Source organism: Mycobacterium sp. WUMAC-067 (assembly GCF_020217485.1).
Classification (GTDB): domain Bacteria; phylum Actinomycetota; class Actinomycetes; order Mycobacteriales; family Mycobacteriaceae; genus Mycobacterium.
Genome location: NZ_JAEKMI010000032.1, coordinates 1 through 52,534, shown reverse-complemented (window position 1 = coordinate 52,534; position 52,534 = coordinate 1). Strand labels below are relative to the sequence as shown.

The 52,534-nt window shown below is 68.8% G+C and carries 49 protein-coding genes, 2 tRNA genes and 1 pseudogene; 33 read left to right on the top strand and 19 right to left on the bottom strand.

The window, feature by feature from the left end:
- Positions 1–46 precede the first annotated feature (46 nt).
- Entirely contained in the window at positions 47–1,177 is a 1,131-nt protein-coding gene (locus JF781_RS20120; protein WP_225329129.1) for a sorbosone dehydrogenase family protein, read from the bottom strand.
- Positions 1,178–1,431: 254 nt separating this feature from the next.
- Here JF781_RS20120 and JF781_RS20115 point away from each other — a divergent pair, with 254 nt between their 5' ends.
- Positions 1,432–2,292, top strand: a complete 861-nt coding sequence (locus JF781_RS20115; RefSeq protein WP_225329128.1) for a DoxX family protein — start codon at positions 1,432–1,434, stop codon at positions 2,290–2,292.
- 12 nt (positions 2,293–2,304) lie between these two features.
- On the opposite strand, the gene JF781_RS20110 is transcribed toward JF781_RS20115, so the two are convergent.
- Positions 2,305–2,661: a PH domain-containing protein gene (locus tag JF781_RS20110; RefSeq protein WP_225329134.1), complete on the bottom strand. Its 357-nt coding sequence runs from the start codon at positions 2,659–2,661 to the stop codon at positions 2,305–2,307.
- Between the two features lie 406 nt (positions 2,662–3,067).
- Between JF781_RS20110 and JF781_RS20105 the strand changes: the two genes are divergently transcribed.
- From JF781_RS20105 to ilvC, 3 genes are read left to right on the top strand one after another with little or no spacing between them, the layout of a single operon-like run.
- The gene (locus JF781_RS20105) at positions 3,068–4,870 is read left to right on the top strand and encodes an acetolactate synthase large subunit (protein WP_225329133.1); all 1,803 of its coding nucleotides are present in this window, start codon (positions 3,068–3,070) and stop codon (positions 4,868–4,870) included.
- Positions 4,870–5,376, top strand: coding sequence for an acetolactate synthase small subunit (ilvN, locus tag JF781_RS20100; RefSeq protein WP_225329127.1), 507 nt, complete (start codon positions 4,870–4,872; stop codon positions 5,374–5,376). Before JF781_RS20105 ends, ilvN begins: the two co-directional genes overlap by 1 nt.
- Positions 5,377–5,409: 33 nt before the next feature.
- On the top strand, positions 5,410–6,411 hold the full coding sequence (gene ilvC / locus JF781_RS20095) for a ketol-acid reductoisomerase (protein ID WP_225329132.1): 1,002 nt from the start codon (positions 5,410–5,412) through the stop codon (positions 6,409–6,411).
- Between the two features lie 87 nt (positions 6,412–6,498).
- On the opposite strand, the gene wrbA is transcribed toward ilvC, so the two are convergent.
- Entirely contained in the window at positions 6,499–7,101 is a 603-nt protein-coding gene (wrbA, locus tag JF781_RS20090; protein ID WP_225329126.1) for an NAD(P)H:quinone oxidoreductase, read from the bottom strand.
- Complete coding sequence (locus tag JF781_RS20085; RefSeq protein ID WP_225329125.1) at positions 7,098–8,525, bottom strand: NAD(P)/FAD-dependent oxidoreductase; 1,428 nt, start codon at positions 8,523–8,525, stop codon at positions 7,098–7,100. The genes wrbA and JF781_RS20085 overlap by 4 nt, the downstream gene beginning before the upstream one ends.
- Positions 8,526–8,554: 29 nt before the next feature.
- Between JF781_RS20085 and serA the strand changes: the two genes are divergently transcribed.
- The gene (gene serA, locus JF781_RS20080) at positions 8,555–10,141 is read left to right on the top strand and encodes a phosphoglycerate dehydrogenase (protein ID WP_225329124.1); all 1,587 of its coding nucleotides are present in this window, start codon (positions 8,555–8,557) and stop codon (positions 10,139–10,141) included.
- Complete coding sequence (locus JF781_RS20075) at positions 10,138–11,148, top strand: 3-isopropylmalate dehydrogenase (RefSeq protein WP_225329123.1); 1,011 nt, start codon at positions 10,138–10,140, stop codon at positions 11,146–11,148. Before serA ends, JF781_RS20075 begins: the two co-directional genes overlap by 4 nt.
- Here the strand turns inward: JF781_RS20075 and JF781_RS20070 are convergent.
- Together JF781_RS20070 and JF781_RS20065 are read right to left on the bottom strand one after the other, a co-directional pair.
- Positions 11,145–12,335 (bottom strand): MFS transporter, encoded by a 1,191-nt coding sequence (locus tag JF781_RS20070; RefSeq protein ID WP_225329122.1) that lies wholly within the window; start codon positions 12,333–12,335, stop codon positions 11,145–11,147. The genes JF781_RS20075 and JF781_RS20070 overlap by 4 nt on opposite strands.
- Positions 12,336–13,844: an MFS transporter gene (locus JF781_RS20065; protein ID WP_225329131.1), complete on the bottom strand. Its 1,509-nt coding sequence runs from the start codon at positions 13,842–13,844 to the stop codon at positions 12,336–12,338.
- A 99-nt stretch (positions 13,845–13,943) separates the two neighbouring features.
- On the opposite strand from JF781_RS20065, the gene JF781_RS20060 reads away from it, so the two are divergent.
- From JF781_RS20060 to JF781_RS20045, 4 genes are all read left to right on the top strand, one after another.
- Complete coding sequence (locus JF781_RS20060; RefSeq protein ID WP_225329121.1) at positions 13,944–14,750, top strand: fumarylacetoacetate hydrolase family protein; 807 nt, start codon at positions 13,944–13,946, stop codon at positions 14,748–14,750.
- Positions 14,747–16,213, top strand: coding sequence for a glutamate--tRNA ligase (gltX, locus tag JF781_RS20055; protein ID WP_225329120.1), 1,467 nt, complete (start codon positions 14,747–14,749; stop codon positions 16,211–16,213). The genes JF781_RS20060 and gltX overlap by 4 nt, the downstream gene beginning before the upstream one ends.
- A gap of 151 nt (positions 16,214–16,364) precedes the next feature.
- Positions 16,365–16,436: transfer RNA gene (locus JF781_RS20050), tRNA-Gln, on the top strand.
- A gap of 73 nt (positions 16,437–16,509) precedes the next feature.
- Positions 16,510–16,582, top strand: a tRNA-Glu gene (locus tag JF781_RS20045).
- Positions 16,583–16,598: 16 nt separating this feature from the next.
- Here JF781_RS20045 and JF781_RS20040 read toward each other — a convergent pair.
- Together JF781_RS20040 and JF781_RS20035 are read right to left on the bottom strand one after the other, a co-directional pair.
- A complete protein-coding gene (locus tag JF781_RS20040) occupies positions 16,599–17,111 on the bottom strand; it encodes a pyridoxamine 5'-phosphate oxidase family protein (protein WP_225329119.1) in 513 nt (170 codons plus the stop codon).
- 52 nt (positions 17,112–17,163) lie between these two features.
- A complete protein-coding gene (locus tag JF781_RS20035) occupies positions 17,164–17,865 on the bottom strand; it encodes an IclR family transcriptional regulator (RefSeq protein ID WP_225329118.1) in 702 nt (233 codons plus the stop codon).
- An 85-nt stretch (positions 17,866–17,950) separates the two neighbouring features.
- Here JF781_RS20035 and leuC point away from each other — a divergent pair, with 85 nt between their 5' ends.
- The 3 genes from leuC (at position 17,951) to JF781_RS20020 (ending at position 20,874) form a co-directional block, all read left to right on the top strand.
- Positions 17,951–19,393 carry a 3-isopropylmalate dehydratase large subunit gene (gene leuC, locus JF781_RS20030; RefSeq protein ID WP_225329117.1) on the top strand — a complete coding sequence of 481 codons (1,443 nt, stop codon included), beginning with the start codon at positions 17,951–17,953 and terminating at the stop codon, positions 19,391–19,393.
- A gap of 26 nt (positions 19,394–19,419) precedes the next feature.
- On the top strand, positions 19,420–20,016 hold the full coding sequence (gene leuD / locus JF781_RS20025) for a 3-isopropylmalate dehydratase small subunit (RefSeq protein WP_008259008.1): 597 nt from the start codon (positions 19,420–19,422) through the stop codon (positions 20,014–20,016).
- 210 nt (positions 20,017–20,226) lie between these two features.
- Entirely contained in the window at positions 20,227–20,874 is a 648-nt protein-coding gene (locus tag JF781_RS20020) for an HU family DNA-binding protein (RefSeq protein WP_225329130.1), read from the top strand.
- 89 nt (positions 20,875–20,963) lie between these two features.
- Here JF781_RS20020 and JF781_RS20015 read toward each other — a convergent pair whose 3' ends face one another.
- The 3 genes from JF781_RS20015 to cofC form a co-directional block, all read right to left on the bottom strand.
- The gene (locus JF781_RS20015) at positions 20,964–21,902 is read right to left on the bottom strand and encodes an NUDIX hydrolase (protein WP_225329116.1); all 939 of its coding nucleotides are present in this window, start codon (positions 21,900–21,902) and stop codon (positions 20,964–20,966) included.
- An 84-nt stretch (positions 21,903–21,986) separates the two neighbouring features.
- Complete coding sequence (locus tag JF781_RS20010; RefSeq protein WP_225329115.1) at positions 21,987–24,188, bottom strand: RNA degradosome polyphosphate kinase; 2,202 nt, start codon at positions 24,186–24,188, stop codon at positions 21,987–21,989.
- Between the two features lie 122 nt (positions 24,189–24,310).
- A complete protein-coding gene (gene cofC / locus JF781_RS20005) occupies positions 24,311–24,982 on the bottom strand; it encodes a 2-phospho-L-lactate guanylyltransferase (RefSeq protein ID WP_225329114.1) in 672 nt (223 codons plus the stop codon).
- A gap of 155 nt (positions 24,983–25,137) precedes the next feature.
- On the opposite strand from cofC, the gene JF781_RS20000 reads away from it, so the two are divergent.
- Both JF781_RS20000 and JF781_RS19995 read left to right on the top strand, forming a co-directional pair.
- Entirely contained in the window at positions 25,138–26,181 is a 1,044-nt protein-coding gene (locus JF781_RS20000) for an NAD(P)H-dependent glycerol-3-phosphate dehydrogenase (protein ID WP_225329113.1), read from the top strand.
- Positions 26,182–26,212: 31 nt separating this feature from the next.
- Positions 26,213–27,358: a D-alanine--D-alanine ligase family protein gene (locus JF781_RS19995; protein WP_225329112.1), complete on the top strand. Its 1,146-nt coding sequence runs from the start codon at positions 26,213–26,215 to the stop codon at positions 27,356–27,358.
- Positions 27,359–27,361: 3 nt separating this feature from the next.
- Here JF781_RS19995 and JF781_RS19990 read toward each other — a convergent pair whose 3' ends face one another.
- Positions 27,362–27,946, bottom strand: coding sequence for a DUF3515 domain-containing protein (locus JF781_RS19990; protein ID WP_225329111.1), 585 nt, complete (start codon positions 27,944–27,946; stop codon positions 27,362–27,364).
- Positions 27,947–27,991: 45 nt separating this feature from the next.
- On the opposite strand from JF781_RS19990, the gene JF781_RS19985 reads away from it, so the two are divergent.
- From JF781_RS19985 to JF781_RS19975, 3 genes and pseudogenes are all read left to right on the top strand, one after another.
- Entirely contained in the window at positions 27,992–28,939 is a 948-nt protein-coding gene (locus JF781_RS19985; RefSeq protein WP_225329110.1) for a thiamine-phosphate kinase, read from the top strand.
- A gap of 41 nt (positions 28,940–28,980) precedes the next feature.
- Entirely contained in the window at positions 28,981–29,664 is a 684-nt protein-coding gene (locus JF781_RS19980; RefSeq protein ID WP_225329109.1) for a uracil-DNA glycosylase, read from the top strand.
- A gap of 5 nt (positions 29,665–29,669) precedes the next feature.
- A pseudogene (locus tag JF781_RS19975) lies at positions 29,670–30,404 on the top strand (NADP-dependent oxidoreductase); the annotation flags it as partial.
- A gap of 25 nt (positions 30,405–30,429) precedes the next feature.
- Here the strand turns inward: JF781_RS19975 and JF781_RS19970 are convergent.
- Genes JF781_RS19970 through JF781_RS19955 form a run of 4 tightly spaced genes read right to left on the bottom strand, consistent with a single transcriptional unit; the run spans position 30,430 to position 34,137 of the window.
- Positions 30,430–31,260, bottom strand: coding sequence for an oxidoreductase (locus JF781_RS19970; protein ID WP_225329107.1), 831 nt, complete (start codon positions 31,258–31,260; stop codon positions 30,430–30,432).
- Complete coding sequence (locus tag JF781_RS19965; protein ID WP_225329106.1) at positions 31,261–32,505, bottom strand: hypothetical protein; 1,245 nt, start codon at positions 32,503–32,505, stop codon at positions 31,261–31,263.
- A complete protein-coding gene (locus tag JF781_RS19960; RefSeq protein WP_225329105.1) occupies positions 32,498–33,688 on the bottom strand; it encodes a sulfotransferase in 1,191 nt (396 codons plus the stop codon). Before JF781_RS19960 ends, JF781_RS19965 begins: the two co-directional genes overlap by 8 nt.
- A 5-nt stretch (positions 33,689–33,693) precedes the next feature.
- Positions 33,694–34,137 carry a nuclear transport factor 2 family protein gene (locus tag JF781_RS19955; protein ID WP_225329104.1) on the bottom strand — a complete coding sequence of 148 codons (444 nt, stop codon included), beginning with the start codon at positions 34,135–34,137 and terminating at the stop codon, positions 33,694–33,696.
- A gap of 99 nt (positions 34,138–34,236) precedes the next feature.
- Between JF781_RS19955 and JF781_RS19950 the strand changes: the two genes are divergently transcribed.
- Together JF781_RS19950 and JF781_RS19945 are read left to right on the top strand one after the other, a co-directional pair.
- The gene (locus tag JF781_RS19950) at positions 34,237–35,127 is read left to right on the top strand and encodes an SDR family NAD(P)-dependent oxidoreductase (RefSeq protein ID WP_225329103.1); all 891 of its coding nucleotides are present in this window, start codon (positions 34,237–34,239) and stop codon (positions 35,125–35,127) included.
- Positions 35,128–35,129: 2 nt separating this feature from the next.
- Positions 35,130–35,951 carry a mycofactocin-coupled SDR family oxidoreductase gene (locus tag JF781_RS19945; RefSeq protein WP_225329102.1) on the top strand — a complete coding sequence of 274 codons (822 nt, stop codon included), beginning with the start codon at positions 35,130–35,132 and terminating at the stop codon, positions 35,949–35,951.
- Between the two features lie 15 nt (positions 35,952–35,966).
- Here JF781_RS19945 and rpmB read toward each other — a convergent pair whose 3' ends face one another.
- Positions 35,967–36,158, bottom strand: a complete 192-nt coding sequence (rpmB, locus tag JF781_RS19940; RefSeq protein WP_225329101.1) for a 50S ribosomal protein L28 — start codon at positions 36,156–36,158, stop codon at positions 35,967–35,969.
- A gap of 321 nt (positions 36,159–36,479) precedes the next feature.
- On the opposite strand from rpmB, the gene JF781_RS19935 reads away from it, so the two are divergent.
- From JF781_RS19935 to JF781_RS19925, 3 genes are read left to right on the top strand one after another with little or no spacing between them, the layout of a single operon-like run.
- A complete protein-coding gene (locus JF781_RS19935; RefSeq protein ID WP_225329100.1) occupies positions 36,480–38,129 on the top strand; it encodes a DAK2 domain-containing protein in 1,650 nt (549 codons plus the stop codon).
- Between the two features lie 2 nt (positions 38,130–38,131).
- The gene (gene recG, locus JF781_RS19930) at positions 38,132–40,351 is read left to right on the top strand and encodes an ATP-dependent DNA helicase RecG (protein WP_225329099.1); all 2,220 of its coding nucleotides are present in this window, start codon (positions 38,132–38,134) and stop codon (positions 40,349–40,351) included.
- Positions 40,352–40,400: 49 nt separating this feature from the next.
- The gene (locus JF781_RS19925) at positions 40,401–41,114 is read left to right on the top strand and encodes an HNH endonuclease family protein (protein WP_225329098.1); all 714 of its coding nucleotides are present in this window, start codon (positions 40,401–40,403) and stop codon (positions 41,112–41,114) included.
- Positions 41,115–41,120: 6 nt separating this feature from the next.
- Here the strand turns inward: JF781_RS19925 and JF781_RS19920 are convergent, their stop codons facing one another.
- Positions 41,121–41,966 carry an aldo/keto reductase gene (locus JF781_RS19920; RefSeq protein ID WP_225329097.1) on the bottom strand — a complete coding sequence of 282 codons (846 nt, stop codon included), beginning with the start codon at positions 41,964–41,966 and terminating at the stop codon, positions 41,121–41,123.
- Between the two features lie 328 nt (positions 41,967–42,294).
- Here JF781_RS19920 and JF781_RS19910 point away from each other — a divergent pair, with 328 nt between their 5' ends.
- The 6 genes from JF781_RS19910 (at position 42,295) to JF781_RS19885 (ending at position 47,914) form a co-directional block, all read left to right on the top strand.
- On the top strand, positions 42,295–43,413 hold the full coding sequence (locus tag JF781_RS19910; protein WP_225329096.1) for an alpha/beta hydrolase: 1,119 nt from the start codon (positions 42,295–42,297) through the stop codon (positions 43,411–43,413).
- Between the two features lie 95 nt (positions 43,414–43,508).
- Positions 43,509–44,276, top strand: coding sequence for a DsbA family protein (locus JF781_RS19905; protein WP_225329095.1), 768 nt, complete (start codon positions 43,509–43,511; stop codon positions 44,274–44,276).
- Complete coding sequence (locus JF781_RS19900) at positions 44,273–44,905, top strand: vitamin K epoxide reductase family protein (RefSeq protein ID WP_225329094.1); 633 nt, start codon at positions 44,273–44,275, stop codon at positions 44,903–44,905. Before JF781_RS19905 ends, JF781_RS19900 begins: the two co-directional genes overlap by 4 nt.
- Before the next feature lie 10 nt (positions 44,906–44,915).
- Positions 44,916–45,470 carry a 16S rRNA (guanine(966)-N(2))-methyltransferase RsmD gene (rsmD, locus tag JF781_RS19895; RefSeq protein WP_225329093.1) on the top strand — a complete coding sequence of 185 codons (555 nt, stop codon included), beginning with the start codon at positions 44,916–44,918 and terminating at the stop codon, positions 45,468–45,470.
- A gap of 23 nt (positions 45,471–45,493) precedes the next feature.
- Positions 45,494–45,976: a pantetheine-phosphate adenylyltransferase gene (gene coaD / locus JF781_RS19890; protein WP_064936260.1), complete on the top strand. Its 483-nt coding sequence runs from the start codon at positions 45,494–45,496 to the stop codon at positions 45,974–45,976.
- A gap of 228 nt (positions 45,977–46,204) precedes the next feature.
- A complete protein-coding gene (locus tag JF781_RS19885) occupies positions 46,205–47,914 on the top strand; it encodes a thiamine pyrophosphate-requiring protein (protein ID WP_225329092.1) in 1,710 nt (569 codons plus the stop codon).
- A gap of 6 nt (positions 47,915–47,920) precedes the next feature.
- On the opposite strand, the gene JF781_RS19880 is transcribed toward JF781_RS19885, so the two are convergent.
- A complete protein-coding gene (locus JF781_RS19880; RefSeq protein WP_225329091.1) occupies positions 47,921–49,087 on the bottom strand; it encodes a permease in 1,167 nt (388 codons plus the stop codon).
- Positions 49,088–49,523: 436 nt separating this feature from the next.
- Here JF781_RS19880 and sepIVA point away from each other — a divergent pair, with 436 nt between their 5' ends.
- From sepIVA to mutM, 4 genes are all read left to right on the top strand, one after another.
- Positions 49,524–50,261, top strand: a complete 738-nt coding sequence (gene sepIVA, locus JF781_RS19875) for a cell division protein SepIVA (RefSeq protein ID WP_067168872.1) — start codon at positions 49,524–49,526, stop codon at positions 50,259–50,261.
- Between the two features lie 68 nt (positions 50,262–50,329).
- Positions 50,330–50,929, top strand: a complete 600-nt coding sequence (locus JF781_RS19870; protein ID WP_225329090.1) for a DUF177 domain-containing protein — start codon at positions 50,330–50,332, stop codon at positions 50,927–50,929.
- Positions 50,926–51,633, top strand: a complete 708-nt coding sequence (rnc, locus tag JF781_RS19865; protein ID WP_008258944.1) for a ribonuclease III — start codon at positions 50,926–50,928, stop codon at positions 51,631–51,633. Before JF781_RS19870 ends, rnc begins: the two co-directional genes overlap by 4 nt.
- Before the next feature lie 4 nt (positions 51,634–51,637).
- On the top strand, positions 51,638–52,486 hold the full coding sequence (gene mutM, locus JF781_RS19860; RefSeq protein ID WP_225329089.1) for a DNA-formamidopyrimidine glycosylase: 849 nt from the start codon (positions 51,638–51,640) through the stop codon (positions 52,484–52,486).
- The last annotated feature ends 48 nt before the right edge of the window (positions 52,487–52,534 follow it).

The window sequence follows — 52,534 nt, the reverse complement described above, 5'->3', positions numbered from 1 at the left end:
CAAATGCGTCGCCAGTTGCACTTTCGCGAAAATGGGCTGGCCCGCGCTACGTCTTGTCGTCGTTGTTGCGGGGGAAGCCACCGCCCTGCGGGAAGAGCGGGAACACCACGTCGTCCAGCTTCTCGGCGTCGCCCGCCGTCTTGTTTACGGTTGCGCCCCAGACGTTTCCATCGGGTGACATGCGTAGCGCCCACGCGTGCGCGTGGGTGTCTTTGCGGACGACGTCGGGTTCACCGGTGACCGCACCCGTGGTCGGAGCCAGCCGGACCGCCACCGTCAGTTTGGTGTTGATCAGGTTGACCAGCACCGTGCCGTCCATCGCCGCGCATCCGGCCACGCCGGGTTTGTCCGGCCAGGTCCACACCGTGGAGACGTCCGACGTTTTGGTGATGCGCTGCAACCGATCTGCGGTCGGCGTGCGGTCGGCGACATACAGCGAGCCGTCCACCGGGTCGATGCACAAGCCGCCGCCCGAACCCACGCCGGACAGCGCCGTGGTCGGCGGCGCCTGACCGATGGTGGTCGGCTGCTCGATGCGCAGCACCTTGCCGGCCAGCGAATTGGGGTCGGCGGCCATCGCCGGGTTACCGGCGTCGCCGGTCAGCACGACCAGCGTGGTGGGACTGGTGAAGATCAACGCCCCGGCGTTGCCGGTGGCGCCCTTGGGGATTCCGGTCAGGATGTCCTTCGGGATGTCGCCGTCGGCGATCCGGATGACCCGGTTGTCGGTCGGAGTGCTGACGTAGGCGTACATCAGGCGGTCTTGGGTGTAGGTGGGTGAGAGCACGATGTCCATCAGCCCGCCATCCCCGGACGGGTCGACGGGAATGACCATCTTCACCTTCGGCTCGGCGCTGACCGAGATCTCCTTGACCGCGCCGGTGGTGCGCTCGGCGACCAGCGCGGTTTTGCTGTCGGGCCCCATGATCAGGCCGCTGGTGCTCTCCAGGCAGCCCTGCATGACGCCCGGCGCCGGGCAGGCCTTCGGGAACGGGGTGGGCGGCAGCGGCGGCGGCGGGGGAGGCGTCGAGCTGGGCTGCGGCTTCAATTCCGGGGCGGTGGTGAACGGTTGTGATTGCGCGTCGTTGAAGCGCGCGCACCCGCTCGTCACCAGCACGAGGGCACACAGCGCGGCGAGCCCGCGCCGAACCGACCGCCCCGATCGCCCTAGTCGCATGACCGTCAGGCTACGGACATCGCCTGCGCCGCCGCCACACACGTCCCGCTTGCCCGCCGCCGAAAACTCGATCGGGTCCCACTTTCCGGCCGTCGCCGCCGGGCGTCGAATCGTGCCGTCGGGGCCCTCCAGACCGGCTCGGGGGCCAATTTCGGACCGATCCGGGCGTATTTGGCGGTCAAACCGCCGATTGCCTGGCGAAAGCGCCGCTCAAATCCCCAATTCGGGGGCCATCTGCCCTTACCCTGACTCCCGTGACCAGTCAACCGAATGACGCAGATTGGCAGCGGCCCGGCGAATCCCCGGAGCCGACCCCGGGACGCCCCGCCTCGGCGCGTCTGGTCGACCCCGAAGATGATCTGACGCCGGTCGGCTACCCCGGCGACTTCAACCCGTCAACGGGGACCACCACCGTCATCCCCTACGGCGCCGCCGCGGCGATGGCCGGGTCCGGGGCCGGGGGTTACAACCTGCTGGAACACCAGGAGCCGCTGCCGTATGTCCAGCCGCATTCGGCCGCCCGGCACGCGGCGCCCGACTCCGTGGAGATCGCCGAGGACGAGCACGACGACCGGTTGCACGACGTCGGCCGGCGCGGAACCCAGCACCTCGGTTTGCTGGTGTTGCGGGTCGGGCTGGGAGTGGTGCTCGGCGCCCACGGTCTGCAGAAGCTGTTCGGCTGGTGGGGCGGCTCGGGAGTGACCGGCTTCAGGAACTCACTGTCCGACGTCGGCTACCAGCACGCCGACATCCTCGCCTACGTGAGCGCCGGCGGCGAGCTGGTGGCCGGTGTGCTGCTGGTGCTGGGCCTGTTCACGCCGCTGGCCGCGGCCGGCGCGCTGGCATTTTTGATCAACGGTCTGTTGGCCACCGTCTCGGCGCGGCCGCACACCCACACCTTCTCGTTCTTCCTGCCCGAGGGGCACGAATACCAGCTCACCCTCATCGCCATGGCCGCCGCGGTCATCTTGTGCGGACCCGGCCGCTACGGTCTCGACGCGCGCCGGGGCTGGGCCCATCGGCCGTTCATCGGGTCCTTCGTCGCGCTGCTGGCCGGCGTCGCCGCCGGTATCGGCGTGTGGGTGGCGCTCAACGGCGTGAACCCGATCGGCTGAACCGGGCCGCCCTCACCGATAGGGGTTGGGAACCCGTCCCGAGCTGGCCGCGGTCAGCTCCGGCAGCGTCGAGAAGGTGACCGCCGGCAATCGCAGCTCGGCGCCGCTCTTGAGGCGGGCGCGTGCCCATGAACCGCGGTGGAAACGCAGCCCGTCGATGTCGTCCCAGCTCACGGTCCTGCTGCCCAGCAGCGTCCGGACGGTGACGCCGCGGTCGTCGGCGACGGTCCGTAGCCGGACGATCATCGCCGACAGCACCACCGGAACGATCAGCAGCAGCGCGGACGGCGGCCACAGCATCACCGGGATCAGCAACCCCAGGGCCAAGAACCCGACGGCCAGGTGCGCGATGGGCGACACCTTGATCACAAGAGGTGTTCGGGAAGACGAACCGGTAGCCACCCGACCATCATTTCACCCGGGGCGCCCGGACGATCCCGCGAGCGCTCCCGCGGCGGCGCCGCGCCCAACCCGGCTGGTGACGGTGACGGATTTGACTGCTGAGCTGTGCGAAGACTACCGTCGAGCGCTATGGATACCGCCGGAAAGCCCGGGATGCTCGTAGTAATTAGGCGCGTTGGTGCCTGACTTGCCCGTCAGCATTTGAAGCAATCCAGCACCAACGCGCAACCCTCGTGCAGCAGATGAGCTGTCGGGGGTTTTTTGTTGCCCCCGCGAGATTCCCAGAGTGAATAAGGACTGAACGACAGTGAGCGCTCCCACCAGGCGGCCCGCCCCCGACACACCGGGCGCCGCCGACATCGCCACCGACGCGGTGAAGCCCGCCGCGAAGTCTGCGAACGGCAAGCCGAAACGCATTGGGCCCGAGCAACTTACCGGCGCGCAGTCGGTGATCCGTTCGCTGGAGGAACTCGACGTCGAGGTCATCTTCGGCATTCCCGGCGGCGCGGTGCTGCCGGTCTATGACCCGCTGTTCGACTCGAAGAAGCTGCGTCACGTGCTGGTCCGCCACGAGCAGGGTGCCGGTCACGCCGCCAGCGGCTACGCGCACGCCACCGGCAAGGTCGGCGTCTGCATGGCGACGTCCGGCCCTGGGGCCACCAACCTGGTCACCGCGCTGGCCGACGCCCAGATGGACTCGATCCCCGTGGTCGCCGTCACCGGCCAGGTCGGGCGCACGCTGATCGGCACCGACGCCTTCCAGGAAGCCGACATCTCGGGCATCACGATGCCGATCACCAAGCACAACTTCCTGGTCCGTTCCGGCAACGAGATCCCGCAGGTGCTCGCCGAGGCCTTCCACATCGCCTCCTCGGGCCGCCCCGGCGCGGTGCTCGTCGACATCCCCAAAGACGTGCTGCAGGGCCAGTGCACGTTCAGCTGGCCGCCGCGCATCGACCTGCCCGGATACAAGCCGAACACCAAACCGCACAACCGGCAGATCCGGGAGGCCGCCAAGCTGATCGCCGCCGCCCGCAAACCGGTGCTGTACGTGGGTGGGGGCGTCATCCGGGGGGACGCGACCGAGCAGCTGCGCGAGCTGGCCGAGCTGACCGGCATCCCCGTGGTGACCACGCTGATGGCGCGCGGCGCGTTCCCGGACAGCCACCGTCAGCACATGGGCATGCCCGGCATGCACGGGACCGTCGCCGCGGTGGCCGCGCTGCAGCGCAGCGACCTGCTGATCGCGCTGGGGACCCGCTTCGATGACCGGGTGACCGGGAAGCTGGACACCTTCGCGCCCGACGCCAAGGTCATCCACGCCGACATCGACCCGGCCGAGATCGGCAAGAACCGCCATGCCGACGTGCCGATCGTCGGCGACGTCAAGGCCGTCATCGCCGAGCTGCTCGAGCAGCTGCGCCACGACGGCGTGCCCGGCAAGATCGACATGACCGAGTGGTGGGCCTACCTGGACGGGGTTCGGTCCACGTACCCGCTCAGCTACGGGCCGCAGAGCGACGGCAGCCTCGGCCCGGAATACGTCATCGAGAAGCTGGGCCAGATCGCCGGTCCGGATGCCATTTACGTCGCCGGCGTCGGTCAGCACCAGATGTGGGCGGCGCAATTCATCTCGTATGAGAAACCGCGCACCTGGCTCAACTCCGGCGGCCTGGGCACCATGGGGTTCGCCATCCCGGCCGCCATGGGCGCCAAGATGGCCCGCCCGGACGCGGAGGTGTGGGCGATCGACGGCGACGGCTGTTTCCAGATGACCAACCAGGAATTGGCCACCTGCGCAATCGAAGGCGTGCCGATCAAGGTGGCGCTGATCAACAACGGCAACCTGGGCATGGTCCGCCAGTGGCAGACGCTGTTCTACGAAGAGCGTTACTCGCAAACGGATCTGGCCACGCATTCGCACCGCATCCCGGACTTCGTGAAGCTGGCGGAGGCGCTGGGTTGCGTCGGGTTGCGTTGCGAGCGTGAGGAAGACGTCGCCGACGTGATCAACGCGGCGCGTGCGATCAACGACCGCCCGGTGGTGATCGACTTCATCGTCGGCGCGGACGCGCAGGTGTGGCCGATGGTGGCCGCCGGCACCAGCAATGACGAGATTCAAGCGGCCCGGGGAATCCGCCCGCTGTTCGACGACGAGAGTGAAGGACACGCCTGATGAGTCCGCAGACGCACACTCTCTCGGTGCTGGTCGAAGACAAACCCGGTGTGCTCGCCCGCGTGGCCGCGCTGTTCTCGCGGCGCGGCTTCAACATCGAGTCGCTGGCCGTCGGCGCGACCGAGCAGAAGGACATGTCCCGGATGACGATCGTGGTCTCCGCCGAGGAGACCCCGCTCGAGCAGATCACCAAGCAGCTCAACAAGCTGATCAATGTCATCAAGATCGTCGAGTTGGACGACGGCAACTCGGTGTCGCGGGAATTGGCGATGATCAAGGTGCGCGCCGACGCCGGTACCCGCAGTCAGGTGATCGAAGCGGTGAACCTGTTCCGCGCCAAGGTGATTGACGTATCAACGGAGGCGCTGACGATCGAGGCGACGGGCGACCGCGGCAAGATCGAGGCGCTGCTGCGGATCCTGGAACCGTTCGGTATCCGTGAAATCGTCCAATCGGGAGTGGTGTCGTTGTCTCGCGGTCCCCGCGGAATCGGCACGGCCAAGTAACACACAAGGAGATATTCAACAGTGGCACTAGAAATGTTCTACGACGACGATGCGGACCTGACCATCATCCAGGGTCGCAAGGTCGGGGTCATCGGATACGGCAGCCAGGGGCACGCGCACTCGTTGAGCCTGCGCGACTCCGGCGTGCAGGTGAAGGTGGGCCTGAAGGAGGGTTCGAAGTCCCGCGCCAAGGTTTCCGAGCAGGGCCTGGACGTCGACACCCCCGCCGAGGTCGCCAAGTGGGCCGACGTGATCATGCTGCTGGCGCCCGACACCGCGCAGGCCGACATCTTCAAGAACGACATCGAGCCGAACCTGAAGCCCGGTGACGCTTTGTTTTTCGGTCACGGCCTCAACATCCACTTCGACCTGATCAAGCCGCCGGCCGACGTCACCATCGCGATGGTCGCGCCCAAGGGCCCCGGGCATCTGGTGCGCCGGCAGTTCGTCGACGGCAAGGGCGTGCCCTGCCTGATCGCGGTCGACCAGGACCCGTCCGGCAACGGTGAGGCGCTCGCCCTGTCCTACGCCAAGGCCATCGGCGGCACCCGCGCCGGCGTCATCAAGACCACCTTCAAGGACGAGACCGAAACCGACCTGTTCGGTGAGCAAGCCGTCTTGTGCGGTGGCACAGAGGAATTGGTGAAGACCGGTTTCGACGTGATGGTCGAGGCGGGCTACCCGCCGGAGATGGCGTACTTCGAGGTGCTGCACGAGCTCAAGCTGATCGTCGACCTGATGTACGAGGGCGGCATCGCCCGGATGAACTACTCGGTGTCCGACACCGCGGAGTTCGGCGGGTATCTGTCGGGGCCGCGCGTCATCGACGCCGGCACCAAGGACCGCATGCGGGAGATCCTGCGCGACATCCAGAACGGTGACTTCGTCAAGAAGCTGGTCGCCAACGTCGAGGGCGGCAACAAGCAACTCGAGCAGCTGCGCAAGGAGAACGCCGAGCACCCCATCGAGGTCACCGGCAAGAAGCTGCGCGACCTGATGAGCTGGGTGGACCGGCCGATCACCGAGACGGCTTAGCTTTTCGGCGCCGAGCGTGCACTCGGGGCGAGTTTTCGATTTTTTTCGCCGTGAGTGCACGTTCGGCGGGCTAAGAGGCGAGGCGGCTCAGGACGAGGTGAGGCGGTCCGCCGTTTCGACCACTCGGCGGGCCAGGTGCTCGAGGGCCTTGTCAGTGGGCTCGTCGAATTCGGTGATGTTGTCGTGGGTGGTGACCAGGCTGACCCCATACGGATTGCCGTCGACGAACTTGCACGGATCCGTGTAGCCCGGGGGCACGATGATGCCGCCGAAATGCATCAGCGTGATGTACAGCGAGAGCAGGGTGGTTTCCTGACCGCCGTGCACGGTGTTGGACGACGTGAAGCCCGCGTACACCTTGTCGGCGAGCTTGCGTTGCGCCCACAGCCCGCCCAGCGAGTCGAGGAACGCGCGCAGTTGCGCTGCCGGAGAGCCGAATCGCGTCGGCGAACCGAAGATCACCGCGTCGGCCCAGACGATGTCGTCGCCGGTGGCCGCCGGAAGGTCCTTGGTGGCCTCGTAGTTCGCCGTCCAGGCCGGGTTGTGGGCGAACGAGGCGGGGTCCTGGGTTTCGGCGACGTGGCGCAGGCGGACTTCGGCCCCGGCCGATTCGGCCGCCGCGGCGACGCGCTGCGCCATCGTGGTGCCGTGGCCGGTGGCCGAGTAATAGATGATCGCGAGTTTGGTCACGGGGCCAGCTTAGGCATGCCGATCCCGAATTCGCGGCGCAACAGGGTGCGCGCGGCGTAGTAGCCGGCCATGCCGTGGACGCCGCCGCCCGGCGGTGTGGCCGCCGAACACAGGTACACCTTGGGAATGGGTGTGCGCCAAGGGTTTAGCCGCGGTGTCGGGCCCGCGATCGCCCGCCAGGCCGAATTGCCGCCCATCCCGATGTCGCCGCCGACATAGTTGGCGTTGTGGTCGCACAGCCGCGCGGCGGGCACCGCGCGTGCGGCCACCACGACGTCGCGGAAGCCGGGCGCGAACCGCTCGACCACCGCGGTCACGGCTTCGGTCGGGTCGACGGTGGACCGCGACGGCACGTGGGCATAGCTCCAGAACGGGCGGCGTCCGGCGGCGTCGATGCGGCCGGGGTCGGCGATGTGCGGGGAGGCGGCCAGTACCATCGGCCATTGCGCGTGGCGGCCCGCGGCGATGTCGGCCTCGGCGCGGGCCATCTGCGCTCGCGTGCCGCCGAGATGCAGGGTGGGGGCCTGCCGTAGCCGCGGGTCCGCCCAGGGGATCTCGCCGCTCAGCACGAAGTCGACCTTGGCGACCCCGGGACCAAATGTGTAGCGCCGCAACGCCTTGGCGTAGCGCGTCGGGAGCGCGTCGCCGTAGATCCGCAGCAGCGCGGTCGGCGCCGTGTCGAAGGCGACGACTCCGCCAGGCGGAGATGTGACCTCCGTGCCGGCGGTCAGTTCGCCGCCGTGGGCGCGCAGGTCGGCGATCAGCGCGTCGGTGATCGCCTGGCTGCCGCCCGCCGGGATCGGCCAGCCCACCGAATGCGCGAGGGTTGCCAGCATCATCCCGGCGCCGGCCGCCGTCAACGACGGCATCCGCGAAATGATATGGGCGGCAACGCCGGTGAACAGGGCGCGGGCGTCTTCGCCGGCCAGCGACCCCCATGCGGGGGTGCCTTGGGCCAGCATCCGCAGCCCGAGCCGCCACGCGGACGGCACCGAGTTCGGCACCGACCGTTTGTCGCCCAGCAGCAGGGCCACCACGTCGTCGGAGCGCTCGACCAAGGGGCCGAGTAGGCGCCGGAAGGACGCGCCGCGGTCCAATTCGGCGCAGGTGCGGTCCAGGTCGCGGTACGCGATGGCGGCCGGGCGGCCCGGCAGCGGGTTGGCGTAGGAAATCTCGGGCACCGCCAATTGCACGCCGCGCGCGGGCAGGTCGAACTCTTTGAAGAACGGCGATGCCAGCGCCAACGGGTGCACCGCCGAGCAGATGTCGTGCAAGACTCCCGCAGAATCCGGGTCGGCCGCGGTGCGCGCACCCCCGCCAAACGTCGGTTGAGCTTCGACGACCTGCACTTTCAGGCCTGCCCGGGCGCAGATTACGGCGGCGGTCAACCCGTTGGGTCCGCTGCCGACGATGGTGATGTCCACCCGTCAATTACAGCCGATAGGCTGGCCGGGTGAATCTGCCTGTTGTACTCATTGCCGACAAGCTCGCTGAATCAACCGTCGCGGCCCTGGGCGACCAGGTCGAGGTGCGCTGGGTCGACGGGCCCGATCGGGAGAAGCTGCTGGCGGCCGTGCCGGAGGCCGACGCGCTGCTGGTGCGCTCGGCCACCACCGTCGACGCCGAGGTGCTGGCGGCGGCCCCCAAGCTGAAGATCGTCGCCCGCGCCGGGGTTGGCCTGGACAACGTTGACGTGGATGCCGCCACCGAGCGCGGTGTCCTGGTGGTCAACGCGCCGACGTCGAACATTCACAGCGCCGCCGAGCATGCGCTGGCGCTGCTGCTGTCCGCGGCCCGCGAGATCCCGGCGGCCGACGCTTCGCTGCGCGAGCGCGCCTGGAAGCGGTCGTCGTTCTCGGGCACCGAGATTTTCGGCAAGACGGTCGGCGTCGTCGGGCTGGGCAGGATCGGGCAGCTGGTTGCCCAGCGGCTCAGCGCCTTCGGCACCCACCTGATCGCCTATGACCCCTACGTGTCGCCGGCCCGCGCGGCGCAGCTGGGCATCGAGCTGTTGACGCTGGACGAACTGCTGGCCCGCGCCGACTTCATCTCGGTGCACCTGCCGAAGACGCCCGAAACGGCCGGGCTGATCGGCAAGGACGCGCTGGCGAAAACCAAGCCGGGCGTCATCATCGTCAACGCCGCCCGCGGTGGCCTGGTCGACGAGGGGGCGCTGGCCGACGCGGTGCGCAGTGGCCACGTGCGCGCGGCCGGCCTCGACGTTTTCTCCAAAGAGCCGTGCACCGACAGCCCGCTGTTCGAGCTGCCGCAGGTGGTGGTCACGCCGCATCTCGGGGCGTCCACCGAGGAGGCCCAGGACCGGGCCGGTACCGATGTCGCAGCGAGCGTGAAGCTCGCGCTGGCCGGGGAATTCGTTCCCGACGCCGTCAACGTCGGCGGCGGGGTGGTCAACGAAGAGGTGGCGCCGTGGCTGGATCTGGTGCGCAAGCTCGGCGTGCTGGCCGCCACGCTGTCTGACGGCCCGCCGGTGTCGTTGTCGGTGCAGGTGCGCGGTGAGCTCGCTTCCGAAGACGTTGAGGTGCTGAAGCTTTCGGCTCTGCGCGGGTTGTTCTCGGCCGTCGTCGAGGGTCCGGTGACGTTCGTCAACGCGCCGGGGCTGGCCGAAGAGCGCGGCGTCACCGCCGAGATCGGCACGGCCTCGGAAAGCCCGAACCACCGCAGCGTGGTCGACGTGCGCGCGGTCGCGCACGACGGCAGCGCGGTCAACGTCGCCGGCACGCTGTCCGGGCCGCAGCTGGTGGAGAAGATCGTGCAGATCAACGGCCGCAACTTCGACCTGCGCGCCCGCGGCATCAATCTGGTGATCAACTACGTCGACCAGCCCGGCGCGCTGGGCAAGATCGGCACCCTGCTGGGCTCGGCCGGGGTGAATATCCAGGCCGCGCAACTCTCCGAGGACGCCGAGGGCCCGGGGGCGACGATCCTGCTGCGCCTGGACCGAGACGTGCCCGGCGACGTGCGGTCGGAAATCGGTGCGGCCGTCGGCGCGAACAAGCTTGAGGTGGTTGATCTTTCATGAGACTCGCGGTGATCGAGGGCGACGGTATCGGGCCGGAGGTCGTGTCCGAGGCCATCAAAGTCCTGGACGCGGTGCTGCCCGGGGTGGAGAAGACCAGCTACGACCTGGGTGCGCGCCGTTACCACGCCACCGGCGAGCTGCTGCCGGACTCGGCGGTCGACGAGCTGCGCGCGCATGACGCCATCCTGCTCGGCGCCATCGGTGACCCGTCGGTGCCCAGCGGTGTGCTGGAGCGAGGTTTGTTGCTGCGCTTACGTTTCGAGCTGGACCATCACATCAACTTGCGGCCCGGGCGGCTGTATCCGGGAGTGAACAGCCCGCTGGCCGGCAACCCCGAGATCGACTTCGTGGTGGTGCGCGAGGGGACCGAAGGTCCCTACACCGGCACCGGCGGCGCCATCCGCGTCGGAACGCCCAACGAGGTCGCCACCGAGGTCAGCCAGAACACCGCATTCGGTGTGCGACGCGTGGTCGCCGACGCGTTCGAGCGCGCTCAGCGGCGCCGAAAGCACTTGACACTGGTGCACAAAACCAACGTGCTGACCTTCGCCGGCAGGTTGTGGTCGCGCATCGTGGCCGAGGTCGGCCAGGACTATCCCGACGTCGAGGTGGCCTATCAGCACATCGACGCGGCCACCATCTTCATGGTCACCGACCCCGGTCGCTTCGACGTGATCGTCACCGACAACCTGTTTGGCGACATCATCACCGACCTGTCGGCGGCGGTATGTGGCGGAATTGGCTTGGCCGCCAGCGGAAATATCGACGCCACCCGGACCAACCCCTCGATGTTCGAGCCCGTCCACGGCAGCGCGCCGGATATCGCCGGGCAGGGCATCGCCGATCCGACCGCGGCGATCATGTCGGTGGCGTTGCTGCTCGCCCATCTCGGCGAGGACGAGGCCGCCGCCCGGGTGGACCGGGCCGTCGAGCGGCACCTGGCAACGCGCGGGAGCGAACGGCTCTCCACCCGCGAGGTCGGCGAACGGATTGCCGCCGGGCTTTAATCGCGGGCGGCCGCGCGCGAGCGCGCCTCCGACGGCACCAACGGCAAGGCCAACACCGGAAACAGCGCGCACACCGCGAACGCCAGCGGGTACCCCGTCGCGTCGATCACCTCGCCGAATACCGGCGGCCCGACCGCCGCGGTGAGCCGCTGGGTGGTGTTCTGCGCGCCCATGGCGCGCCCGCTCCAAAAGCGCCCGGCCACTTCCGGAATGGCGGTGAACGCCAATCCATTGTCCAGCACGGTGATCACCGACGCGGCGACCATCAGCGTCACCGCCACCACCGAGTGCGCGTGATCGGCGATCGCCAGCAATATCATCACCACAGCGGCGGTCACCGCGATGATGCGGATCGGGCGCATTCGCGATCCCAGGCGGTCCGACCATCTACCGACGGCGATGCGACCCAGCGCGCTCAGCAGCTGCGAGAAACTCACCAAGATGCCGGCCGTCGCGATCGACCAGTGCTGGCTCTTCATCAACCAGACCAGCATGAACGTCAAGACCACGGTCTGCGGCACCATGAGCAGCGCCGACGCGAAGTGAATGCGCCACAGCACGGCGCTGCCGCGGTACGGGCTGGCCAATTCAGCCTTGTCGGCGGCCGACCGTTCGGGGCGTGCGGGATCGCGCACCCACACGGCGCACAGCACCGCGGACACCGCGCACACGGCCGCCGGGAACAACAGCGCAACCGAGATGCTGCGCTCGCCGAGCTCGGGAAGTACCAAGGCGGCCAACGCGATTCCCAACGGCTGCGCGGTCTGTCGAATCCCCATCGCCAGGCCGCGCTGCTGCGGGGGGAACCACCCCGTCACCAGCCGGCCGCTGGCGGTGTTGGCGCTCGCCGCGGCCATGCCACCACCGAACAGGGCCACCCCTTCCGTCAGCATGGATTCCGGCACGGCCGCCGCGGCAAGCGCCGCCGCCGCGGTGAGGGCCAAGCCCGCCGTGAGCACGATCCGCTCGCCGACGATGTCGAGGACGTAGCCCCAGGCGATCAGCGTGACCACCATGCCGAAGCTGGGCATGGCGGAGAGCAGCGCCGCTTCGGCCAGATTGATGCCGCGTACGTCGTTGAGGGCGGGGATCAGAAAGGCGATGCCGTTGATGAAGACCGTCGCGCTCAACGTCGCGATCAGTCCCGTCCCCAGCATCACCCATCGTCGCGTCGATGTCGTGTGCACCTATTGATAGTTCTCACCGGATCGTTGCGGCAAACGTCGCTCCGGCTTATCCGGCACTACGTGGGAACGCACCGTCCGCCACCAACGGACGCGACGAACGGTTTGCCGCCGGGCTCTGGTCTCCAAACCGGGCGGGAGCAACCGCGTCGGCACCAGGGGAACCGCCGCCAGTGGGAACAATGCGCACAACGTCCATGCCGGTGGATATTTCGCGGCCGAGATCAACGCGCCGAACAGCGGGGGGCCGGCCGCCGCCATCATGCGCTGGGTGGTGTTCTGGATGCCCAGCGCGCGCCCGCTCCAGTAGGGCCCGGCGAATTCGGTGATGGCAGTGGCCTCCAGCCCGTTGTCGAGCACCGAGATCACCGCGATGACCACCATGAGCCCGGCCTGCCACCGCGAATTCATGTAGTCGGCCCACGCCAGCAGGAGAAGCGTCAGCACGGCGACCGCCGCGATGTAGCGGACGGGCCGCATCCGTGAGCCGACTCGATCGGACAAGCGGCCCACGGCGACCCGGCCGAGCGCGCCCAGCAGCTGTGACAGGGTGACCAACCCGCCTGCGGCCGCAACCGACCAGTGCAGGTTCCTGATCAGCCACACCAGCATGAACGTCACCGTCACCGTTTGGGGTATCATCATCAGGCCCGCCACCGCGTGAATCCGCCACAGCGTCAACGACCTTCGATACGGGCTGGCGAGTTCTTGATGGCTTGCGCTCGCGCGCGGTTTCCGCGGCGGGTCGACGATTCCGACCACGCTCGCTATCGCCCCTACCGCGCACGCCAGGGCGGCGAATCTGAGGCCGTGCTGCGCTCCCCGTTCGGCGAGTTCGGGAATTACCATCGCGCCCAACGCGATTCCCAAGGGTTGCGCGGTCTGGCGGATACCCATCGCCAGGCCGCGCTGGTGTGGCGGAAACCAGGCGGACACCAGCCGGCCGCCCGCCGTGTTGCAACTGGCGGCGGCCATGCCGCCGAGAAACAGATACACGGAAATCAGCACCATCGAATGCGCCGACGCCGCGGCGTAGGCCGCCGCCGCGGTCAGCGCCGAGCCAGTGGCCATCACCACCCGTTCGCCCATTCGGTCCAGCGCATAACCCCACAGCAACAGCGTCACCACCATGCCCCAGCTGGGCATCGAGGCCAGCAGAGCGGCTTCGTCCAGCCGGATTCCGCCCGAGGCCCGCAGCGACGGGATCAAAAACGCGACGCCGTTGATGAAGAGGAATGAACTCGCCGTCGCCAGCAGCGAAACGATCATGATCGACCAGCGCGCGCCCGCGCCGATTTCGCGCGTAGCGGTCGAGTCAGTCTGCATTCCCCATGCTTGCATACCGCTTGGAAATTTCGCCGCAAGACGTTGCCGTTGCTGGTCATTGCCTGCCCCGCCACGCCCGGCTGCGCCGCGCTCGCGACCCTCACTAGGTGGGATTGTCTGGCTCCTCCTCGGGCCGTCCCGGCCCGAATCGTCGCCCGACTCGGCCCGACGGTGACGGCCCGCCACGCCCGGCTGCGCCGCGCTCGCGACCGTCACTGGGTGGGATGGTGACGGCCCGCCACGCCCGGCTACGCCGCGCTCGCGACCCTCACTAGGCTCAACCGAATGCGCCTTGGTCGAATCGCCAGCCCGGACGGTGTCGCCTTCGTCAGCATCGAAGGCGAACTCGACGACCCAGCCGAGATGATCGCCCGCGAGATCGCCGAGCACCCCTTCGGCACGCCGAACTTCACCGGCCGGTCATGGCCGCTGGCCGACGTCCGGCTGCTCGCCCCGATACTCGCCAGCAAGGTGGTCTGCGTCGGCAAGAACTACGCCGACCACATCGCCGAGATGAAAGAGATGACCGGACCCGCGCCGGCCGAGCCGGTGATCTTTCTCAAGCCGAGCACCGCCATCATCGGGCCCAACGTGCCGATTCGCTTGCCGGCCAACGCATCACCGGTGCACTTCGAGGGCGAGCTGGCGGTGGTCATCGGCCGGCCATGCAAGGACGTCTCGGCCGCCCAGGCGGCGGAGAACATCCTCGGCTACACCATCGGCAACGATGTGTCGGCGCGCGATCAACAAAAAGCCGACGGCCAATGGACGAGGGCCAAAGGCCACGACACCTTCTGCCCGGTCGGGCCGTGGATCGTCACCGACCTCAAGCCGCTGGACCCGGGCGATCTCGAATTGCGCACCGAGGTCAACGGTGAGGTCAAGCAGCACAGCCGCACGTCGCTGCTGATCCATGACATCGGCGCGATCGTCGAGTGGATTTCGGCGGTGATGACATTGCTACCCGGCGATCTCATCCTCACCGGCACCCCGGCGGGCGTCGGCCCCATCGAGGACGGCGACACCGTCTCCATCACCATCGAGGGCATCGGCACCCTCACCAATCCCGTGCTCCGCAAAGGAAAATCGTGACTGCACCCGCGAACGTACGCGTCCGATTCTGCCCGTCGCCCACCGGCACCCCGCACGTCGGGATGGTCCGCACGGCGCTGTTCAACTGGGCCTACGCCCGACACACCGGGGGCACCTTCGTCTTTCGCATCGAGGACACCGACGCCCAACGCGACAGTGAGGAAAGCTATCTGGCGCTGCTGGACGCGCTGCGCTGGCTCGGCCTGGACTGGGACGAGGGACCCGAGGTGGGCGGTCCCTACGGCCCGTACCGCCAATCGCTGCGCAGCGAGATCTATCGCGACGTGGTGGCCAAGCTGGTCGAAGCGGGGGAGGCGTACTACGCCTTCTCGATGCCGGAGGAGGTCGAGGCGCGCCACATCGCCGCGGGCCGTAATCCCAAGCTCGGTTACGACAATTTCGACCGGCAGCTCACCGATTCGCAGCGCGCGGCGTTCCTCGCGGAGGGGCGCCGGCCGGTGGTGCGGCTGCGGATGCCCGACGACGACCTCGGCTGGGACGACCTGGTGCGCGGCACCACCACCTTCGCGGCCGGGTCCGTGCCCGACTTCGCGTTGACCCGCGCCAACGGAGATCCGTTGTACACCTTGGTCAATCCCTGTGACGACGCGCTGATGAAGATCACCCATGTGCTGCGCGGCGAGGACCTGCTGCCGTCGACACCGCGCCAGCTCGCGCTGTATCAGGCGCTGATCCGGATCGGCGTCGCCGAGCGCACGCCGCAGTTCGCGCACCTGCCAACGGTATTGGGGGAGGGCACCAAAAAGCTGTCCAAGCGCGACCCGCAGTCGAATCTGTTCGCCCACCGCGACCGCGGCTTCATCCCCGAAGGGCTGCTCAATTACCTGGCGTTGCTGGGCTGGGCCATCGCCGACGACCACGATGTGTTCAGTCTCGATGAGATGGTGGCCGCGTTCGACGTGGTCAACGTCAACTCCAATCCGGCCCGCTTCGACCAGAAGAAGGCCGACGCGCTCAACGCCGAGCACATCCGGATGCTGACCGTCGAGGACTTCACCGCCAGGCTGCGCGATTACTTCGGCGTCCACGGTCATCGCCTCGAGCTCGACGACGCCGCCTTCGCCACGGCCGCCGAATTGGTGCAGACCCGGATCGTGGTGCTCGGTGACGCCTGGGACCTGTTGAAGTTCCTCAACGACGACGAGTACGCGATCGACCCCAAGGCCGCCGCCAAGGAGCTGGGTCCGGACGCGGCCGCGGTGCTCGATGCGGCGCTGGCCGCGCTGCACGACGTCGCGGACTGGACGACGCCCCAGATCGAGGCCGCCCTCAAAACCGCGCTCATCGACGAGCTGGGCCTCAAACCGCGCAAGGCGTTTGGCCCGATCCGCGTGGGCGCCACCGGGACGACGATCAGCCCGCCGTTGTTCGAGTCGCTGGAGCTGCTCGGCCGGGACCGCAGCGTGCAGCGGCTGGGCGCCGCGCGCGCGACGACCGGTTAGGACAGACCCAGACCACGCGTGCGGACTGGCCCGCGAGACTTTGGTAGTCTGCACTGCGGTTTACCAAAGCCGACAACGACTGGCAGCGGCGGTCCCCAAAGAGCTTGTACAGGCCCGCAATCGACGCTGACCAGCAGTTTTAGGCAGCCAATGGGGTATGGTGTAATTGGCAACACAGCTGATTCTGGTTCAGCCATTCTAGGTTCGAGTCCTGGTACCCCAGCAAAATTCTCGCCACCTCAAGCGATTAGGTGGGCTTAGCGCGGTGAGCTATGCTGACTGCTCGGATCGTTTCTGGCCCCGTCGTCTAGCGGCCTAGGACGCCGCCCTCTCACGGCGGTAGCGTGGGTTCGAATCCCATCGGGGCTACAAATTAAAGCCGCAGTTACTGGTCGGTCCCCAGTGCGGCCGGCGCGGTCGATCCGCCCACCGGCATGTGCGCCAAACCGAGTTTGCGGTGATCCCACGAACGAGCGCGTCGGGCCACAATGCGAACACAGACCCGCTTGTTCATCATCTGCTCGACGAACGGCTTCATGTCGTCGGTGTAGGGGCCGGTATAGCGTTCCCAGACGCTGACCCCCACCCGGTGCGCGACGTCGGGATCGTCCACGATCTCCGCAACCCCTTCGAAGGACACCCCGCGAAGCGTGTCGTAGGTGTGGCCGTCCTCGATCAGGAAGCTCACCCGCGGGTCCCGCTTGAGGTTGATGGCCTTCTGAGACTTCGCCTTGGTCTCCAGCCAGATCTCGCCGTCGACCACGGCGTACCACATGGCGGTCAGATGCGGCTGGCCGTCGGGGCCGATGGTTGCCAGCGTTCCGGTGCGGCTCTTGACGACGAAGTCGGCGATCTCGTCTTCCGACATGACGATGCTCGCGCGCTGATTGGTTCCCATGCCGGTCAGTCTGTCAGGCCCGCTGCGTCCGCTCGCGGGAGGACTCGGGGAACTACAGCCGGCGGGCCATCGCGTCGGCCGCGGACAGCAGCTCGGCGGCCCAACGCGCGCCCGGACGCCTGCCGATCCGGTCGATGGGGCCCGACACCGAGATGGCGGCGACGACGGCGCCGCGGCCGTCGCGCACCGGCGCGGACACACTGGCCACCCCCGGCTCGCGCTCGGCCACGCTTTGGGCCCAGCCACGCCGCCGCACTTCGGCCAGCGTTCGTTCGGTGAACTTCGCCGTCGTCAGTACCGCTTTCTGGGTGGCCGCGTCGCTGTGGGCCAGCAGCACTTTGGCGCCCGACCCCGCCGTCATGGGCAGTCGCGCCCCGACCGGAACCGTATCGCGAAGGCCCGCAGCGGGTTCCAGGGCGGCCACACAGACCCGGTCGGTGCCCTCACGTCGGTACAGCTGCACGCTTTCGCCGGTGGTCTCGCGCAACAGCGGCAGCACCGCGCTGCTGGCGGCCAGCAGCGGATCGTTGACGTGAGCGGCGAGTTCGGTGACGGCCGGGCCGAGCCGCCAGCGCCCCTCCTCGTCGCGCGCCAGCAGGCGATGCACTTCGAGGGCCGCCGCCAGCCGATAGGCCGTGGCCCGGGGCAGCGCGGTGCGCTCACACAGTTCGGCTAATCCGCAGGGGGATTGGGCGACGGTGTGCAGGACACCCACGGCTTTGTCCAGGACGCCGATACCGCTATGCTGTCTCATAGGAAGATACTAGCGTCTCGCATTCTGAGATCACAGCCTGAATGATCAGCGAGCCGCGGATGAAGCGAATTGAGGCGAGCTCGATATGGGGATCGACACAGGGGCGGCGACCAAACCGCGCACACTGGCCGAAAAAGTCTGGGACGACCATGTTGTGGTCTCCGGGAGCGCCTCGGGGCAGGCGGCGGCGCCCGACCTGATCTACATCGATCTGCATCTGGTGCACGAGGTCACCAGCCCGCAGGCTTTCGACGGCCTGCGCCTGGCCGGCCGCCCGGTGCGGCGCCCCGATCTGACGCTGGCCACCGAGGATCACAACGTTCCGACCGTCGACATCGACAAGCCGATCGCCGACCCGGTGTCACGCACGCAGGTCGAGACATTACGGCGAAATTGTGCCGAATTCGGTGTGCGGCTATATCCAATGGGCAATCTCGAGCAGGGCATCGTGCACGTCGTCGGGCCGCAGCTGGGCCTCACCCAGCCGGGCATGACGATCGTCTGTGGGGACAGTCACACCTCGACGCACGGCGCATTCGGCGCGCTGGCCATGGGAATTGGCACCTCGGAGGTCGAGCACGTGCTTGCGACTCAGACCTTGCCGCTGCGCCCGTTCAAGACGATGGCGGTCAATGTCGACGGGAAATTGCCGCCGGGCGTGACGTCCAAGGACATCATCCTGGCGCTGATCGCCAAGATCGGCACCGGCGGCGGGCAGGGGCATGTCATCGAATACCGCGGCAGCGCCATCGAATCGCTGTCGATGGAAGGCCGGATGACCGTCTGCAACATGAGCATCGAAGCCGGCGCCCGGGCGGGGATGGTGGCTCCCGACGACACCACCTACGAGTTCCTGCGGGACCGCCCGCACGCCCCGAAAGGCGCGCAATGGGATGCGGCCATGCGTTATTGGCAGCAACTGCGCACCGACCCGGGCGCCGAATTCGACACCGAGGTGTATCTCGATGCCGAGTCGCTGAGCCCGTTCGTGACGTGGGGCACAAATCCCGGCCAGGGTGTGCCGCTGTCCGCCGCCGTCCCCGATCCCGAGCTGATGACCGACGACGGCGAGCGCCAGGCGGCTGAGAAAGCGTTGGCATACATGGACCTTCGACCGGGTACACCGATGCGTGACGTCGCCGTCGATGCGGTGTTCGTGGGCTCTTGTACCAACGGTCGTATCGAAGATCTGCGGGTCGTGGCCGACATCCTGCGCGGGCGCAAGGTCGCGCCGGGGGTGCGGATGCTCGTCGTCCCGGGGTCGATGCGGGTGCGCGCGCAGGCCGAAGCCGAAGGGCTGGGCGAGGTTTTCACCGCCGCCGGTGCCGAATGGCGGCAGGCGGGCTGCTCGATGTGCCTGGGAATGAATCCCGACCAGTTGGCGCCGGGCGAGCGGTGCGCGGCGACGTCCAACCGCAACTTCGAAGGGCGCCAGGGTAAAGGCGGCCGCACGCATTTGGTGTCTCCGGCCGTTGCCGCGGCGACAGCGGTTCGCGGCACATTGTCTGCTCCGGCCGATTTGAGCTGACGAATTCGACGTCTGAAGGGATGAGCATGGAAGCTTTTCACACCCACACCGGTATCGGTGTGCCGCTGCGGCGCTCCAACGTCGACACCGATCAGATCATTCCGGCGGTGTATTTGAAGCGTGTCACCCGAACCGGTTTCGAGGACGGGCTGTTCGCGAGCTGGCGGTCGGATCCGTCATTCGTGCTCAACCTCAGCCCCTTTGACCGGGGCTCAGTCCTCGTCGCAGGACCCGATTTCGGGACGGGCTCGTCGCGCGAGCATGCGGTGTGGGCGCTGATGGACTACGGGTTCCGAGTAGTCATCTCGTCTCGGTTCGGTGACATTTTCCGGGGCAACGCCGGCAAGGCGGGGCTCTTGGCGGCCGAAGTTTCCCAAGACGGGGTGGAGCTCCTCTGGAAGCTGATCGAGCAGAGCCCCGGCTTGGAAATCACTGCCAATCTTCAAGATCGAAATATCACCGCGGGAACGACGGTGCTGCCGTTCAAGATTGACGACCACACCGCGTGGCGACTACTCGAAGGCCTCGACGATATAGCCCTTACGCTGCGGAAACTCGACGAAATCGAGTCTTTCGAGGCGGCCTATCCGGACTGGAAACCGCGCACTCTGTCCACTTCCTGAACGGTCGGACCCAGCCGAATTTCTGCTCGATCGGCTAACTAAACCGGGCCGATTTCAAGATCCCCCACCGGTCAAGGGCGGCAACCGGATTGCGAAAACGCCGTACGCCTTGCCGTGAAATTGCGCGTGGCTCTTGGAAATTTGCTGGGTGAGGGTTTACCGTGTCCACTAGTCGGTTCAAATCGAGGACCACTAGTGTCGGAGGGATTGATGAATAAGGCAGAGCTCATTGATGTGCTCACACAGAAATTGAACACGGACCGTCGGCAGGCGACCGCTGCGGTCGAGAACGTTGTCGACACCATTGTGCGTGCGGTACACAAGGGCGACAGCGTCACGATTACCGGGTTCGGTGTGTTCGAACAGCGGCGCCGCGCAGCGCGCGTGGCCCGCAACCCGCGTACCGGTGAGACGGTGAAGGTGAAGCCGACGTCCGTCCCCGCGTTCCGTCCCGGTGCCCAATTCAAAGCGGTTGTGTCTGGCGCACAGCGTCTCCCGTCGGAAGGCCCGGCCGTCAAGCGCGGCGTGGTAGGTGGCACGGGCGCGGCCAAGAAGACTGCGGCCAAGAAGGCTCCGGCGAAGAAGGCCGCGGCCAAGAAGGCTCCCGCCAAGAAGACTGCGGCCAAGAAGGCTCCCGCCAAGAAGGCCGCAGTGAAGAAGGCTCCGGCCAAGAAGGCCGCAGTGAAGAAGGCTCCGGCCCGCAAGGCCGCGACCAAGGCTCCGGCCAAGAAGACTGCGGCAAAGAAGGCTCCGGCCCGCAAGGCCGCGACCAAGGCTCCGGCCAAGAAGGCCGCGAGCAAGTCGACGGCCCGCAAGGCTCCCGCCAAGAAGACGACCGCGCGTCGCGGCCGCCGGTAGGCAGAGCACGTTCTAGACACGAATACCCTTCGGCGGCACCGGTGCCCCGGAGGGTATTCGTGTGCTAGCGGCGGGCCGCCGCCAGCACGCTAGGCCCGCACGTTGGCGGCCAGCGCACCGCCGATGTGGTCGGCGGTCACCAGCCGGCCCCCGGACAATGACAGCACCCAGGTGCTGCCTTTGTGGTTGCGCGATTTGTCCGGCCGCACTCCATCCCGAGCACACCACCACGCGATCAGGTCCGGAATCACCTTGCCCTGCGTGCAGACAACCGGTGTGCCGTGCTCGTGGGCGATATCCAGCATCCGGTGGCGGCTGCGTTTGGCGTTCTTGGCGTAGGCCTCTTCGGTGAGGTTCGGCTCGTTGTGCACGGCCGAGCCGAGAGACTCGGCGAGTGGCTCCACGGTCTGGTGGCAGCGGACCCGGTCGGCCGCATACACCCGCGAGGCACCGAAGGCCAGCAGTTGCGGAACCAGCGCCTTGGCCTGCGCACGCCCCCGTTTGTCCAGCGGCCGCTTGGTGTCATCGCCCGAAAAGCGCGATTTGCGCCCCGCGGTGGCGTGCCGGACCACCAGCACGGTGTGGGTATCCGCCGGCTTTTTGTTGAAGTGGCGCAACACTTTTCGGTCTTGCGCATAGTCGAGTTTCTGCATGGCCTCGGCCGCCGGCAACCAGAGCAACCGGTCGACCTCGTCGCCGGGAACGAATTCGCCGCCGACGGCGCGCGCCGACCAGTAGAAGACTTTTTTGACGCCCGCCTCGATGGGGTAGCTCACAGTGTTGAGCCGCCTGCCGAGGACCGCGTGCTGTCCGGTCTCCTCGTGCACCTCCCGCACCGCCGCCGCGGGCGCCGTCTCGCCGGGGTCCACCTTGCCTTTGGGCAGTGACCAATCGTCGTAGCGGGGGCGGTGGATGACAGCGATCTCGACATCGTGGCCGGCATCGCCCGGTCGCCACAGCACCGCGCCGGCGGCAGGGACGATTCGGCTTGCGGAGCGCCGAGCGTTGGACGAGTTCGGGGGCGGCACCTCAACTCCTGCAGGTCAATTCGGTCAGAGTCGCACGTTCAATCACGCTGCGGCCCGGAAACAACCGGAAATCACCGCACAGGTCTAGGGACTGCGATGCCGCTCCATCAACGATACTTGGTGGTCGCGCACCGTATGGCCCTCGTGTGGCGACGCGGTCCACTGCCCGTCGGACCCGAGTTCCCAGCAGCGCGTGGACGGATCCAATGCGGACTCGAACAATTCATCCAGCTGCGCGGTGAGCTTGGGGTCCTTGACCTGAGCCAGCACCTCCACCCGACGATCGAGGTTGCGGTGCATCATATCGGCGCTGCCGATCCAGAATTCATTGATGCTGTGGAAATGGATGATCCGCGAGTGCTCCAGGAAACGCCCGAGAATGGAGCGCACAAAGATGTTTTCGGAGTAGCCCTGCGCGCCCGGGCGCAGCGCGCAGATGCCACGCACGACCACCTCGACCCGCACGCCCGCCTGCGACGCCCGGTACAGCGCATCGATGACCTGTTCATCCACCAGCGCATTCATCTTGAGACGAATTCGCCCGTCTCCGCGTTCGCGGTGCGCCGCGATCTCGCGTTCGACGCGTTCGATGATGCCGGTGCGAATTCCGTGCGGCGCCACCAGCAGATTGCGGTAGGAGACCTTACGCGAATATCCGGTAAGCGAATTGAACAAGTCGGTGAGGTCCGCACCGATGTCGGGGGCGGCTGTCAGCAGGCCGACATCCTCATAGAGACGGGCGGTCTTGCTGTTGTAGTTGCCGGTTCCGATGTGGCAGTACCGCCGGATCGCCGAGCCTTCGCGACGCACCACCAAGCAGGTCTTGCAGTGCGTCTTGAGCCCGACGAGCCCGTAAACCACGTGCACGCCCGCTTGTTCGAGTGCGCGCGCCCAGCGGATGTTGGCCTGTTCGTCGAAGCGCGCCTTGATCTCGACGAGCGCCACGGCCTGCTTTCCAGCCTCGGCCGCTTCGATCAGCGCGCGAACGATCGGCGAATCACCGGAGGTGCGATACAACGTCTGTTTGATCGCCAGCACGTTGGGATCGGCCGCGGCCTGCTGGATGAATCGCTGCACGCTGGTGGAGAAGGAGTCATACGGGTGGTGCACCAGCACGTCGCCCTCGCGCAGCGTCGCGAAGATGCTCTTGGGGGATTCGCGGTCGGCGAAGGCGGGGTGCGTGTCGGGAACGAACGCGGGGTCCTTGAGCGCCGGGCGGTCCAGGTCGTAGATCTGCCACAGCGACGAAAGATCGAGAAGCCCGGGGACTTCGATGACGTCGCCGGGATGCACGTCCAGTTCGCGCAGCAGCAATTCCAGCATGCCCTCGGTCATGTCGTCGGCGATCTCGAGTCGCACCGGCGGACCGAACCGCCGGCGCGCCAATTCCCTTTCGAGGGCCTGCAGCAGATCTTCGTCGCGGTCCTCTTCGACTTCCATGTCGGCGTTGCGGGTAATGCGGAATGCGTGGTGTTCCACGATTTCCATGCCGGGGAACAGAAGAGGAAGGAAGGCCGCGATCAGTTCCTCCAGCGGCAGATAGCGGACGATGGAGCGGCTTTGGCCCGCGGCGGTGTCGCGGCCCGCCTTGAGCGCGCCGAGTTCGACGAAGCGATCGACGTTGTTGGGCACCTTGACTCGGGCGAAGTGCTGGCCACCATCCTCGGGCTGGCGCACCATCACCGCCAGATTCAGGCTCAGCCCGCTGACGAACGGGAACGGGTGCGCGGGATCGACGGCCAGCGGAGTCAGGACGGGAAAGACTTGATCGGTGAAATAGGTCGAGAGTTCGTCGCGCTCGGCCTGGTCGAGGTCGGCCCACGTGACGATGTGGATGCCTTCCTCGGCGAGCGCCGGCCGCACCGAATCGAGGAACACCCGCGCGTGCCGGGTGGCGATCCGCTGGGTCTGTTCCCCGATGAAGGCCAGCTGCTTGCGCGGCGTCAGACCGTCGGCGGAGCGCACCGACAGGCCCATCTCGTCGCGGCGCTTGAGGCCGGCGACCCGCACCATGTAGAACTCGTCGAGGTTGGAGGCGAAGATCGCCAGGAACTTGGCCCGTTCCAACAGCGGCAACGAATTATCGTCGGCCAGCGCCAGCACGCGGGCGTTGAAGTCCAGCCAGCTCAGTTCCCGGTTGAGGTAACGCTCGTCCGGCAGATCGGTCATCGCGGTGGGGGTCGCGGCCGGTGGAGCCGCCACGGCCGAGTCGCCTGAATGCCACAGATTCTCGTCGGGTCGCGCCTCAGCTTCGATTTCAGTCACCCTGCGATCATCGCTCATCACGCGCGGGTGCTGCCAGTGGTGATCGCAGCCGGGCGAAGCGGGTGGCGCTTGCGCACGCGGGACATCCATTCGCCGTTGGGCCGACGTTCACGTTCCGGACGGCTTGGCCTCGCGTGACCGAATCAGTGCGCGGCGAGGGCGCGGGCCGTCGCGGCCCCCACCCCGAGGCGACGGGCGGCCGCGAGGTCGGTCGAGGTGTCGACGTCACAGCGCAGGCCGGGCCACGCGCCGGTCAGCTCGATCGCACCCGAACTGCGGTGCCGCGCCGAGGAATCGGTACCGAACCGGGGATCGAGCGGGCCCCCGAATGCGAAGAGCGCCGCGGTTCCGGTCGCCAGCCGGTCGGCGACGAAGCTGCGCCGGTGCTGACGCGCGGCGGCGACGGCCTCGGCCAGCTCCTGGGTTTGCAGCGCCGGCAAATCGCCTTGCAGCGCAACGACATTGGAGAACGAACCGGCCACCGAGCGCGCCGCGGTGGCGATCGCGTTGTTCAGCGGATCGGGATGGCCCTCGGGCGTCGGGTCAACCAGCACATCGGCGCCCAGCTCCGCGGCCGCGGCGGCCGCCGCGTCGTCGGGAGTGATCACGGTGATCGAGCCCAGCGCTTCGACGCGCCCCGCGGCGGCCAGGGTGTCCATCAACATCGCCAGCACCACGCTCTCGCGGGTGCGGGCCGAGAAAACCGGCGCCAGTCTGGTCTTGGCCGCGGCCAACCTCTTGACGGCGATGATCAACGCGACATCACCCCCGTTGCCCACGCCGCTGTGTGCGCCGCCGGCTCGTATGCCGCTCATGAGATGTCATCCTGCCAGCGGCGCCGCCCGCACCGGCGTCATGGCCCCGGCGCGCGGGGACACGCTGGCGCGCGTGACGCCCGGTCCGTCGCTGATCTAGGGTGTAGCGGCTGCACGCGCCGCGTGAGCAACACCGACCACCGCAGGGGGTGAACATGACCAGCACGCATGGCGGTTCCGCGGGCTCCGTCACGGTCATGGGCGCCGGGGCGTGGGGAACGGCGCTGGCCAAGGTGCTCGTCGAGGCCGGCAGACCGGAAACACAGGTCACCCTGTGGGCGCGCAGGCCCGAGCTCGCCGAGCGCATCAACGCCACCCGATCAAACCCGGACTATCTGCCCGGCACCTCGCTGCCGTCGGGCGTCCGCGCCACCGCCGACGCCGCCGAGGCGCTGCACGGCGCGTCCACCGTGCTGCTCGGCGTGCCCGCGCAGACGATGCGCAGCAACCTCGAGCGCTGGACGCCGCTGCTGCGCGAGGGCGCCACCCTGGTCAGCCTGGCCAAGGGCATCGAGCTGGGCACCCTGATGCGGATGAGCCAGGTGATCGTGGCGGTGACCGGCGCCGACCCGGCTCAGGTCGCGGTGATATCGGGCCCGAACCTGGCCAGCGAGATCGCGGGCTGCCAGCCGGCCGCGACGGTGGTCGCCTGCAGTGACTCGGGCCGGGCCGTCGCCCTGCAGCGCATGCTGAACAGCGGATACTTTCGCCCCTATACCAACAGTGATGTGGTCGGCACCGAGATCGGCGGCGCGTGCAAGAACGTCATCGCGCTCGCCTGCGGGATGGCGGCCGGTGTGGGGCTCGGCGAAAACACCGCGGCGGCGATCATCACCCGTGGCCTGGCCGAGATCATGCGGCTGGGGATCGCGCTGGGCGCCAAGGGCGCGACGCTGGCCGGGCTGGCCGGGGTGGGCGACCTGGTGGCCACCTGCAGCTCCCCGCGGTCGCGCAACCGGTCGTTCGGCGAACGGCTCGGCCGCGGAGCAACCATCGAATCGGTTCTTTCCGGCACGCCCGACGGCGGCGACGGGCACGTCGTCGAGGGTGTGACGTCCTGCGAGTCGGTGCTGGCGCTGGCCGCCAGCTACGACGTCGAAATGCCGCTCACCGACGCCGTGCACCGGGTCTGCCACAAAGGGTTGTCGGTCGACGAGGCGATGGCGCTGCTGTTGGGCCGCCGCACCAAGCCCGAATGAGCCGCCGCCTACCCGGTAGCCTCTTGACATTGTGAATGCCAGCGATCGGTCGACGCCGCACCCCGGCTCAGGGGGCGGTGAGCGGGCGCGTGTCGCCGTCGTCTTCGGCGGGCGCAGCAACGAGCACGCCATCTCGTGCGTCTCGGCGGGCAGCATCCTGCGCAACCTCGACCCCGAGCGTTTCGAGGTGGTCGCGATCGGCATCACCCCGGAAGGTTCCTGGGTGCTCACCGACGGCGACCCGGCCGCGCTGGCGATCACCGACCGGCGACTGCCCGAGGTCACCGCCGAATCGGGAACCGAGCTGGCGCTGTCGGCCGATCCGCGGCGCGGCGGCCAATTGGTGTCCCTGCCCCCCCGCGCGGGTGAGGTGTTGGCGTCCGTCGACGTGGTGTTCCCCGTGCTGCACGGCCCCTACGGCGAGGACGGCACCATTCAGGGGCTGCTCGAACTCGCCGGCGTGCCGTATGTGGGCGCCGGTGTGTTGGCCAGCGCCGCCGGCATGGACAAGGAATTCACCAAAAAGCTGTTCGCCGCCGAGGGATTGCCGGTCGGCGACTACGCGGTGCTGCGCCCGTCACGCGCGCGGCTACGGCCCGAGGAGTGCCAGCGGCTGGGGTTGCCGGTGTTCGTCAAACCAGCCCGGGGCGGTTCCTCGATCGGTGTGAGCCGGGTATCGAGCCGGGACCAGCTGGACGCCGCCGTCGCCGCCGCGCGCCGCCACGATCCCAAGGTCATCGTCGAGGCCGCGATCGTCGGCCGTGAGCTGGAGTGCGGCGTGCTCGAAATGCCCGACGGCACAGTCGAAGCCAGCGCGCTGGGCGAGATCCGGCTGGCCGGCGTGCGGGGCCGCGAGGACTCGTTCTACGACTTCGCCACCAAATACCTTGACGACGCAGCCGAATTGGATGTGCCCGCAAAGGTCGACGACGAAACCGCCCATGCCGTGCGCCAATTGGCGATCCGCGCGTTCAAGGCCATTGACTGCCAGGGGCTGGCCCGGGTGGATTTCTTCCTCACCGACGACGGGCCCGTGCTCAACGAGATCAACACGATGCCGGGATTCACCACGATCTCGATGTATCCGCGGATGTGGGCGGCCAGCGGCGTGGACTACCCGACCCTGCTGGCGACGATGGTCGAGACGGCGTTGGCCCGCGGGGTCGGCCTGCGTTAGGCGCTAACGCGCGGGCCCGGGGTTGATGGGTGCGGCCGCGATGCGCTGTTCGATCACCTCGGACAGCCGCTGGATCGGTGCCGGGCCCGACCCGGTGGGCAGCGTGAGCGCCACATAGACTCCGCGATCCACCGCGTACCAGGTGGATCGGCCGGCGTCACCGGCGGACTGCTGATCGGACCGCACCTGGAACCACTGCACCCGGTCGACCACCTGGATCGGGGCGCCGGCGACGAACTCGCCCGGGCGGTCCAGCCCGCAGCGCAGCACCACCGGCTCGCTGCCGTGTCCGGTCCGCCAGGCCGCCGCCCCCACCGGCTCCGGTTGCTCGAGCGCCGCCCGCTGGTAGTCGCCCAGGCGCTGCGGCAGCGCGTCCATCAGCGCCCGGCACGCGGCGCTTTCGGCCTGCGGCGCCGGGACGGCGGGAACGGCGACCGGTTGCGGCGGAGCCTCCCGGGTGGCCGCGATCGCCAGGATCACCCCGATGGTCGCGACGGCCAGCGCTACGGCGACGATGATCACCGCTCGCGGCGGCCCGCCGTCGGCGTCCGATCCGGTTGCCACCGCGCACACCTCCTGTCCCCACATCACTATCGCCTCAGCTCACCCCGATGGCCAATTATCGTGGGTGGCGTGCGGGACGAATCGACGCTGCAGCAACTCGGCGAGTTCGCTGTCATCGACCGCCTGGTTTCCGGCCGCCGGCAGCCCGCCGCGGTCGTGCTCGGGCCGGGTGACGACGCGGCGCTGGTGGCGGCCGGCGACGGCCGCGCCGTGGTGTCGACCGACATGCTGGTGCAGGACCGGCACTTCCGGCTGGACTGGTCGACGCCCCACGACATCGGCCGCAAGGCGATCGCCCAGAACGCCGCGGACATCGAGGCGATGGGCGCGCGGCCCACGGCGTTCGTCGTCGCCTTCGGGGCGCCCGGTGCGACGCCGGCGGCGGCGGTGGACGCGCTGGTCGACGGGATGTGGGACGAGGCGCAGCGCGTCGGCGCCGGCATCGCCGGCGGCGACCTGGTCGGCTGCCCGCAGTGGGTGATCTCGGTGACGGTGCTGGGCGACCTCGGCGGGCGCGATCCGGTGCGGCGATCGGGCGCACAGCCCGGCTCGCTGGTCGCCGTTGCCGGGGACCTGGGCCGCTCCGCGGCGGGTTTCACCTTGTGGCACAACGGCATTGGCGGATTCGATGAGTTGCGGCGCCGGCATGTGGTGCCCGAGCCGCCGTACGGTCAGGGCTCGGTCGCGGCCGCCGGGGGAGCGCAGGCGATGATCGACGTCTCCGACGGCCTGATCGCCGACCTACGCCACGTCGCCGACGCGTCGGGCGTGGGCATCGACCTGTCCACCGCGGCGCTGGCCGCGGACCGCGACGCGCTTGCCGCGGCGGCGGCCGCCGCGGGCGCCGATCCCTGGCCGTGGGTGCTGGCCGGCGGTGAAGACCACGCCCTGGTGGCGTGTTTCGCCGGACCCGCGCCGGCCGGATGGCGTGTCATCGGGCGGGTTCTCGACGGGCCGGCCCGGGTGCTCGTCGACGATCAGGAGTGGAGCGGCCACGCCGGCTGGCAGTCGTACTAGGGTGGCGCGGTGACCGTTTACCCGATCGCGAAGGGCCGATGATGACGGCGCGCCCGTTGAGCGAATTGGTCGAGCCGGGCTGGGCGAGCGCGCTGCAACCCGTGGCCGGGCAGGTCGCCCAAATGGGGCAATTCCTGCGGGACGAGATCGCGGCCGGGCGCAGGTATCTGCCCGCCGGGTCGAATGTGTTGCGCGCCTTCACCTATCCCTTCGACCAGGTCAGGGTGTTGATCGTCGGGCAGGACCCCTACCCGACGCCCGGACACGCTGTGGGCCTGAGCTTTTCGGTGGCGCCCGAGGTGCGGCCGCTGCCCCGCAGCCTGGCCAACATCTTTCAGGAGTACACCGCGGACCTGGGCCACCCCCCGCCCTCATCCGGCGACCTGACGCCGTGGGCGCAGCGCGGCGTGCTGCTGTTGAACAGGGTGCTCACCGTGCGCCCCAGCAATCCGGCGTCGCATCGGGGCAAGGGCTGGGAAGCGGTGACCGAATGCGCCATCCGGGCGCTGACCGCACGCTCGCTGCCCCTGGTGGCCATCCTGTGGGGCCGCGACGCGTCGACGCTCAAACCGATTCTCGCCCAAGGCAATTGCGTGGCCATCGAGTCGCCGCACCCCTCGCCGCTGTCGGCGTCGCGGGGATTCTTCGGCTCCCGCCCGTTCAGCCGCGCCAACGAACTGCTGGCCGGGATGGGTGCGGACGCGATCGATTGGCGGCTGCCCTGAACGAGATGACCGCGCTACGGGCGAACCGGCGCGGCGGCCCGGAACAGCTGGTGATCGAGCGGGCGCCCGTGCCGGTGGCGGGCGCCGACGAAGCCTTGGTGGCCGTGCACGCCGCCGCCATCACCTTCGACGAGCTGACGTGGGAGGAGACGTGGACCCGCGACGGGGTCAGCCGGACCCCCGTCATCCCGTCCCACGAGGTCTCCGGCGTGGTATCCGCGGTGGCCGACGGCGTCACGGATTTCGTGCCCGGCGACGAGGTCTATGGCCTGATCGATTTCGACCGCGACGGCGCGGCCGCCGATTTCGTCGCCGTACCCGCGGCCGATCTGGCCGCCAAACCGTCGACGGTCTCCCACGTCGTCGCCGCCGCGCTGCCGCTGGCCGGCCTGACCGCGTGGCAGGCTCTGGTCGACCATTGCGCGGTGCAGCCCGGAGAGTCCGTGCTGGTGCACGGGGGCGCCGGCGGAGTGGGCCTGTTGACCGTTCAGCTGGCCGCCCTGCGCGGGGCGCGCGTCACCGCGACCGTGCGCAGCGACACCGCTAACCTCCTGCGCGGCTGCGGCGCGCAGCGGGTGATCGACACGCGCACGGAGGCATTCGACGAAACGGGCGCCGCCTACGACGTCGTCGTCGACACCGTCGGCGGCCAGACGCTGGAGCGGTCATACGCCGTGCTGCGCCGCGGCGGGCGGCGTTCGAAAGCCGCGAGCACGGCGGCCGCGCCGGCAAGACGGTCCTCGTCGTGCGCGACTGAGGGCCGCGCTAGGACGCCGGGAAGTTGACGTCCTTGGTGACGGCTTCCCATTCGTCGATCGATGCCGACAACGCGGCGATCTTGTCCCGCATGGCCTTGAGCACGTCGCGGCCCAACAGCAGCCGCAGCGGCGGGTCATCGAGCTTGGCCACCATCAGCACCGCCTCGGCCACCTTGCGCGGGTCGCCGGGCAGGTGATCGGCGAACTGCTTGATCAGGTCCTTGCGCGCCGCCACGTCGGCGTAATCGGTTATCGGAGACTCGGATTCCTTCATCGACCTCGTCGCCCAATCGGTGCGGAACGCGCCCGGTTCGACGGCGGTCACCTTGATGCCCAGGGGGCGGACCTCGGTGGCGAGCGCCTCGGTGAGCGCCTCCAGCGCGAACTTGGTCGACGAATAGTAGGCATTGGGCGGGTTGGCCACCAGGCCGGTCATCGAGGAGATGTTGATGATGTGGCCCGATCCGCGGGCGCGCATCGCCGGCAGCACCGCCTTGATCATGTCGACGGCGCCGAAGTAGTTCACGTCGAACAGCTTTCGGACCTCGGCGTCCTCGCCCTCTTCCACCGCGGACAGGTAGCCGTGTCCGGCGTTGTTGACCAGGACATCGATTCCGCCGAAGGCCTCGTCGGCCGCCGCCACCGCGGCCGCGACCTGTGCGGTGTCGGTCACGTCGAGCGCGACCGCCAGCGCCCGGTCGCCGAACTCGTCGGCGAGGTCCTGCACGGCCTCGGCCCGTCGCGCCGTCACCACCACGCTGTGGCCGGCTTCCAGGGCCGCGCGGGCGATCTCGCGTCCGAAGCCGGTGGAGCATCCCGTGATCAGCCAGCGGGCCATCTAGCTTGTTCCTTCCGGTAGGCGGCGCAGATAGGCCGTGCGGCGCTCGGCGAGCTGGGCGGCCCGCTGCCGCGGGCTCACCCGCACCAGGTGCGGCACCTCGGCGTCGAGCTGGTCCAGCTTGACGACACGGCCCCGCGCGCCGAGGTCTTCGCGGGGACCATTCTCGCCGAACTCCGCCATGCGCAGGGTCAGGATGGCCTCGCGCAGGCCGTCGGAGTCGATCCAGTTGGCCACGCCGGGGTCGACGGGGGAGATCACGTAGGTGTAGGTGCCGTCCTCGTTCGGGACCGACTGCGCCTTGTTGAGGCTGCCGGTGCGGTCGACGAGTTCGAGCGTGGTGCCCCAGATGTTGCTGAGCGGGACGGTGAAGTATTCGGCGCCACCGTCATTCAGGTCGACGACGAACGCCTCGTCGGGGGCGAGATCGAAGCGGCCCATCACATACACCTGGTTGCGCATGGCCCCGACCTTGTCGGCCGACCAGGCCAGGTTGAAATGGTTGGCCGGCATCTTGTACACGCCGTGGCTGAGCTTGCCGGTGAAGTTCGCGAAGTAGTCCATCATCGCGGCGGTGGCCTCGGCCTGCTCATCAAGGGTGCGTGGCGGCGTCACCGCGGGGCCGCCAAGCCGTTGCACCTCAAGGTGATTGGGGTCGTCGCGGCCCCAGTCCAGCAGCACGTCGCGAATGTAGAACTCGTGGGCCGCCGGGGATGTCCGCACGTGATTGGGCCGACCGTTGGCGGGTTCGGAGTCGACGACGATGGTGAAGCTGCCGTCGGAGTCGACCCGCATGGTGCGGCCGTTGAGCACGTCGACGGTGCCCATGTTCGCATCCCAGAGGGTGAAGTAGTTCTCGGTCATCCGGTGTTCGCCGACCCGGCCGTGGATCTCGTAGCGCTCGTCTCCGGAGATGGGGATCACCCGGTACACGCTGTCGGGATTGTCGATGCCCCAACGCGATCCGGGAATCCGGCGGCCGTCCACCGGGTGCGCCAGCCGGGTGATGCAACTGACCTTCGGTCGCAGCTTGTCCTGGTTGGACGACCACATCGCCGCCGAGAACATCACTTCGGCGAACGCGTCGTCGAAGCGTTCGCGCATCGCGTCGGACGCCCTGGCCCGGCCCAGCCAGGTCTCCGCCACGCTGCGGTACGCGGCCTTGACGGTGGGGTGCTCGATCAGGTCGAGCGCCGCCAGTTCCTGTTCGTGCTGGGACGCCGTCGCGACCGGGTCATCAGGCATGTGCTGTTCCTCCGATGAATTGCGCAAAATGCTTGTTGTACAACGTGAATCGCTCGTCGACCTGCTCGGGCCGCAGGCCGTAGTTCTCCAGACCGTAGGGCGGGCGCGCCGCCTCGCGCGGACGCTCACGCAGCCAGCGGCGCATGGCGTCCTCGGCCTCGGCGGTCAGCGGCAGCCCGATCGCGTCGTAGACGCGGGCCACCTGCCCGATCGGGTCGGCCACCGCCTCGTCGAACCCGATGTCGGTGACGCGAACACCGTCGTCGGACCAGCCGTCGCGGGTCGCCATCGCCCGGTCGTTGGTCCAGCCCATCCGCGCCAACCATTGCGCGCCGACCCGGTGCACATCCACGGCGTCGGCGTGCATCGCGTGCAGGGTGGCGTTCAAGCCGGCCCCCGACGCAATCGTGGTGCGCGGGTCGCGGTGCATGTGCACGACGTGCAGATCGGGGAACTGCGCGCGCAGCAGGCCCAAATACCCCAGGTGCGCCGGCGATTTGAGCACCCAGCGCTGACCGACCAGCCCGCGCCGGCGTTTCTGCCATTGCAGGAACTGCAGCATGCGGTGCAGGTGGGCGTAGGCGGGGGAGAAGTCCTGGTCGTCGAGCCAGGTCCGGTAGCGGGGCAGGTGCGCGCCCGACTCGGGGACGTGCGACAGGAAGGCGTCCGCCAGAAAGACGATCTCCTCCTCGGCCTCGGTGGCGTACATCGGGTGGATGGAGAACAGTTCGGGCGCCAGTTCGCGCGATTTCGCTTCTCGCGCTTGGGCGATGGCGATGCGCGGATCCACCCCGGCGAACTGATGGTTCAGTCGCGGCGCGACCTCGACGACCTCCCACCCGTACGCGCAGACGAAGCGCGGGTCGGCCGCCAGCAGGCGCTGCAACAGCGTGGTCCCGCTGCGCATCATCCCGACGACCACGATCGGCGCGGCCACCCGCTCGTCGAGAATCTCCGGATGGCGGCGGATCCACTCCTGGGTGCGCAGTCGCATCCGCAGGCTGTGCACGATGCCCGACCGCAGGATGTGGGCGCCGATCGCATTGAGGTCGGCCCGCGCATAATCGCGCAGCAGGACGGTCAGCGGCTCTTCGAATTCGCCCGGACCCCAGTCGGTGAGCCCTTCCTTGCGTTGCGCGTCGGCCAGGACGGCGGCCGGCTCGAAGACGCTGGGGGATGCCACGACGCTCAGAACTTCAGGTGCCGGCTGACGTCGCCGACCTGGTCGACGAACATGGTGCGGCTGTCGAAACACCAGGCGCCGTCCACCCGGTGAAAGGTGTCCTTGTAGTGCCCGGTCACGATGACCTGCAGCGGCAGGTCGGGGGTGGCCTGCGTGACGCAGTAGTAGGACGTGCTGGTCGCGGTGCCCTGCGCCTCGTCGATGTACAGCTGCACGTTGGCGGTGTGGTGTTTGGTCTTCGGGGTGCCGTCTTCGTAGATGCGCGTGGCCATCTCGTACATCTCGCGGACCCTCGCCGAACCCGCGAACACCGTCTCCGGCGGGCCGTCCTCCACGCCGCAGATGCGGCCGTGCTCGAACAGCCGGGCCACCCCGTCCAGGTCGCCGCCGTCGAGCAGCTGCGCATAGGTGTAGATGAGGTTGGTGATCTCGGTGGCGCTGTCACTCATGTCGAACCGCCTCGGGAAAGTCCGTCCGCTGTGCTTCCGCGACCAATGTTGGCAGAACCGGTCCAACTTACATAGAACCGACGATTACTCTTAGTCGCCGTGACCTTACCGTGGACGCCGAGCCGGCTCGGCAACCTGACCGGCAAGCGCGTGATCGTGACCGGGGCGACCAACGGGGTGGGGCTGGGCACCTCGCGCGCGCTCGCCCACGCCGGCGCGCACGTGATCCTCGCGGTGCGCAACACCGACCTCGGCGCGCAGCGAGCGGCTGAAATCGGCGGCTCGACCTCCGTGGTCAGGCTCGACCTCGCCGACCTGTCGTCGGTGCGGGCGTTCCCCGACCTGATCGACGGGCCGGTCGACATCCTGATCAACAACGCCGGCGCCCTCACCGACCGCCGCACCGACACGGTCGACGGATTCGAGATGACGCTGGGCACCAATTTGCTCGGGCCGTTCGCCCTGACCAACCTGCTGATGCCCAGGGTGCTTTCGCAGATCATCAACGTCGGCTCCGACGCGCACCGGTCGGCGACGCTGCACCTCGACGACCTGCACCTGCGCCGGCACAAATGGACGAGGCTGGGCGCCTACGCGCAGTCCAAGCTCGCGGTCATGCTGTGGGGGCTCGAGCTGGACCGCAGGCTGCGCGCGGCCGGGTCGCCGCTCGTCACCCACCTCACCCACCCCGGCTGGGTGGCGTCGAACCTGTCCAACGTGGGCGACGCGCCGCTGATGTCGCTGGCCCACAAGGCGGTCAAAGTGGTGGCCGACCGGTTGGCCAACGACATCGACGAGGGCGCGGCGCCCACGCTGTACTGCATCAGCGAGCCCGTCCCGCCGGGCAGCTACGTCGGGGTCAGCGGCCGGTTCGGGCTGCGCGGCGGCCCGGTGCTCATCGGCCGGACGCCGCTGGCATGCGACTACGACACGGCCGCGCGGCTGGTGGCCTTCGCCGAGCGCGAGACCGGCACCACACTGGAGGTCTGACCATGGGTGAATTCGACAACATGACCGCCGTCGTGACCGGCGCCGCGCGCGGACAGGGCCGCAGCCACGCCGTCGCGCTGGCCGCCCACGGCGCCGACATCATCGCCGTCGACATCTGCGCCGACCTCGAGGCGATTCCCTACGCCCTGGCCACCGAAGCCGAGCTGGCCGAAACCGTCCAGCTGGTCCGATCCGCGGGCCGCAAGGCGGTTCCGGTGATCGCCGACGTCCGCGACCTCGCGGGCCTGCAGGCCGGGGTGCGGGCGGGCATCGACGAACTCGGCGATGTCGACGTCGTCGTCGCCAACGCCGGGGTGGTGGCGATCGGCGTCACCGAGCCCGACGCCGAACCGGTGTTCAACACGATCGTCGACACCAACCTCAAGGGTGTGTGGCACACGATGCTGGCGACGGTTCCCTCGATGGTGCGCAAGGGCCGGGGCGGCTCGGTGGTGCTGGTCAGTTCGTCGCAGGGCCTCACCGGGCGCGGCGGTGACGGCAGCGCCGCGATGTTCGCCTACGCCGCGTCCAAGCACGGTGTGGTGGGTTTGATGCGCTCGGCGGCGAATGCCTATGCGCCACACAAGATTCGGGTTAATTCGATCCACCCGAGTGGCGTCGCCACGCCGATGATACTCAACGATTTCGTCGTGAACCGGATGCTGGAGAACCCCAACCCGGCCCTGTCGCAGACCCTGCTACCCGAGGTGCCGCTGGTGGAGGCGCAAGACGTCACCGAGGCGGTGCTGTGGCTGGCCGGACCGCGGTCGCGCTACGTGACGGGCGTCGCCATCCCGGTGGACGCCGGCCACGTCGTCATGTGAGCGGCGGGCTGCCGTCTAGCCCCGGACGACCTTGCCGGCCTTGATGCAGGACGTGCAGACGTTGAGGCGCTGCTTGTTGCCGCCCGGACGGGCGACGTGCACGGTCTGGACGTTGGGGTCCCACCGGCGGCTGGTGCGGCGGTGGGAGTGCGACACCGACTTGCCGAAGCCGGGGCCTTTCCCGCAGATCTCGCACACAGCGGCCATTGTTCAAGCTCCTCAAATCTCGGGGGTCCGGCTCGGCGGTCTGACACGTGGCCGGGACAGTCCGGGTTCACCCGGGCCCCACTGAGGATACCGATTGTCGTGGCAACCACCAAAACGGTGACCCCCGCTGTCGCCCCCTCTGGCTAGGCTCAATGGGCCGGTTCGGCCCGCCGGCGGTGGTGGTCACCGACAGCCGTCGCGCGTGTCGCCGGGCTACGCTGGCGCCCACCGGGTGCCGGTCGCTGGAGGCACCGAAGGGCGCGGAGGAGGTGGGTACCCCTGGCCACGTCGTGGACATCGCAGGATCGTCTGCTGGACGCGATGACCCTGCGGGACTGGGCGCACACGGCCGTCAGCGACCTGATCACCCACATCGACGAGGTCAACCGGCTCAACGTCTTCCCCGTCGCCGACTCCGACACCGGCGCCAACATGCTGTTCACCATGCGTTCGGCCCTGGCGGAGCTGAACGCGCAGGGCGGCTCGGCCTGCGTCGCCCGGGCCGCGGCGGCGCTGTCGGCCGGAGCGCTGAACGGCGCCCGCGGCAACTCCGGGGTGATCTTGTCGCAGATCCTGCGCGGCGTCGCGGACGTCACCGCGATCGCCGCAACCGACGCCGGCGGCGACCTGCCCCACGTCGACGTTGCCGTGCTGGGCGCCGCGCTGCAGCGCGGCGTGGAGCTGGTCATCACCTCGATGGGGGGCGAGGAGGTCCCCGGGACCATCGTGTCGGTGCTGCGGGCCGCCGCCACCGCCGTCCAGCAATGCGCCCGGGCCGGCGACGGGCTCGCGCCGGCGGTCATCGCCGCCGGCGACGCGGCGGTGGTCGCCCTGGAGAAGACCCCCGAGCAGCTCGATGTGCTCGCCGACGCCGGAGCCGTGGACGCCGGCGGGCGGGGCCTGCTGGTCCTGCTGGACGCGCTGCGGACCACCGTCACGGGACAGGCGCCGCCGCGCACGGTGTACGAGCCCTCGCCGCGCGAGCAGCAAACGGAATCCTCCGCGCCGCGCCCGGCGCCCCAGTTCGAGGTGATGTACCGGCTGGACGGTTGCGAGCCCGCGGCGGCCGACGCGCTGCGGGACCGGTTGGCGGAGCTGGGCGATTCGGTGGGCATCGCCTCCGCGCCGTCGTCGGCGCGGCGCACGTATTCCGTGCATGTGCACACCGACGACGCCGGCGCCGCCGTCGAGGCGGGTTTGGCGGCCGGACAACTCAGCCGCATCGTCATCTCGGCCCTGAGCTCGGGCGCCCCCGGGTTGCCCGCGGGCGGCTGGACCCGGGAACGGGCGGTGCTGGCCGTCGTCGACGGCGACGGCGCCGCCGAGCTGTTCGCCGGGGAGGGCGCCTGCGTGCTGCAACGCGACACCGCCGCGCACGACGCTGTCACCAACATCAGCGCGCACCAGCTGATGCGGGCGGTCGTCGACACCGGCGCCGCGCAGGTGATGGTGCTGCCGAACGGCTATGTGGCGGCCGAGGAGTTGGTCGCCGGCTGCACGGCGGCCATCGGCTGGGGGATCGACGTGGTGCCGATCCCGTCCGGGTCAATGGTCCAGGGGCTGGCCGCGCTGGCCGTGCACGAAAACGACAGGCAGGCCGTCGACGACGGCTACACCATGGCCCGCGCGGCCGGCGCGGCACGGCACGGATCGGTGCGCATCGCCACCGAGAGCGCGTTGACCTGGGCGGGCCGCTGTCATCCGGGCGACGGCCTGGGCATCGCGGGCGACGAGGTGCTGATCGTGGCCGCCGATGCGGTCGGGGCGGCGATCGGCCTGCTCGATCTCCTGCTGGCCTCCGGCGGCGACCTGGTGACCGTGCTGCTGGGCGCCGGCATCGAGACCGATGGGGACGTCGGCGCCGTCGGCGACATCCTGGAAGAGCACATGCACGACCACCACCCGGGGACCGAACTCGTCACCTACCGCACCGGCCATCACGGTGACGCGCTGCTGATCGGGGTCGAGTAGCGATGGTGTCGTTGCGCGACCGGCTGGACTACGCCGTCGGCGGGAAGGTCGTGGGGCTCCTCGACGAGGTGTTCGGCATCCGCACCGTCGACGACCTGTTGCGCCACTACCCCCGCAGCTACACCGAGGGCGCCAGCCGGTGGGACGCCGACGACGAACGGCCGCCGGCCGGTGAACACGTCACCATCATCGACACGATCACCGACACCGAGACGTTTCCGATGAAGAAGAACCCGAAGAAAATGTGTCACCGGATCACCCTCGGCTCCGGGCGCAGCAGGGTGACCGCCACGTTCTTCAACGCGAACTACATCAAAAAGGACCTCACCACGGGCACCAAGGTGATGCTCTCCGGCGAGGTCGGGTTCTTCAGGAACGTCATGCAGCTCACCCACCCCGCGTTTCTGCTCCTCGACGCGCCGGACGGGAAGAACCGCGGCACCGTCTCCCTCAAGAGCATCGCCAACGCCTCGCACGCCACCACCGGCGAAGACATCGCGGACGCTTACCAACGCCACTTCTTCCCGATCTATGCGGCCAGCGCCAAGCTGCAGAGCTGGACCATCTTCTCCACCGTGCGCCAGGTGCTCGACGTGCTCGACCCGGTGCCCGATCCGCTACCGGAGGACCTGCGCGCGAAATTCGGTCTGGTCTCCGAAGATCAGGCGTTGCGCGACATCCACCTCGCCGAAAGCGAGCCCCGGCGGCAGCGAGCCCGCGAGCGGCTGACCTTCGACGAGGCCGTCGGGCTGCAGTGGGCGCTGGTGGCCCGCCGCCACGGCGAGCTCTCGGAATCCGGGCCCCCGGCCCCACCCCGCCCGGATGGTTTGGCCGCGGAACTGTTGGGGCGGTTGCCTTTCGAGCTGACCGCGGGGCAGCGTGAAGTGCTGGGCGTGCTGTCCGACGGGCTCGCGTCGAATCGCCCGCTGAACCGCCTGCTGCAGGGGGAGGTGGGCTCGGGCAAGACGATCGTGTCGGTGCTGGCGATGCTGCAGATGGTGGACGCCGGCTATCAGTGCGCACTGCTGGCGCCAACGGAAGTGCTTGCCGCGCAACATCTTCGATCGATCCGCGACGTGCTCGGCCCGCTGGCGATGGCGGGCCAGCTGGGCGGGGCCGATCGGGCAACCCGGGTGGCGCTGCTCAGCGGTTCCATGACCGCCGCGCAGAAGAAAGAGATCCGGGCCGAGATCTCCGGCGGCGAGGTCGGCATCGTCGTCGGCACCCACGCGCTACTGCAGGACGCGGTGGAGTTCGACAACCTGGGCATGGTGGTGGTCGACGAGCAGCACCGCTTCGGCGTCGAGCAGCGAGATCAGTTGCGGGCCAAGGCCCGTCCCGGGGTGACCCCGCACCTGCTGGTGATGACGGCGACGCCGATCCCGCGCACCGTCGCGCTCACCGTGTACGGGGACCTGGAAACGTCGACGCTGCGCGAACTTCCGCGCGGACGCCAGCCGATCACCAGCAACGTCATCTTCGTCAAGGACAAACCCACCTGGCTCGGCCGCGCCTGGCAGCGCATCGGCGAAGAGGTCGCCGCCGGCCGGCAGGCCTACGTGGTGGCGCCCCGCATCGACGAGGACGACGATCCGGGCGCGCAGGAGCACAGCGCCAGGGCGCCGGAGACCGCCGAAGGTCTTTACGCCCGACTGCGTTCCGGTGAGCTGGCGAACCTGCGGCTGGGGCTGATGCACGGGCGGCTGTCCGCCGACGAAAAGGACGCGGCGATGGCGGCCTTCCGCGCCGGCGAGGTCGACGTGCTGGTGTGCACCACCGTCATCGAGGTCGGCGTCGACGTCCCCAACGCCACGGTGATGCTGGTGATGGACGCCGACCGGTTCGGGATCAGCCAGTTGCACCAGCTGCGCGGCCGGATCGGCCGTGGCCAGCATCCGAGCCTGTGCCTGTTCGCCAGTTGGGCCTCGCCGGACTCGTCGGCCGGGCGGCGGCTGCGCGCGGTGGCCGGGACACTGGACGGCTTCGCCCTCGCCGACCTGGATCTCAAGGAGCGACGCGAGGGAGATGTGTTGGGCCGCAACCAGTCCGGCAGGGCGATCACGCTGCGACTGCTGTCCTTGGCGGACCACCTGGAGTACATCGAGGCGGCCCGGGACTTCGCCATCCAGGCCTACGCCGAGGATGCCTCCGATCCCGGATTAGCCTTGCTGGCCGCACGATTCACCGACACCGATCGCATCGAATACCTGGACAAGAGTTGACCGCGACCGCCGGCCACGATGCAGAGCGAAGCGATGAGGAGCGGCGCTGGTGAACCGCAAGGTGCTGTTGTGGCTCGCCGCGGCGGCGGCGCTGGCGGTGGTGGTGGCCTACCAGACAGTCGGGTCCTCGGCGGCCCGGCACTCCGCCGAATACGCTGCGCGCGCGGATGTTCCGACCGTGCTGCCCGGCGCCGACGTGCTCGCGGGCATTGCGGTGGTGCCGGTGCGGCTGCACCGCTACGACTACCTGCGGGCGGCGTTCGGCGACGCCTGGGACGACGACAACGACGCCCCGTTGGGGCACAACGGGTGCGACACCCGCGACGACATCCTCAACCGCGATCTCGTCGACAAGACGTACGTGTCGATCAAGCGGTGCCCGGACGCCGTGGCCACCGGCACGCTGCACGACCCGTACACCAACAAGACGATCACCTTCCGGCGCGGCCCCAAGGTCGGCGAATCGGTGCAGATCGACCACCTCGTCCCGCTCGCGTACGCCTGGGACATGGGCGCCTACAACTGGCCGGCGCCCGAGCGGCTGCGCTTCGCCAACGATCCGGCCAACCTGCTGGCCGTCGACGGGGCGGCCAACCAGGACAAGGGCGATGCGCCGCCGGGGCAGTGGATGCCGCCGAACGCCGCATTCGCCTGCCAGTACGCCATGCAATTCATCGCCGTGCTGCGCGGCTATGCGCTGCCGGTGGATCAGGCGTCGACCGGTGTCCTGCGCCAGGCCGCGGCGACCTGCCCCGCGGGGTAGGGCCCGTTACGAGCCCTCGTAGGTGTCCGGGTCCGGGCGCAGCCGGGTGCCGTCGTTGAGCCCGTTGATCGCATCCATGTGCTCGGCGGCCAACTCGAAGTCGAACACGTCCAGGTTGGTGGCGATGTGCTCGGCGTTGGCCGACCGGAAGACGACCGCGTTGCCCAGCTGCAGATTCCACCGCAGCAGCACCTGCGAGGCGGACTTGCCGTATTCGCCGGCGACCGAGTTCACGGTCGGGTTGTCGATCAACTTGCCCAGCGCCAGCGGCGTGTAGGACTGGGTGGCCACGTTGTGCTCGGCGTTGGTCTTGCGCAGCGCTTCCTGGTTGAGCAGCGGGTGCAGCTCGATCTGGTTGACCGCCGGGGTGACGAACGTGAGGTCGATGACCGTCGTCAGGTGCTCCTCGGTGAAGTTGGAGACACCGATCGAGCGGGCCTGGCCCTCCCCGCGGGACTGGATCATGCCGCCGAAGGAGTTCACATACGTGCCCAGCGACGGGGCCGGCCAGTGGATCAGGTACAGGTCGACGTAGTCCAGCCCGAGCCGCTCCAGACTGGCGTTGCAGGCGTCCATCGCCCCCTTGAAACCCTGGTCGGGGGTGGCCAGCTTGGTGGTCACGAACAGCTCGGCGCGCGGAATCCCGGAGGCGGCGATGGCGCGCCCGACGGCGGCTTCGTTGCCGTACGCCGCGGCGGTGTCGATCAGCCGGCAGCCGACTTCCAGCGCCGCCGACACCGCGCGTTCGGTTTCGTCGTCCGACAATTCCGCGACGCCCAGGCCCAGGGCCGGCATCGTGTTTTCGTCGTTGAGAGCAATCGAGGGGATGGCGGAGCCCGACTCGCCAGTCAATTCGTTCACCTGCCTGTGAAATTGAAGGTTCGAGATTGTGCACCGAGCCGGGTTCGAAATCGAACACGTCGAAAATTGCCCGCAATCCGTGAAGGCTTTACCGACTTGGGGATCACGATATTACCGAGTCAGTAAATGCAACCTAATCAACACCTGGGCAGGTGTCCATCCGCGCGCCTCGGCACCGCGTGTGCCACCACGTACAGTGAGTCGCGCGGCACACGGGAGTTCGGGCCGCTCGTCCGGCCTTCCGCTCGATGTGGCGGGCGGCGGGGGTGGAATAACCTTCGTCCTCGAGGGGTACCGCGTTGTCCAAAGGGGGTTGCCCATGACCAAGCCGCTGTCGGCTGCGCCCGACGTTCACTCCGGAGCGCAACGCGCATCGGTGCCCCTGGCCAATCGCATCCAGGGCGCCGTCACCGGCGTCGGGGTCAAGGTCATCCCGTGGATCCCGACCGCGGTGCGGAGAGGGCTGGTCCGCGGCCGATCGGTGATCATCGACGGCAACACCCTCGACCCGACGTTGCAGCTGATGTTGTCGGGCCTGCGCGCCGTCGGCATCGACGGGCTCGTGGTCGACGACGACGCGGAGGCGTCCCGCGCCCTGATGCACGAGTCGACGGTGGGGTTCCCCGGCCCGCAGATCCACGTCGACGTCGACGAGTTGTCACTGCCCGGCCCGGCCGGTGACATCGGGGCGCGGCATTACCGTCCGGCCGGCGGGGCGGCGGCACCGCTGCTGGTCTTCTACCACGGCGGCGGCTGGTCGATCGGCGACCTCGACACCCACGACACCCTGTGCAGGCTGACCTGCCGTGACGCCGGCGTCCACGTGTTGTCGATCGACTATCGGCTGGCTCCCGAGCACCCGGCGCCGGCCGCGATCGAGGACGCCTACGCGGCGTTCACGTGGGCGTACGAGCACGCCGGCGAGCTGGGCGCCACCCCCGGACGAGTCGCGGTCGGCGGCGACAGCGCTGGCGGCAACCTCGCCGCCGTCGTCAGCCAACTGGCGCGCGACGAGGGCGGCCCCGCGCCGGTGTTGCAGTGGCTGATTTATCCGCGGACCGACTTCACCGCCAAGACCCGGTCGCTGAGCCTTTTCTCGCGCGGCTTCCTGCTGACCAAACGGGACATCGACTGGTTCGAATCCCAGTACCTGCGGCGGTCGGATCTGGACCGGACGGATCCGCGCGTGTCACCGGCGCTGGCCGAATCGCTGGCCGGGCTGGCCCCCGCGCTGATCGCGGTCGCGGGGTTCGACCCGCTGCGCGACGAAGGCGAGAGCTACGCCGAGGCGCTGCGTGCCGCGGGAACCGCGGTCGACCTGCGTTACCTGGGCTCGCTGACCCATGGCTTCGCCAATCTGTTCCAGCTGGGCGGCGACAGCATGGTCGCGACCACCGAGTTGATCTCGGCCCTGCGCGCACACCTGAGCCGGGTCTGAGTGGTTGCGGCGCCGGCGCCGGTAATCTAGAGGCGCCTTGTCCGATCGCTTTGTCAGCAGACCGAAAACTCGAGTACCGAAAGATCAGGGAACCTGTGGCCGACAAACCCAAACGCCCCCCACGATTCGACATGAAGTCGGCCTCCGGCGGTAAGTCCAGCCGACTCGTCCAGATCGGCGGTACCGCGTTCGTCGTGATCTTCGCGGTCGTCCTCGTCTTCTACATCGTGACGTCGAACCACAAGAAGCCCGCCACCACCGGCGCGGGCGACACCGTGCGGGTGACGTCGAGCAAGCTGGTCACCCAGCCCGGCAGCAGCAACCCCAAGGCCGTGGTCACGTTCTACGAGGACTTCCTGTGCCCGGCCTGCGGTAACTTCGAGCGCACCTTCGGGCCGACGGTGTCGCGGCTCATCGACGTCGGGGCCATCGCGGCCGACTACTCCATGGTGTCGATCCTGGACAGCTCGCGGAACCACAACTATTCGTCGCGCGCGGCCAACGCGGCCCGCTGCGTCGCCGACGAATCCCTCGACGCTTTCCGCCGTTTCCATACGGCGCTGTTCACCACCGACATTCAGCCCAGCGAAACCGGCAAGAGTTTCCCCGACAACGCGCGATTGATCGAACTCGCCCGTGAGGCCGGCGCGGCGGGCAAGGTGCCGGACTGCATCAACAGCGGCAAGTACCTGGACAAGGTCACCGGCGAAGCGGCGGCCGCGCAGATCAAAGCCACGCCGACGATCAAGATCAACGGCGAGGACTACGACCCGTCGACACCCGACGCGCTGGTCAACAAGATCAAAGAGATCGTGGGCAACATCCCGGGCCTCGACGGCGCGGTCGCGCCGGCCGCCATGTGACCGGGGCGGTGTCGACGGAATCGGCCGATCCCGGCGGCGAGCTGATCCCGGCCCGGGTGCCGGCGCTCAGCGCCTGGTGGCTGCTGATCGCCGGGGTGATCGGCTTGGTGGCGTCGATGACGCTGACGGTCGAAAAGATCGACATCCTGCTCGACCCGTCGTATGTGCCGTCGTGCAACATCAACCCGATCCTGTCGTGCGGCTCGGTGATGATGACGCCGCAGGCCTCGCTGCTGGGGTTCCCCAATCCGTTGCTCGGCCTGGTGGCCTTCACCGTGGTGATCGTCACCGGGCTGTTGGCGTTGACGAAAGTTGCTCTGCCCCAATGGTATTGGCTGGGGCTGACGGCCGGGGTGCTGATCGGTGTGGTGTTCGTGCACTGGCTGATCTTCCAGAGCCTGTATCGCATCGGGGCGTTGTGCCCGTACTGCATGGTGGTGTGGGTCATCACCATGTCGCTGCTGGTGGTGGTCGCCTCGATCGCGTATCGCCCCGCGCTGCAGGCCCGCCCGTCCGGCCCGGCCTGGGTGGTCCACCAATGGCGATGGTCGATCGCCGCGCTGTGGTTCACCGCGGTGTTTCTGCTGTGCATGGCGCGGTTCTGGGACTATTGGTCGACGCTGCTGTAGGTGTTTGGACGTGACCCGGATCATCGGCGGCGTGGCCGGGGGCCGGCGCATCGCGGTCCCGCCGCGGGGCACCCGGCCCACCACCGACCGGGTCCGCGAGTCGCTGTTCAACATCCTGACCGCGCGCCGCGAGCTGAGCGGCCTTGCGGTGCTGGACCTGTACGCGGGTTCGGGCGCCCTGGGTTTGGAGGCGCTCTCCCGGGGCGCCGCCACCGCGCTCTTCGTGGAGTCCGACCCGCGCACCGCCTCCGTCATCGCGCGCAACATCGACACCGTGGGGCTGCCGGGCGCGACGCTGCGCCGCGGCGCGGTGGCGGCCGTGCTGGCGGCCGGGACCGCGTCTCCCGTCGACCTCGTCCTCGCCGACCCGCCCTACGACGTCGGGGCCGCCGAGGTCGAGGCCGTACTGGCGGCGCTGAGCGCGCACGGGTGGGTGCGCGAGGGCGCCGTCGCGGTCGTCGAGCGCGCGGCCGGCGGCGCGCCGCTGCGCTGGCCGGCCGGCTGGTCGGTGTGGCCGCAACGTGTTTACGGCGACACCCGTTTGGAGCTGGCCGAGCGGCCGTGAGGAGGCGTGTACCGTCATCCGCTATGAGCGGCGCGGTTTGCCCGGGCTCGTTTGACCCGGTGACGTTGGGCCACATCGACGTCTTCGAGCGCGCGTCGGCTCAATTCGACGAGGTGGTGGTGGCGATCCTGACCAATCCCGCCAAGAAGGGCATGTTCGACCTCGACGAGCGGATCGCGATGATCAACGAATCGACGACGCACCTGCCCAATCTGCGGGTGGAGGCCGGGCAGGGCCTGGTCGTCGACTTCGTCCGGTCGCGGGGGATGACCGCCATCGTGAAGGGGTTGCGCACCGGCACCGACTTCGAATACGAGCTGCAGATGGCGCAGATGAACAAGCACGTTGCCGGCGTCGACACCTTTTTCGTCGCGACCGCGCCGCGGTATTCGTTCGTGTCGTCGTCGTTGGCCAAGGAGGTCGCCATGCTCGGTGGCGACGTGTCGGAGCTGCTGCCCGAGGCGGTCAACCGTCGCCTGCGCGAAAAGCGTTCCGGCCGGTCCTGAGCGCCGCCGCCTGCCGCCGAAAACGTTGGGCGGCAAGGTCGTTGACAATGCGCCGATGGTTTGGAGTAGCCGCCCGCTGCGCGGGTACCCGATGGCTCCGAGCGCGTAACGCCACGCCCATTCGGCCGGAAAAGATCACATACGCCAACGCGGAACGTATGTTGAAGATCTGATCGGAAGAAGAGGGGGGTTCGCGCGGTCGCCGACGTCGATAGGAGAACGGCAGCCATGACGGTAGAGAACCTGTTCGACGTTCCCGAGGCCGCGACCGATCTGATCGCCCTGCTCGCCGACGAGGGAGTCACGCACTTCTTCATCAACCCCGGAACCGATTCCGCCCCGATCCAGGAAGCGCTGGCGGCGGCGCGCGCGACGGGCACACCGAGCCCGCGGGCGGTGCTGTGTGTCCACGAGAGCGTCGCCTTGGCGGCGGCCGTCGGCCACCACATGGCCAGCGGCCGACCGCAGGCGGTCATGGTGCACGTCGATGCCGGGACGCTGAACCTGGGCTGTCAGCTGCACAACGCCCAGCGCAACGGGACCCCGGTGGTGGTGTTCGCCGGGCGCACCCCCTACAATTCGGCGCCGGAGGTCCGCGGCCACCGCGACGCCTACATCCATTGGCAGCAGGAGCAACTCGACCAGCCGGCCGTCGTGCGCAACTACGCCAAATGGCACATGGAGGTGCCGCGCGGCCGCGAGCTGGCCCCGATCGTCCGGCGGGCGTTCCAGGTCGCCCAGTCCAGCCCGTCCGGACCCGCCTACGTCATGCTGCCGCGAGAAGCCTTGATGGAGCCCGGCAGCCGAGCGTTGCCGCGACGGCTGGCGCCGGCCATACCGCCCGGCCCGGACCCGGGCGCGCTGGGCCGGTTGGCCGGGATCCTGGTCGCCGGGCAGCGGGTCGTGATCGTCACGTCCAGGACCGCCGCGGAACCCGGGGCCGCGACCGTGCTGGCCCGCATCGCCGAGTTGCTCGGCGCGCCGGTGATCGATCAGGGCGACCGCGCCAACCTGCCGCTCGGGCACCCCCTGCACGCGGTGGGCGACGCGGCCCCGCTGGAGACGGCCGACACCGTGTTGCTGCTGGACTGCGAGGTGCCCTGGGTGCCCGCGCAGCTGGCCCCGCCCGCGGACGCCCGCGTGGTGCAGATCGACGCGGACCCGGTCAAGGCCAGCATGCCGTTGTGGTCCTACCCGGTCGAGATCGCGCTGACCGCCGACACCCGGGTGGCGCTGCTGCTGCTCGAGCAGACCCTGCTGAGGCTGGCCACCGACGAGCTGCGCGAGAAGTGGGGCGCGCGGCGGCAGGCGGCCGAATCCGATGTGGCGCAACGCCGCCGGGAGGCGATTCGCCGGGCCGCATCCGATCGCCCGGCGGACGCACCCGACGCGATGCTGGCCGCGCTGGGAGCCGCGCTGCCGGAGAACGCCGTGGTGGTCCAGGAGGCGGTGACCAACCGCCCCGCCGTGGCCCGACAGGTGCAACGGCCGCCGGGGCAGTTCTTCGACACGGGCGCACCGGCATTGGGCTGGGCGCTCGGCGGGGCGTTCGGGGTCAAACTGGCCAGGCCACTGGCGCCCGTCGTCGCGATCTGCGGTGACGGTTCGTTCAACTTCGGGGTGCCCACCGCCGCGTTGTGGTCGGCGCATCGCCACGGCGCGCCCTTCGTGACTGTCGTCCTGAACAACCACTCGTACCTGGCCTCCAAGCTGCCCGTGATGGAGCTGTACCGGCACGGAACATCGGTGCGGGAGAACGACTTTCCCGAGACCCGGCTCACGCCGGACACCGACTATGCCGCCCTGGCGCGCGCGTGCGGGGGCAGCGGGCGCAGCGTGGCGACGCAGGCGGAGATGCGTGAGGCCGTCGGATGGGCGCTCGCCGAGACCGACCAGGGCCGGTGCGCGGTGCTGGACGTGCAGTTGCCGCAACCCTGAAGCGGATCAGTGCCGATGCCCGGATTCCTCGGCGTCGGGGGACCCGCCCATCATGCGCAGCATTGGCAGGCCCCCGGAGGTGATGAACCGGACGACGAGGATGACCGCGAGCGCGCCGAAGGCAATGTTGAGGAAGGTCGTGTAGTTCCACGAGATCGACGCCTCCAGCACGGTCGCGTTGCGCTGTGCCGGAATGAGATGGGTTGTGCCGAAGATCAATTCGACCAGGTATCCGGCGACGACCATCGCCGCGTAGAAGGTGCCCAGCAAGGTCAGCATCATCCTGGTGCCGTAGTACTTGCGGTAGATGTTCAGGATCGGAAGGATCAACAGGTCGGCATAGATGAACGCGATGACGCCGCCGAAGCTGATGCCCCCGTTCCACAACACCGCGGCCAGCGGGACATTGCCGATCGAGCACACAAAAGACACGATCGCCACGACGGGCCCCACGATGGGACCCCACAGCGCCGACCAGACCGGATGATCCACCAAAAAGAAGCTCTGCCAAAATGTTTCGGGAACCCACGCCGCGACGGCACCCGCGATCAGCAAGCCCAGAACAAGGTCACGCAGGATCGCCAGCCACTCCATCACGAACACGTGCGAGACCGAGGTGAAGCCGTCGGCGGAAAACAGCCGCCGCCAAAAGGAACCGTCCCCTTTGATCGACATGTCCATGGCGGCATGGCCTTCCATCGACCCGGCGATTCCCCGCTCGGCCTGCTCGCGGGCGGCGTCGACGAGTCGCGAACGCACGAACAGCCGGAACAGGACCGCGAGCACCACGATCATCAACGGGCCGCCGACGAATTCGGCGGCGGTGAACTGCCAGCCCATCAGCAGCGCCAGGATGATGCCCAACTCCACCACCAGGTTTGTCGAACCGATCTCGAACGCCATCGCGGCGGTGAAGTCGGCGCCCTTGCGGAACAGCGATCGCGCCAAGGCCACCGCGGCATACGAGCACGAGGACGAGGCCGCCCCCAGCCCGGCGGAGACCGCGAGGGTGCGCGGGCGGTCGTCACCCATCAGGGCCACGATCGTCGAGCGCCGCACGACGGCCTGCACCACCGCCGAGAGGCCGAAGCCCACGATCAGTGCCCACAGGATTTCCCACGTCATCGAACCCGCGAGCGTCAGGGCGTGCCCGACCGCCGAGAGCACCGTCATCGCTGAAACCTCCTGCGGTGAGCCGCTGGCGCGAGGTGAGCCTGTTCCGACGCATCGGACTATACCCCCTGGGGGTATTAGGGAGCAGGGTCCGCGGGTGGGGCGGCTCGCGGCCACCTAGAATCGCTGGCAAATAGCCGAGTCCGGGCGCGTCGACGCAAAACCCACACCCGGGCAAACGCTTCAGCGGCGGGGCCCGGCGACGAATATGGACGAACCATCTCGCGCGGCCGTCGCCGCCGCGAAAACAGCGTGAACGGGCGCTTTCGCATGAAACTCACTCACCATGCCCCCACCGGGGCCGCCGCGCCAGGGCGTTTAGGGCGCCGCGAACGGGCAAATACCCGACACACCGGCGTCGCCACCGCTGTCACAGAGACAACACCAGGCACACTGGTAACAACAGGAGTTTTGCAGACGCCAGGAGGGTACGGCCGTGTATCGAGTGTTTGAAGCGCTGGATGAATTGAGCGCCATTGTCGAAGAAGCCCGCGGCGTCCCGATGACGGCCGGCTGCGTGGTTCCCCGCGGCGATGTGCTGGAGCTGATCGACGACATCAAGGACGCCATTCCGGGCGAGCTGGACGACGCCCAGGACGTGCTGGACGCGCGCGATTCCATGCTGCAGGACGCCAAGACGCATTCCGAGTCCATGGTCGACTCGGCGACCACCGAGTCGGAGTCGATGCTCAACCACGCCCGCGCGGAGGCCGACCGGCTGCTGTCCGACGCGAAGGCGCAGGCCGACCGGATGGTGAGCGAAGCCCGCCAGCACAGCGAACGCATGGTCGGCGAGGCCCGCGAGGAGTCGATGCGCATCGCCACCGCGGCCAAACGCGACTACGAGGCCAGCGTCGGCCGCGCCCAGGCCGAGGCCGACCGGCTGCTCGAAAACGGCAACATCTCCTACGAGAAGGCCGTGCAAGAGGGCATCAAAGAACAGCAGCGCCTGGTCTCGCAGAACAGCGTGGTCGAGGCGGCCAACGCCGAGGCCACCCGGCTCATCGACTCGGCGCACGCCGAGGCCGACCGGCTGCGGGGCGAATGCGACATCTACGTCGACAACAAGCTCGCCGAGTTCGAGGAATTCCTCAACGGCACCCTTCGGTCGGTGGGGCGCGGCCGCCACCAACTGCGGACGGCGGCCGGGACGCACGACTACGCGGTGCGCTAGCGTCCCCGGCCCGTTCACCCGGCGGGCGCGCCCTGGAATTGTGCGGCCGGCGCCGTAGGATTTCGGATATGACGCGCCGGCACAGCACATCATCGACTCGCGGCGGTGCGCCACGGCTGTCTGGGCCGATGACGTTCGACATCACCCGGCTCGGGCGTCGGCCCGGGGCGATGGTGACCCTGCGGGACACCGTGCCCAGCCCGGCGCGCATCGGGCTGGACATGATCGCGATCGAGGCCGGCGCGCCCCTGGAACTGGACCTGCACGTTCAGTCGGTGTCCGAGGGCGTCCTGGTGACCGGGACGGTGACCGCGCCCACCGCCGGCGAATGCGCGCGCTGCCTGACCCCGCTCGACGGCCAGGTGCAGGTCCGGTTGACCGAACTGTTCGCCTACCCGGACAGCACCACCGAGGCGACCACCGAGGAAGACGAGGTCGGCCACATCATCGACGACACCATCGACCTCGAGCAGTCCATCGTCGACGCGGTGGGGCTGGAACTTCCGTTCTCGCCCGTGTGCACGCCGGATTGCCCGGGGCTGTGCCCCGAATGCGGGGTGGCGTTGTCCGCCGAGCCCGACCATCAGCACGACAGCATCGACCCGCGGTGGGCCAAGCTGGCGGGCATGTTCACCCCCGAGTCGGACGAATCGCGGGGCGAGCGGTGAGCTCACGGCAGGCTCTGCTCGACGCCCTCGGGGTTGAGCTGCCCGACGAACTGCTGTCCTTGGCGCTGACGCACCGCAGCTACGCCTACGAACACGGCGGGCTGCCGACCAACGAGCGGCTGGAGTTTCTCGGCGACGCTGTGCTGGGCCTGACCATCACCGACGAGCTCTACCACCGCCATCCCGACCGCAGCGAGGGCGACCTGGCCAAGCTGCGGGCCAGCGTCGTCAACACCCAGGCGCTGGCCGATGTCGGGCGAAAGCTGTGCGAGGGGGGCCTCGGGGTGCACCTGCTGTTGGGGCGCGGGGAGGCGAACACCGGCGGCGCGGACAAGTCGAGCATCCTGGCCGACGGCATGGAATCGCTGCTGGGCGCGATCTACCTCGAGCATGGGATCGGCGTGGCGCGCGAAGTGATCCTGCGGTTGTTCGGCCCGCTGCTGGACGCCGCGCCGACGCTGGGGGCCGGGCTGGACTGGAAGACCAGCCTGCAGGAGCTGACCGCTGCCCGCAGCATGGGCGCGCCGTCCTACGTCGTCACCTCCACCGGCCCGGACCACGACAAGGAATTCACCGCCGTGGTCGTGGTGGCGGACACCGAATACGGCTCCGGCGTCGGCCGCTCCAAGAAGGAAGCCGAGCAGAAGGCGGCCGCGGCGACCTGGAAGGCGCTGGAAGCGCTGGACACCGTTCCCGGCAGCTGAATCGATGCCCGAACTGCCCGAAGTCGAGGTGGTGCGCCGCGGCCTGCACTCCCATGTGGTGGGTAAGACGATCTCGGCCGTCCGGGTGCACCACCCGCGTGCGGTGCGCCGCCACGAGGCGGGGCCCGCGGACCTCACCGCCCGGCTGCTGAATGACCGGATCACCGGCACCGACCGGCGCGGCAAGTACCTGTGGCTGCTGCTCGACAGCGACGCGGCGCTCGTCGTGCACCTCGGCATGAGCGGGCAGATGCTGCTCGGCACGGTGCCGCGCGCCGACCACGTGCGGATCTCCGCGCTGCTCGACGACGGGACCGTGCTGAGCTTCGCCGACCAGCGCACCTTCGGCGGGTGGATGCTCGCCGATCTGGTCGAGGTGGACGGCAGCGTGGTCCCCGAACCCGTCGCGCACCTGGCGCGCGACCCGCTGGACCCGCGGTTCGACGCCGACGCGGTCGTAAAAGTCTTGCGGCGCAAGCACTCCGAGATCAAGCGCCAGCTGCTCGATCAGCAGGTGGTGTCGGGCATCGGCAACATCTACGCCGACGAGGCGCTGTGGCGGGCCAAAGTGCACGGGGCGCGGATCGCCGACACGCTGACCCGCAAGCAGCTGACCGCCGTGCTGGACGCGGCCGCCGACGTGATGCGTGATGCGCTGGCCAAGGGCGGAACCTCGTTTGATTCGCTGTACGTCAACGTCAACGGCGAATCCGGATACTTCGACCGCTCACTGGACGCCTACGGCCGCGAAGGCGAGAGCTGCCGCCGCTGCGGCGCCGTGATGCGCCGGGAGAAATTCATGAACCGCTCGTCGTTCTCGTGCCCGAAATGTCAACCGCGCCCGCGTGTTTGAGTGAGGGCCCAGGAATCTTCCGCGAGAGTGCAACTAGCGACGCCTCTT

What these genes read in the sequence shown, in the direction of transcription:
- JF781_RS20120 (WP_225329129.1), bottom strand. Translation starts at nt 1,177, where the DNA reads ATGCGACTAGGGCGATCGGGGCGGTCGGTTCGGCGCGGGCTCGCCGCG.
- ilvN (WP_225329127.1), top strand. Translation starts at nt 4,870, where the DNA reads ATGAGTCCGCAGACGCACACTCTCTCGGTGCTGGTCGAAGACAAACCC.
- ilvC (WP_225329132.1), top strand. Translation starts at nt 5,410, where the DNA reads ATGTTCTACGACGACGATGCGGACCTGACCATCATCCAGGGTCGCAAG.
- JF781_RS20075 (WP_225329123.1), top strand. Translation starts at nt 10,138, where the DNA reads ATGAGACTCGCGGTGATCGAGGGCGACGGTATCGGGCCGGAGGTCGTG.
- JF781_RS20060 (WP_225329121.1), top strand. Translation starts at nt 13,944, where the DNA reads ATGCGCCTTGGTCGAATCGCCAGCCCGGACGGTGTCGCCTTCGTCAGC.
- JF781_RS20040 (WP_225329119.1), bottom strand. Translation starts at nt 17,111, where the DNA reads ATGGGAACCAATCAGCGCGCGAGCATCGTCATGTCGGAAGACGAGATC.
- JF781_RS20035 (WP_225329118.1), bottom strand. Translation starts at nt 17,865, where the DNA reads ATGAGACAGCATAGCGGTATCGGCGTCCTGGACAAAGCCGTGGGTGTC.
- leuC (WP_225329117.1), top strand. Translation starts at nt 17,951, where the DNA reads ATGGGGATCGACACAGGGGCGGCGACCAAACCGCGCACACTGGCCGAA.
- leuD (WP_008259008.1), top strand. Translation starts at nt 19,420, where the DNA reads ATGGAAGCTTTTCACACCCACACCGGTATCGGTGTGCCGCTGCGGCGC.
- JF781_RS20020 (WP_225329130.1), top strand. Translation starts at nt 20,227, where the DNA reads ATGAATAAGGCAGAGCTCATTGATGTGCTCACACAGAAATTGAACACG.
- cofC (WP_225329114.1), bottom strand. Translation starts at nt 24,982, where the DNA reads ATGAGCGGCATACGAGCCGGCGGCGCACACAGCGGCGTGGGCAACGGG.
- JF781_RS20000 (WP_225329113.1), top strand. Translation starts at nt 25,138, where the DNA reads ATGACCAGCACGCATGGCGGTTCCGCGGGCTCCGTCACGGTCATGGGC.
- JF781_RS19990 (WP_225329111.1), bottom strand. Translation starts at nt 27,946, where the DNA reads ATGTGGGGACAGGAGGTGTGCGCGGTGGCAACCGGATCGGACGCCGAC.
- JF781_RS19980 (WP_225329109.1), top strand. Translation starts at nt 28,981, where the DNA reads ATGACGGCGCGCCCGTTGAGCGAATTGGTCGAGCCGGGCTGGGCGAGC.
- JF781_RS19970 (WP_225329107.1), bottom strand. Translation starts at nt 31,260, where the DNA reads ATGGCCCGCTGGCTGATCACGGGATGCTCCACCGGCTTCGGACGCGAG.
- JF781_RS19965 (WP_225329106.1), bottom strand. Translation starts at nt 32,505, where the DNA reads ATGCCTGATGACCCGGTCGCGACGGCGTCCCAGCACGAACAGGAACTG.
- JF781_RS19955 (WP_225329104.1), bottom strand. Translation starts at nt 34,137, where the DNA reads ATGAGTGACAGCGCCACCGAGATCACCAACCTCATCTACACCTATGCG.
- JF781_RS19945 (WP_225329102.1), top strand. Translation starts at nt 35,130, where the DNA reads ATGGGTGAATTCGACAACATGACCGCCGTCGTGACCGGCGCCGCGCGC.
- rpmB (WP_225329101.1), bottom strand. Translation starts at nt 36,158, where the DNA reads ATGGCCGCTGTGTGCGAGATCTGCGGGAAAGGCCCCGGCTTCGGCAAG.
- JF781_RS19935 (WP_225329100.1), top strand. Translation starts at nt 36,480, where the DNA reads ATGACCCTGCGGGACTGGGCGCACACGGCCGTCAGCGACCTGATCACC.
- recG (WP_225329099.1), top strand. Translation starts at nt 38,132, where the DNA reads ATGGTGTCGTTGCGCGACCGGCTGGACTACGCCGTCGGCGGGAAGGTC.
- JF781_RS19910 (WP_225329096.1), top strand. Translation starts at nt 42,295, where the DNA reads ATGACCAAGCCGCTGTCGGCTGCGCCCGACGTTCACTCCGGAGCGCAA.
- coaD (WP_064936260.1), top strand. Translation starts at nt 45,494, where the DNA reads ATGAGCGGCGCGGTTTGCCCGGGCTCGTTTGACCCGGTGACGTTGGGC.
- JF781_RS19885 (WP_225329092.1), top strand. Translation starts at nt 46,205, where the DNA reads ATGACGGTAGAGAACCTGTTCGACGTTCCCGAGGCCGCGACCGATCTG.
- JF781_RS19880 (WP_225329091.1), bottom strand. Translation starts at nt 49,087, where the DNA reads ATGACGGTGCTCTCGGCGGTCGGGCACGCCCTGACGCTCGCGGGTTCG.
- JF781_RS19870 (WP_225329090.1), top strand. Translation starts at nt 50,330, where the DNA reads ATGACGCGCCGGCACAGCACATCATCGACTCGCGGCGGTGCGCCACGG.
- mutM (WP_225329089.1), top strand. Translation starts at nt 51,638, where the DNA reads ATGCCCGAACTGCCCGAAGTCGAGGTGGTGCGCCGCGGCCTGCACTCC.